This window comes from Ferrovibrio sp., assembly GCF_046297595.1.
GTDB lineage: Bacteria > Pseudomonadota > Alphaproteobacteria > Ferrovibrionales > Ferrovibrionaceae > Ferrovibrio.
The window spans coordinates 167,864-223,412 of sequence record NZ_JBKBHT010000004.1 but is presented as its reverse complement, the minus strand read 5'-3'; the positions used below and the strand labels follow the sequence as shown (position 1 = coordinate 223,412).

At 62.6% G+C, this 55,549-nt stretch carries 58 protein-coding genes and 2 pseudogenes (2 of these 60 cut by a window edge); 33 read left to right on the top strand and 27 right to left on the bottom strand.

Annotation, left to right across the window (positions count from 1 at the left end; translation table 11 throughout):
* Window positions 1-143, top strand: partial view of an SDR family oxidoreductase gene (locus ACK4FJ_RS13075; RefSeq protein ID WP_409767129.1) — the 3' portion only. 538 nt of this gene lie to the left of the window's left edge; only the last 143 of its 681 coding nucleotides appear in the window; its start codon lies beyond the left edge, outside the window; the stop codon is at window positions 141-143.
* Window positions 137-883: an SDR family oxidoreductase gene (locus ACK4FJ_RS13070; RefSeq protein WP_409767128.1), complete on the top strand. Its 747-nt coding sequence runs from the start codon at window positions 137-139 to the stop codon at window positions 881-883. The genes ACK4FJ_RS13075 and ACK4FJ_RS13070 overlap by 7 nt, the downstream gene beginning before the upstream one ends.
* Before the next feature lie 3 nt (window positions 884-886).
* On the opposite strand, the gene ACK4FJ_RS13065 is transcribed toward ACK4FJ_RS13070, so the two are convergent.
* The 6 genes from ACK4FJ_RS13065 to ACK4FJ_RS13040 all read right to left on the bottom strand — a co-directional run bounded on the left by ACK4FJ_RS13065 (window position 887) and on the right by ACK4FJ_RS13040 (window position 7,805).
* On the bottom strand, window positions 887-1,576 hold the full coding sequence (locus tag ACK4FJ_RS13065) for a class I SAM-dependent methyltransferase (protein ID WP_409767127.1): 690 nt from the start codon (window positions 1,574-1,576) through the stop codon (window positions 887-889).
* Window positions 1,577-1,659: 83 nt separating this feature from the next.
* Complete coding sequence (locus tag ACK4FJ_RS13060; RefSeq protein WP_409767126.1) at window positions 1,660-2,112, bottom strand: GNAT family N-acetyltransferase; 453 nt, start codon at window positions 2,110-2,112, stop codon at window positions 1,660-1,662.
* Entirely contained in the window at window positions 2,109-4,823 is a 2,715-nt protein-coding gene (gene metH / locus ACK4FJ_RS13055; RefSeq protein ID WP_409767125.1) for a methionine synthase, read from the bottom strand. Before metH ends, ACK4FJ_RS13060 begins: the two co-directional genes overlap by 4 nt.
* Window positions 4,820-5,902, bottom strand: coding sequence for a homocysteine S-methyltransferase family protein (locus ACK4FJ_RS13050; RefSeq protein WP_409767124.1), 1,083 nt, complete (start codon window positions 5,900-5,902; stop codon window positions 4,820-4,822). The genes metH and ACK4FJ_RS13050 overlap by 4 nt, the downstream gene beginning before the upstream one ends.
* A complete protein-coding gene (metF, locus tag ACK4FJ_RS13045) occupies window positions 5,902-6,816 on the bottom strand; it encodes a methylenetetrahydrofolate reductase [NAD(P)H] (protein ID WP_409767123.1) in 915 nt (304 codons plus the stop codon). The genes ACK4FJ_RS13050 and metF overlap by 1 nt, the downstream gene beginning before the upstream one ends.
* Window positions 6,813-7,805, bottom strand: coding sequence for an ArsR/SmtB family transcription factor (locus ACK4FJ_RS13040; RefSeq protein WP_409767121.1), 993 nt, complete (start codon window positions 7,803-7,805; stop codon window positions 6,813-6,815). The genes metF and ACK4FJ_RS13040 overlap by 4 nt, the downstream gene beginning before the upstream one ends.
* Before the next feature lie 199 nt (window positions 7,806-8,004).
* On the opposite strand from ACK4FJ_RS13040, the gene ACK4FJ_RS13035 reads away from it, so the two are divergent.
* Entirely contained in the window at window positions 8,005-8,643 is a 639-nt protein-coding gene (locus tag ACK4FJ_RS13035) for a phospholipid-binding protein MlaC (RefSeq protein WP_409767120.1), read from the top strand.
* 76 nt (window positions 8,644-8,719) lie between these two features.
* On the opposite strand, the gene phoB is transcribed toward ACK4FJ_RS13035, so the two are convergent.
* The 9 genes and pseudogenes from phoB to hutG form a co-directional block, all read right to left on the bottom strand.
* A complete protein-coding gene (phoB, locus tag ACK4FJ_RS13030) occupies window positions 8,720-9,436 on the bottom strand; it encodes a phosphate regulon transcriptional regulator PhoB (RefSeq protein ID WP_409767119.1) in 717 nt (238 codons plus the stop codon).
* Entirely contained in the window at window positions 9,433-10,152 is a 720-nt protein-coding gene (phoU, locus tag ACK4FJ_RS13025) for a phosphate signaling complex protein PhoU (RefSeq protein ID WP_409767118.1), read from the bottom strand. Before phoU ends, phoB begins: the two co-directional genes overlap by 4 nt.
* A 19-nt stretch (window positions 10,153-10,171) precedes the next feature.
* Window positions 10,172-10,969, bottom strand: coding sequence for a phosphate ABC transporter ATP-binding protein PstB (gene pstB, locus ACK4FJ_RS13020; protein ID WP_409767117.1), 798 nt, complete (start codon window positions 10,967-10,969; stop codon window positions 10,172-10,174).
* A gap of 45 nt (window positions 10,970-11,014) precedes the next feature.
* Window positions 11,015-12,346, bottom strand: coding sequence for a phosphate ABC transporter permease PstA (gene pstA, locus ACK4FJ_RS13015; RefSeq protein ID WP_409767116.1), 1,332 nt, complete (start codon window positions 12,344-12,346; stop codon window positions 11,015-11,017).
* Entirely contained in the window at window positions 12,339-13,721 is a 1,383-nt protein-coding gene (pstC, locus tag ACK4FJ_RS13010) for a phosphate ABC transporter permease subunit PstC (RefSeq protein WP_409767115.1), read from the bottom strand. The genes pstA and pstC overlap by 8 nt, the downstream gene beginning before the upstream one ends.
* A gap of 92 nt (window positions 13,722-13,813) precedes the next feature.
* Complete coding sequence (locus ACK4FJ_RS13005) at window positions 13,814-14,857, bottom strand: PstS family phosphate ABC transporter substrate-binding protein (protein ID WP_409767114.1); 1,044 nt, start codon at window positions 14,855-14,857, stop codon at window positions 13,814-13,816.
* A gap of 195 nt (window positions 14,858-15,052) precedes the next feature.
* A pseudogene (locus ACK4FJ_RS13000) lies at window positions 15,053-15,787 on the bottom strand (sensor histidine kinase); the annotation flags it as partial.
* Window positions 15,764-16,156, bottom strand: a pseudogene (locus ACK4FJ_RS12995) (PAS domain-containing protein); the annotation flags it as partial. The pseudogenes ACK4FJ_RS13000 and ACK4FJ_RS12995, both read right to left, overlap by 24 nt.
* A 338-nt stretch (window positions 16,157-16,494) precedes the next feature.
* Window positions 16,495-17,307 carry an N-formylglutamate deformylase gene (gene hutG / locus ACK4FJ_RS12990; RefSeq protein ID WP_409767113.1) on the bottom strand — a complete coding sequence of 271 codons (813 nt, stop codon included), beginning with the start codon at window positions 17,305-17,307 and terminating at the stop codon, window positions 16,495-16,497.
* Window positions 17,308-17,512: 205 nt separating this feature from the next.
* Here hutG and ACK4FJ_RS12985 point away from each other — a divergent pair, with 205 nt between their 5' ends.
* Window positions 17,513-18,166, top strand: coding sequence for a TerC family protein (locus tag ACK4FJ_RS12985; protein WP_409767112.1), 654 nt, complete (start codon window positions 17,513-17,515; stop codon window positions 18,164-18,166).
* 2 nt (window positions 18,167-18,168) lie between these two features.
* Here the strand turns inward: ACK4FJ_RS12985 and ACK4FJ_RS12980 are convergent, their stop codons facing one another.
* Window positions 18,169-19,083 carry an alpha/beta hydrolase gene (locus tag ACK4FJ_RS12980; RefSeq protein WP_409767111.1) on the bottom strand — a complete coding sequence of 305 codons (915 nt, stop codon included), beginning with the start codon at window positions 19,081-19,083 and terminating at the stop codon, window positions 18,169-18,171.
* 114 nt (window positions 19,084-19,197) lie between these two features.
* Between ACK4FJ_RS12980 and ACK4FJ_RS12975 the strand changes: the two genes are divergently transcribed.
* The 11 genes from ACK4FJ_RS12975 (at window position 19,198) to ACK4FJ_RS12925 (ending at window position 28,281) form a co-directional block, all read left to right on the top strand.
* A complete protein-coding gene (locus ACK4FJ_RS12975) occupies window positions 19,198-19,542 on the top strand; it encodes a transcriptional regulator (protein WP_409767110.1) in 345 nt (114 codons plus the stop codon).
* A gap of 119 nt (window positions 19,543-19,661) precedes the next feature.
* Window positions 19,662-20,150 (top strand): sulfur oxidation c-type cytochrome SoxX, encoded by a 489-nt coding sequence (gene soxX / locus ACK4FJ_RS12970; protein ID WP_409767109.1) that lies wholly within the window; start codon window positions 19,662-19,664, stop codon window positions 20,148-20,150.
* 31 nt (window positions 20,151-20,181) lie between these two features.
* On the top strand, window positions 20,182-20,658 hold the full coding sequence (soxY, locus tag ACK4FJ_RS12965) for a thiosulfate oxidation carrier protein SoxY (protein WP_409767108.1): 477 nt from the start codon (window positions 20,182-20,184) through the stop codon (window positions 20,656-20,658).
* Window positions 20,659-20,701: 43 nt separating this feature from the next.
* Complete coding sequence (gene soxZ / locus ACK4FJ_RS12960; protein WP_409767107.1) at window positions 20,702-21,031, top strand: thiosulfate oxidation carrier complex protein SoxZ; 330 nt, start codon at window positions 20,702-20,704, stop codon at window positions 21,029-21,031.
* Between the two features lie 10 nt (window positions 21,032-21,041).
* On the top strand, window positions 21,042-21,908 hold the full coding sequence (soxA, locus tag ACK4FJ_RS12955) for a sulfur oxidation c-type cytochrome SoxA (RefSeq protein WP_409767106.1): 867 nt from the start codon (window positions 21,042-21,044) through the stop codon (window positions 21,906-21,908).
* A 97-nt stretch (window positions 21,909-22,005) separates the two neighbouring features.
* Complete coding sequence (soxB, locus tag ACK4FJ_RS12950) at window positions 22,006-23,715, top strand: thiosulfohydrolase SoxB (RefSeq protein WP_409767105.1); 1,710 nt, start codon at window positions 22,006-22,008, stop codon at window positions 23,713-23,715.
* Window positions 23,716-23,740: 25 nt separating this feature from the next.
* Window positions 23,741-25,018: a sulfite dehydrogenase gene (gene soxC / locus ACK4FJ_RS12945; protein WP_409767104.1), complete on the top strand. Its 1,278-nt coding sequence runs from the start codon at window positions 23,741-23,743 to the stop codon at window positions 25,016-25,018.
* On the top strand, window positions 25,002-25,661 hold the full coding sequence (locus tag ACK4FJ_RS12940; RefSeq protein WP_409767103.1) for a c-type cytochrome: 660 nt from the start codon (window positions 25,002-25,004) through the stop codon (window positions 25,659-25,661). The genes soxC and ACK4FJ_RS12940 overlap by 17 nt, the downstream gene beginning before the upstream one ends.
* Before the next feature lie 2 nt (window positions 25,662-25,663).
* A complete protein-coding gene (locus ACK4FJ_RS12935) occupies window positions 25,664-26,122 on the top strand; it encodes a DsrE family protein (protein WP_409767101.1) in 459 nt (152 codons plus the stop codon).
* A 14-nt stretch (window positions 26,123-26,136) separates the two neighbouring features.
* Window positions 26,137-26,733, top strand: coding sequence for a SoxW family protein (locus tag ACK4FJ_RS12930; RefSeq protein ID WP_409767100.1), 597 nt, complete (start codon window positions 26,137-26,139; stop codon window positions 26,731-26,733).
* Window positions 26,734-26,742: 9 nt separating this feature from the next.
* Entirely contained in the window at window positions 26,743-28,281 is a 1,539-nt protein-coding gene (locus ACK4FJ_RS12925) for a fused MFS/spermidine synthase (protein WP_409767099.1), read from the top strand.
* Window positions 28,282-28,286: 5 nt separating this feature from the next.
* On the opposite strand, the gene ACK4FJ_RS12920 is transcribed toward ACK4FJ_RS12925, so the two are convergent.
* Together ACK4FJ_RS12920 and hrpB are read right to left on the bottom strand one after the other, a co-directional pair.
* Window positions 28,287-29,279, bottom strand: coding sequence for a PleD family two-component system response regulator (locus ACK4FJ_RS12920; RefSeq protein ID WP_409767098.1), 993 nt, complete (start codon window positions 29,277-29,279; stop codon window positions 28,287-28,289).
* A gap of 44 nt (window positions 29,280-29,323) precedes the next feature.
* Window positions 29,324-31,852 (bottom strand): ATP-dependent helicase HrpB, encoded by a 2,529-nt coding sequence (gene hrpB, locus ACK4FJ_RS12915; RefSeq protein WP_409767097.1) that lies wholly within the window; start codon window positions 31,850-31,852, stop codon window positions 29,324-29,326.
* A gap of 63 nt (window positions 31,853-31,915) precedes the next feature.
* Here hrpB and ACK4FJ_RS12910 point away from each other — a divergent pair, with 63 nt between their 5' ends.
* The 6 genes from ACK4FJ_RS12910 (at window position 31,916) to ACK4FJ_RS12885 (ending at window position 37,689) form a co-directional block, all read left to right on the top strand.
* Window positions 31,916-32,845 (top strand): DMT family transporter, encoded by a 930-nt coding sequence (locus tag ACK4FJ_RS12910; protein WP_409767095.1) that lies wholly within the window; start codon window positions 31,916-31,918, stop codon window positions 32,843-32,845.
* 145 nt (window positions 32,846-32,990) lie between these two features.
* On the top strand, window positions 32,991-33,746 hold the full coding sequence (locus tag ACK4FJ_RS12905; protein WP_409767094.1) for an ABC transporter ATP-binding protein: 756 nt from the start codon (window positions 32,991-32,993) through the stop codon (window positions 33,744-33,746).
* A complete protein-coding gene (locus tag ACK4FJ_RS12900; RefSeq protein WP_409767093.1) occupies window positions 33,739-34,461 on the top strand; it encodes an ABC transporter ATP-binding protein in 723 nt (240 codons plus the stop codon). Before ACK4FJ_RS12905 ends, ACK4FJ_RS12900 begins: the two co-directional genes overlap by 8 nt.
* Window positions 34,462-34,482: 21 nt before the next feature.
* On the top strand, window positions 34,483-35,694 hold the full coding sequence (locus tag ACK4FJ_RS12895; protein ID WP_409767092.1) for an ABC transporter substrate-binding protein: 1,212 nt from the start codon (window positions 34,483-34,485) through the stop codon (window positions 35,692-35,694).
* Window positions 35,695-35,840: 146 nt separating this feature from the next.
* Window positions 35,841-36,722, top strand: a complete 882-nt coding sequence (locus ACK4FJ_RS12890) for a branched-chain amino acid ABC transporter permease (RefSeq protein WP_409767091.1) — start codon at window positions 35,841-35,843, stop codon at window positions 36,720-36,722.
* A gap of 10 nt (window positions 36,723-36,732) precedes the next feature.
* Window positions 36,733-37,689, top strand: coding sequence for a branched-chain amino acid ABC transporter permease (locus ACK4FJ_RS12885; RefSeq protein WP_409767090.1), 957 nt, complete (start codon window positions 36,733-36,735; stop codon window positions 37,687-37,689).
* Between the two features lie 17 nt (window positions 37,690-37,706).
* On the opposite strand, the gene rfbB is transcribed toward ACK4FJ_RS12885, so the two are convergent.
* Window positions 37,707-38,765, bottom strand: a complete 1,059-nt coding sequence (gene rfbB / locus ACK4FJ_RS12880) for a dTDP-glucose 4,6-dehydratase (protein ID WP_409767089.1) — start codon at window positions 38,763-38,765, stop codon at window positions 37,707-37,709.
* Window positions 38,766-38,929: 164 nt separating this feature from the next.
* Here rfbB and uvrB point away from each other — a divergent pair, with 164 nt between their 5' ends.
* From uvrB to ACK4FJ_RS12840, 8 genes are all read left to right on the top strand, one after another.
* Complete coding sequence (gene uvrB, locus ACK4FJ_RS12875) at window positions 38,930-41,164, top strand: excinuclease ABC subunit UvrB (protein WP_409767088.1); 2,235 nt, start codon at window positions 38,930-38,932, stop codon at window positions 41,162-41,164.
* The gene (locus ACK4FJ_RS12870; protein ID WP_409767087.1) at window positions 41,164-41,952 is read left to right on the top strand and encodes an SDR family oxidoreductase; all 789 of its coding nucleotides are present in this window, start codon (window positions 41,164-41,166) and stop codon (window positions 41,950-41,952) included. The genes uvrB and ACK4FJ_RS12870 overlap by 1 nt, the downstream gene beginning before the upstream one ends.
* Window position 41,953: 1 nt before the next feature.
* Entirely contained in the window at window positions 41,954-42,382 is a 429-nt protein-coding gene (gene folB / locus ACK4FJ_RS12865) for a dihydroneopterin aldolase (RefSeq protein WP_409767086.1), read from the top strand.
* A 325-nt stretch (window positions 42,383-42,707) separates the two neighbouring features.
* Complete coding sequence (uvrC, locus tag ACK4FJ_RS12860) at window positions 42,708-44,603, top strand: excinuclease ABC subunit UvrC (protein ID WP_409767085.1); 1,896 nt, start codon at window positions 42,708-42,710, stop codon at window positions 44,601-44,603.
* A gap of 65 nt (window positions 44,604-44,668) precedes the next feature.
* Complete coding sequence (pgsA, locus tag ACK4FJ_RS12855; protein ID WP_409767084.1) at window positions 44,669-45,277, top strand: CDP-diacylglycerol--glycerol-3-phosphate 3-phosphatidyltransferase; 609 nt, start codon at window positions 44,669-44,671, stop codon at window positions 45,275-45,277.
* Complete coding sequence (gene moaD, locus ACK4FJ_RS12850; protein WP_409767083.1) at window positions 45,277-45,528, top strand: molybdopterin converting factor subunit 1; 252 nt, start codon at window positions 45,277-45,279, stop codon at window positions 45,526-45,528. The genes pgsA and moaD overlap by 1 nt, the downstream gene beginning before the upstream one ends.
* Window positions 45,529-45,531: 3 nt before the next feature.
* Entirely contained in the window at window positions 45,532-45,987 is a 456-nt protein-coding gene (locus ACK4FJ_RS12845; RefSeq protein ID WP_409767081.1) for a molybdenum cofactor biosynthesis protein MoaE, read from the top strand.
* Window positions 45,988-46,142: 155 nt separating this feature from the next.
* Window positions 46,143-46,712, top strand: coding sequence for a PAS domain-containing protein (locus ACK4FJ_RS12840; RefSeq protein ID WP_409767079.1), 570 nt, complete (start codon window positions 46,143-46,145; stop codon window positions 46,710-46,712).
* 38 nt (window positions 46,713-46,750) lie between these two features.
* Here ACK4FJ_RS12840 and ACK4FJ_RS12835 read toward each other — a convergent pair whose 3' ends face one another.
* Window positions 46,751-47,635, bottom strand: a complete 885-nt coding sequence (locus ACK4FJ_RS12835; protein WP_409767077.1) for a branched-chain amino acid aminotransferase — start codon at window positions 47,633-47,635, stop codon at window positions 46,751-46,753.
* A 189-nt stretch (window positions 47,636-47,824) separates the two neighbouring features.
* Between ACK4FJ_RS12835 and ACK4FJ_RS12830 the strand changes: the two genes are divergently transcribed.
* The 3 genes from ACK4FJ_RS12830 to ACK4FJ_RS12820 are packed head-to-tail and all read left to right on the top strand — an operon-like array spanning window position 47,825 to window position 50,345.
* The gene (locus tag ACK4FJ_RS12830) at window positions 47,825-48,319 is read left to right on the top strand and encodes a MarR family winged helix-turn-helix transcriptional regulator (RefSeq protein ID WP_409767075.1); all 495 of its coding nucleotides are present in this window, start codon (window positions 47,825-47,827) and stop codon (window positions 48,317-48,319) included.
* Window positions 48,320-48,326: 7 nt separating this feature from the next.
* Window positions 48,327-49,016 carry a response regulator gene (locus ACK4FJ_RS12825; RefSeq protein ID WP_409767073.1) on the top strand — a complete coding sequence of 230 codons (690 nt, stop codon included), beginning with the start codon at window positions 48,327-48,329 and terminating at the stop codon, window positions 49,014-49,016.
* Window positions 49,017-49,034: 18 nt separating this feature from the next.
* Complete coding sequence (locus tag ACK4FJ_RS12820; protein WP_409767071.1) at window positions 49,035-50,345, top strand: ATP-binding protein; 1,311 nt, start codon at window positions 49,035-49,037, stop codon at window positions 50,343-50,345.
* 6 nt (window positions 50,346-50,351) lie between these two features.
* Here the strand turns inward: ACK4FJ_RS12820 and ACK4FJ_RS12815 are convergent, their stop codons facing one another.
* The 7 genes from ACK4FJ_RS12815 to ACK4FJ_RS12785 all read right to left on the bottom strand — a co-directional run bounded on the left by ACK4FJ_RS12815 (window position 50,352) and on the right by ACK4FJ_RS12785 (window position 54,539).
* Window positions 50,352-50,786: a DUF2914 domain-containing protein gene (locus ACK4FJ_RS12815; RefSeq protein ID WP_409767069.1), complete on the bottom strand. Its 435-nt coding sequence runs from the start codon at window positions 50,784-50,786 to the stop codon at window positions 50,352-50,354.
* Between the two features lie 76 nt (window positions 50,787-50,862).
* Window positions 50,863-51,201: a tRNA-binding protein gene (locus ACK4FJ_RS12810; RefSeq protein WP_409767067.1), complete on the bottom strand. Its 339-nt coding sequence runs from the start codon at window positions 51,199-51,201 to the stop codon at window positions 50,863-50,865.
* Window positions 51,202-51,325: 124 nt separating this feature from the next.
* Complete coding sequence (locus ACK4FJ_RS12805; protein ID WP_409767065.1) at window positions 51,326-51,751, bottom strand: phasin family protein; 426 nt, start codon at window positions 51,749-51,751, stop codon at window positions 51,326-51,328.
* A 124-nt stretch (window positions 51,752-51,875) separates the two neighbouring features.
* Entirely contained in the window at window positions 51,876-52,544 is a 669-nt protein-coding gene (locus tag ACK4FJ_RS12800; RefSeq protein WP_409767063.1) for a TetR family transcriptional regulator, read from the bottom strand.
* A 60-nt stretch (window positions 52,545-52,604) separates the two neighbouring features.
* Window positions 52,605-53,360 carry a pyrroline-5-carboxylate reductase gene (gene proC, locus ACK4FJ_RS12795; RefSeq protein ID WP_409767061.1) on the bottom strand — a complete coding sequence of 252 codons (756 nt, stop codon included), beginning with the start codon at window positions 53,358-53,360 and terminating at the stop codon, window positions 52,605-52,607.
* A 157-nt stretch (window positions 53,361-53,517) separates the two neighbouring features.
* Window positions 53,518-54,021: a YbjN domain-containing protein gene (locus ACK4FJ_RS12790; protein ID WP_300302940.1), complete on the bottom strand. Its 504-nt coding sequence runs from the start codon at window positions 54,019-54,021 to the stop codon at window positions 53,518-53,520.
* Window positions 54,022-54,290: 269 nt separating this feature from the next.
* A complete protein-coding gene (locus tag ACK4FJ_RS12785) occupies window positions 54,291-54,539 on the bottom strand; it encodes an accessory factor UbiK family protein (RefSeq protein ID WP_409767059.1) in 249 nt (82 codons plus the stop codon).
* A gap of 180 nt (window positions 54,540-54,719) precedes the next feature.
* Between ACK4FJ_RS12785 and lysS the strand changes: the two genes are divergently transcribed.
* Window positions 54,720-55,549, top strand: the 5' portion of a protein-coding gene (gene lysS / locus ACK4FJ_RS12780; RefSeq protein ID WP_409767057.1) for a lysine--tRNA ligase. 679 nt of this gene lie beyond the right edge of the window; the window shows 830 of its 1,509 coding nt (coding positions 1-830); its start codon is at window positions 54,720-54,722; its stop codon lies off the right edge, out of view.

The window sequence follows — 55,549 nt, the reverse complement described above, 5'->3', positions numbered from 1 at the left end:
GGGTGAAAACCGACATGGGCGGCCAGGGTGCCGATATCACCGTGGAAACCAGTGTGACCGGCCTGAAGAAAGCCATCGATGGCGCCGAGTTGAAGGACACCGGCAAGTTCTTCAACTACGACGGCAGCGAACTGCCATGGTGAAGACGATCCTGATCACCGGCGGCAGTCGGGGAATAGGCCGGGCTACCGCGATCATGGCCGGGCAGCGCGGCTGGTCGGTGGGCGTGAACTATGTCGACAATGAACAGGCCGCGCAGGATACCGTGCAGGCCGTGCAAGCCGCCGGCGGCAAGGCCATCGCGATCAAGGGCGATGTGGCGGTGGAAACCGATGTGATCGCCATGTTCGATACGGTCGAACAGGCTTTCGGCAGGCTGGACGGCCTGGTGAACAATGCCGGCATCGTAGCGCCCACCGCCGATCTGACCGACATGTCGATCGACCGGCTGAGGCGTCTGTTCGATACCAACATCCTGGGGAGCGTGCTCTGCGCCCGCGAGGCGGCGCGGCGGATGTCATTACGGCGCGGCGGCAAGGGAGGCGCAATCGTCAACCTGTCATCGGTGGCGGCCAAACTCGGGTCGCCCAACCTGTTTGTCGATTACGCCGCCTCGAAGGGTGCCATCGACACGCTGACCATCGGCTTGTCGAAGGAACTTGGTCCTGAGGGTATTCGCGTCAACGCCGTGCGCCCGGGCATTATCGAGACCGATATCCATGCCAGCGCCGGGGAACCTGATCGTGCCGAACGTCTGGCTCCGACCGTGCCGCTGCGCCGCGCGGGCACGGCAGAGGAAGTCGCCGGGGCGATCATCTGGCTGCTGGACGATGCGAGCAGTTATGTGAGCGGCGCCCTGTTGGATGTGGCCGGTGGACGCTGATGCTCAATTGCCAGCTGAGGTAACAAGGATCGGCTTGGGATCATTGTTCTCGGCAAACACCAGCATGAAGTAATCAACCTTGGTGCCGAGAGCCACGCGGCGGTTCTCGAATTTCTCTACCCACCAGCGCACATTTTTCAAGGTAACATGCACATTCTCGCCATTCGGGAAGGCCTTGCCGGCCGGGTAGGTCGCGATACAGACATAGATGATCTTTCTGGCGAAGCCATACAACTCGTCGATGACCCAGTCCATATCCTGTTCCGGGATATGCTCCATCACGTCGGTGCAGATCACGGCATCGAATGTTTCGCCCAGCGGCAGTTTGGACAAGGGCTCGTAGCCAGGATCGTATAACCGGATTTCATCAACGCCCCAAAAGGTGCGCAGATCGACCTTGCGGGTGCCATCGGCTGAAGGGAACAACGGTTCGCTGTAGAATTTGGCCTTGCCGGCCCCGTAATCGAGCACCGTCCTGATGCCGAATTTGTCAATCAGCGATTTGATCGTGGTGATGTGGGGCAGCAGACTCATACCCGTGAAGGTTTCAGCAGCCGACAGCGCCTTGTTCTGTTCCAGCGTACCTTCAGCATGCATCTGCTTGTAAAAGCCGACCAGCTCGTCGTAACGCGGGCTGGGATTGGCGCGGCTGTACGTCATCATCCGGTCTCCAAAACCTGGCACGGCAGGCATTCCATGGCCGTAAATATATCATATTCAGCCATTGGCCACGTAAAGAAACCGTTACGCCCGCGGCCGGCAGGCAGGGCCTGCGCTTAATCCAACGCCAGCTTCATGCCGACATGGCTGGCCTTGAACCCCAGCCGCTCATACAGGCGATGCGCGCCCTGGCGGCTGTTGTCGGAGGTGAGTTGCACCAGCCTGCAGCCACGCTGCCTTGCCCGTTCGATGGCATGCCGGATCAATTTCGATCCCAATCCCTTGCCGCGCAGGCTTGACTCGATACGCACCGCCTCGATCTGGGCACGCTGTTTGCCCAGGCTGCCCAGACCAGGCAGGATCAGAAGCTGCAGACAACCGATAATGCGATCTGAATCATCCAACGCCAAGATCACCTCGGCGCCGATCCGCTGTAGCCCGTCAAAGGCGATGCCATACTCTTCGGGCAACGGGGAACTGTAGCGCTCGCGCATGCCGCCCAGATGATCATCGGCCAGCAGCCGCACGACCTCGGACAGATCGGCTCTGGTGGCCGTGCGGAACTTCACTCCGCCGCCTCGGCATCCGCGCGGGCAGGATCGTAGGCCAGGTTGGGCGCCAGCCAGCGCTCCATCGTGGCGAGATCCATGCCCTTGCGCCTGGCGTAATCGGCCACCTGGTCGCGTTCGATGCGGCCAATGCCGAAATAGCGCGCTTCCGGGTGGCTGAAATACCAGCCGCTGACCGCCGCTGATGGCCACATGGCAAAACTTTCGGTCAGCGTGATGCCAGCCTTATCGGTGGCATCCAGCAGCTTGAACAGCGTCGCCTTCTCGGTGTGATCCGGGCAGGCCGGATAGCCCGGTGCGGGACGGATACCACGGTATTTCTCAGCAATCAGGTCGTCGTTCGCGAGCGTCTCGTCGGCGGCGTAGCCCCAGAATTCCTTGCGCACGCGCTCATGCAGGCGTTCGGCGAAAGCCTCGGCCAGGCGGTCGGCCAGGGCCTGGGCCAGAATGCCGGAATAATCGTCATGCCTGGCCGTGAATTCCCGCTTGATCCAGTCGTCCAGGCCGATGCCGGCAGTGACGGCGAAGGCGCCGACATAATCAGCCAGGCCACTTTCCTTCGGCGCAACATAATCGGCCAGGCTGAAATTCGCTCGTCCGCCATCGCGCTTCATCTGCTGGCGCAGCATATGCAGCCGCGCCACTTCCTCGCCCTGGGCCTCATCGGCATATAGCGCGATATCATCGTCCTCGACCTGCGCGGCCGGCCAGAAGCCGATAACAGCGCGGGCCTTGATGGGCTTTTCCTTCACCATGCGGTCGAGCATCGCCCGGGCGTCGCGGAACAGGTTGCGGGCCGCCTCGCCCACCGTCGCATCCTGCAGAATGTCAGGATATTTGCCGCGCAACTCCCAGGAGGCGAAGAAGGGCGACCAGTCGATGCGGTCGATCAACTCGGCCAGCGGATAATCGTCGAACACCTTCAGGCCGAGGAAGCCGGGGCGCGGCGGCACATAGCCGGCCCAGTCCAGCTTCTGCTTGTTGCGGCGGGCATCTTCGATGCTCTGGCGCGGGCCGGTGTTGCGCTCACGCGCATGGATGTCGCGGATTTTCTGGTATTCGTTGGCGATCTCGCCGGCATAGACCGGCTTGTCGTTGGCGGAGACCAGCTTGCCGGCCACGCCCACGGCGCGCGAGGCATCGGTGACATAAACCACCGGGCCCTTATAGTTGGGCGCGATCTTCACCGCCGTATGCACCTTCGACGTGGTGGCGCCGCCGATCAGCAGTGGCAGTTCGAAACCCTCGCGCTGCATCTCGCTGGCCACATAACACATCTCATCCAGGCTGGGGGTGATCAGGCCGGACAGGCCGATGATGTCAACCTTGTGTTTCTTCGCCTCCTCCAAGATGCGGGCGCAGGGTACCATGACACCGAGGTCGATCACCTCGTAATTGTTGCACTGGAGCACGACGCCGACGATGTTCTTGCCGATATCGTGCACGTCGCCCTTCACGGTGGCCATCAGCACCTTGCCGTTGGTCTGCGCCGGACCGGAGGCCTTCTCGGCTTCGATGAAGGGCAGCAGGTAGGCCACCGCCTTTTTCATCACGCGGGCGGATTTCACCACCTGGGGCAGGAACATCTTGCCGGCGCCGAACAGGTCGCCAACCACATTCATGCCGTCCATCAGCGGACCTTCGATCACCTCGAGCGGTTTCGAGACGATGTGCCGGGCCTCTTCGGTATCCTCTTCGATGAAGTCGGCGATGCCATGCACCAGGGCATGTGTCAGGCGCTCCCGCACCTCTTTTTCGCGCCAGGACATGTCGATTTCCTGCGCGCGCGCGCCGCCCTTGAAGCGTTCGGCGATCTCAAGCATGCGCTCGGTGGCATCGGGCCGGCGGTTGAGCAGCACGTCTTCGACGCGTTCGCGCAGTTCCTCAGGGATATCCTCATAGACCGGCAGTTGGCCGGCATTGACGATGCCCATATCCATGCCGTTCTGCATGCCGTGGTACAGGAACACGGCATGCATGGCCTCGCGGACCTGTTCGTTGCCGCGGAACGAGAATGACACGTTGGAAACGCCACCCGAGATGTGGCAATGCGGCAGGTTTTCGCGAATACGCCGGGCGCCTTCGAAGAATTCGACGGCGTAGTTGTTGTGCTCCTCGATGCCCGTAGCAACCGCGAAGATATTGGGATCGAAGATGATGTCTTCCGGCGGGAAGCCGATCTTCTCGGTCAGCAGCTTGTAGGCGCGGGCGCAGATTTCGTATTTGCGGTCGGCCGTATCAGCCTGGCCCTGCTCGTCGAAGGCCATCACCACGGTGGCGGCGCCATAGCGGCGGATCTTGCGGGCCTGCTCCAGGAAGGCAGCCTCGCCTTCCTTCAGGCTGATCGAGTTGACGATGGCCTTGCCCTGCACGCATTTCAGGCCGGCCTCGATCACCTCCCATTTTGAGGAGTCGATCATGATCGGCACGCGGGCGATATCCGGCTCGGAGGCGATCAGGTTCAGGTATTTCACCATCGCCGCCTTGGAGTCGAGCATGCCCTCGTCCATGTTGACGTCGATGATCTGGGCGCCGTTTTCCACCTGCTGGCGCGCGACCGCCAGCGCAGCCTCGTAATCGCCGCTGACGATCAGCTTGCGGAATTTGGCTGAGCCGGTGACGTTGGTGCGTTCACCGACATTGATGAAGATGGGACCGTTGAACCCACGGTTCTCGGCTTCAGGTGAAAAGGAGTCGTCGATATCAGTCATGCGGCAGGCACGGCAAAGGGTTCGAGGCCGGACAGGCGAAGCTGCGGCGGGATCGTCGGAACGCGGCGCGGCTTGACGCCTTTCACGCTCTCGGCGATGGCGCGGATATGGTCGGGCGTGGTGCCGCAGCAGCCGCCGACGATGTTGACCAGGCCGGCTTCGGCCCATTCGCGCAGATGCGTGGCCGTGGCATGCGGCGGCTCGTCGTATTCGCCGAACTGGTTGGGCAGGCCGGCATTGGGATAGGCGCTGACGGGCACATCGGCGACGCGGCTGAGTTCGGCCACATAGGGCCGCATCTGCTGGGCACCGAAGGCGCAGTTGAGGCCAACCGAAAACGGCCTGGCATGACGCAGGCTGTTCCAGAAGGCTTCGGTGGTCTGACCCGACAGCGTACGGCCGGACAGGTCGGTGATGGTGCCCGAGATCATGAGCGGCCATTCCTCGCCCAGTTCGTCGAACAACTCGTAGACGCCGAACACGGCGGCCTTGGCGTTCAGCGTGTCGAAGATGGTCTCGATCAAAAGCAGGTCGGCGCCGCCCTCGACCAGGCCGCGCGCCTGTTCCTTGTAGGCGTCCTTCAGCTCGTCGAAGGTGATGTTGCGGAAATCGGGCCGGTTCACATCGGGCGACAGCGAGGCCGTGCGGTTGGTCGGGCCGATGGCGCCGGCGACGAAGCGCGGCTTGGACGGATCTTTCGCCGTGTATTCGTCAGCCGCCTGGCGGGCCAGTTTCGCGCCCTGCTCGTTGATATCGCGCACGGCGGATTCAAGATGATAATCCGCCTGGCTGATCCAGGTGCCGCTGAAGGTGTTGGTCTCGATCAGATCGGCGCCGGCATCGAGATATTCCTTGTGCACGGCCAGGATCACATCGGGGCGCGTGATGTTGAGGATATCGTGATTGCCTTTCAGGTCGCTGTTGGCGCCCTTGAAACGGTCGCCGCGGTAATCGGCCTCGGTCAGCTTGCGCCGCTGCAGCATGGTGCCCATGGCACCATCCAGCACCAGGATACGCTCGCTGGCGGCTTTCTTGAGCGCGGCGCGACGCGCTTTGCGTTGTTCGGGCGTATCGAGCATCAGGCTGCCACCTCCCCAGTTATCGTCGGCTTCGGGCGCACGCCGAGCACATGGCAGATCGCATAGGTGAGATCGGCACGGTTCAGCGTGTAGAAATGGAATTCATCGATGCCCGCAGCCAGCAGGCGGCGGCATTGCTCGGCCGCCATATGGGCAGCCACCATACGACGCGTCTCCGGATCCTCGTCCAGTCCGTCGAACATGTCGGCCATCCAGGCCGGCACGCTGGCGCCGCAGGCGGCGGAGAATTTCACCACCTGCCGGAAATTGGTGACCGGCAGGATGCCCGGCACGATCGGCACGGTGATGCCAGCCGAACGGGCACGGTCTAGGAAGCGGAAATACACGTCGGTGTCGAAGAAATATTGGGTGATGCAGCGCGTGGCGCCGGCATCGACCTTGCGCTTGAGATGCTCCAGTTCGACGCGGGGCGAGGTCGAGTCTGGATGGCCTTCGGGATAGCAGCCGACGCTGATCTCGAAATCGCCGATCTTCTTCAAACCGGCGATCAGGTCGGTGGAATTGGCATAACCCTGCGGATGCGGCGCAAAACCGCCGGTTCCTTCCTGCGGATCGCCGCGCAATGCCACGATATGACGGATGCCGGCCTGCCAGTAATGCCGCGCCACTTCATCGACTTCATCTTTCGATGCGCCGACGCAGGTGAGATGAGCGGCAGGCTTGAGCCCGGTTTCGTTGAGTATACGGACAACCGTGTTATGCGTGCGTTCGCGCGTCGAACCACCCGCACCGTAAGTGACAGAGACAAAACGCGGATTGAGCGGCGCCAGCCGCGTGACGCTGCGCCACAGGCTTTCCTCCATCTCCGTCGTCTTGGGCGGAAAGAACTCAAAGGAAACCTTCAGCGGGCCAGGCCTGCGGGCGGCATAAGCGTTGAAATCCGGGCTGGTCATTCGGCGGCACTCTTCTGCGCTGCGGGGGATAGCTGGGCGGCGCGTTTGGTGGCGCGCCAGACATGAACGGTGAGCGGCTGGCCAGGCAGGGCCGTGACCGGATCGAGATCGAGGCCGGCGGCCATGCACCAGCCGCGCAGTTCCGCATCCGAGAACCCGAGCCGGCGATGGGCGTGACGGGCACGCAGATCTTCCAGGTCATGCGGGGCGAAGTCGACAATCACCAGTCGGCCGCCGGGCTTCAGCACGCGGACAGCTTCCTGGATCGCCTTCTGCGGCTCGTCGGCGAAATGCAGCACCTGGTGGATCACCGCCGCATCCACGCTGGCCGTATCCAGCGGCAGGGCGTACATGTCGGCCTGACGAACCTGGCAATGGCGGATATTGGCGCGTTCCAGATTGGTGCGCGCGATGCTGAGCATGTCACGGCTCAGGTCGACACCCAGACCACGTTTGATATGCGGAGCCAGCACTTCCAGCAGGCGGCCGGTGCCGGTGCCGATATCGAGCAGGTCGTTGATCGGTGCATCACCCAGCAGGCGCAGCACGGTGGCCTCGACCTGGGCCTCGTCGACATGCAGGGAGCGGATCGCCGACCATTGCGCGGCATTGTCGCGGAAATACTGTTCGGCGGCTTCGGTACGGGCGCGCTTCACGGCAGCCAGGCGTTCAGCGTCGCGGGCCAGCGTGGGATCCTGCGCCGGCAGCAACGAACTCAGCGCACGCACCAGCGGCGCGCCGGCCAATCGCTCACCCACGCGATAGAAGGCCCAGGTGCCTTCCGGCACGCGTTCGAGCAGGCCGGCCTCGCAGAGCAGCTTGAGGTGTCGCGACACCCGGGGCTGGCTCTGGCCCAGGATTTGGGTCAGTTCGGATACGGTGAGTTCGCCCTGGGCGCAAAGCGCCAGCAGCCGCAGCCGGGTAGGCTCGGCAGCCGCCCGCAGGGCGGCCATGAGGGTATCGAGGGTCTGGGTTGGATCGGTTTGCATGACTGGAGAAAACATAAACATATCTTTATCTATTTGTATAGGAGCAAATAAAATGTGATGAAAAAAGAACATGGCCTTCCGGCCTGCAACCAGTTATGTATTCTGCCGTTATAAGCTGTACCCGAACCGAAAAGCCATTTGTTTCCATGGCTTAAATACAATCTCCCCTCGTAAATCGATTCTTCAGGCAGACCCGTTCATGCAGCTTTCCCTGATCGTCTCATCCCGCCGGCATATCCTTGCCGCCATTGCCAGCCTTGGCCTGGTGCTGGGCCTGACGGCCCTGCCCGCGCCCGCAGCGCCAGCCGCCGTTCCGGCCGACCAGTTCATCCGCCAGGTTGGCACCGAAACCCTGCAGGCCCTGAGCAACCGCTCGCTGACCACGGAAAAGCGCGAGGCGCTGGTCCGCGACCTGCTGACCACCCACCTCGACCTCGAGGCGGTGGGCCGCTTCTGCCTTGGCCGTTACAGCCGTGGCCTGAGCGATGCCCAGAAACAAGAATACGCCAAGCTGTTTGAGGATTACCTGGTCAAGGTCTATGCCCAGCTGCTGTCGCAGTATAACGGCGAGACCCTGGATGTGCGGGAGAATGCCCGCGCGGTGGGCAATGAAACGATCGTGGATTCCCAGATCAACCGCCCGAACGGCCCGCCGATCCGCGTGGAATGGAAGACGCACGAGAAGGACGGCAAGCCCCTACTCACCGATGTGGTGGTGGAAGGCGTATCGATGGCCTTCACCCAGCGCCAGCAGTTCGAATCGGTGATCCAGAATAACGGCGGCAAGATTGACGCGCTGTTCGCCGCGATGCGGAAGCAGATTTCCGGTCGCCGCTGATTTTGTCATCCAAAAAAGCCCGGCATCGGCCGGGCTTTTTTATTGTCTGTCGTACGGGCAATCAGGCTATTGGCAATCAGGCCATAGCGGCCGCTGAAGTCAGTTCCAGCGCATAACCGGCCGACCGCACCGTGCGGATCACATCGGACTCGCCGCTGGCATTCAGCGCCTTGCGCAGGCGACGGATATGGACATCCACCGTGCGCTGCTCGACATAGATGTCGCGGCCCCAGACCGCGTCCAGCAACTGGTCGCGCGACAGCACGCGGCCGGGATGTTCGAGGAAGTACCGCAGCAGACGGAATTCGGTGGGGCCAAGATGGATGTCGCGGCCGTTGCGGGTGACCTTGTGCGTGGCGATGTCCATCACCAGACCGCCATAGGTCAGAACCTCTTCGGCCAGGGCCGGCCGTATGCGCCGCAGCACGGCACGGATACGAGCCAGCAGCTCGCTGGGCGAAAACGGCTTGGCGATGTAGTCATCGGCACCGGCATCCAGGCCACGCACGCGGTCGGCCTCCTCGCCGCGTGCCGTCAGCATGATGATCGGCACGTTGCGGGCATTGGGATCGCGCCGCAACTGGCGGCAGACCTCAAGGCCCGACAGGCGCGGCAGCATCCAGTCGAGCAGGATCAGGTCGGGCATATGCTCAGCCACCTTCAGCAGGGCCTGCTCGCCATCCATCGCCTCGTCGACGATGTAATTTTCCTTTTCCAGGTTGTAGCGCAGCAGCGCCAGCAGAGCCGCTTCATCCTCGATGACGAGGACGCGCGGCTTGATCGTCACGTTCATCGCGTGCCTCCCGGCGCGTTGACCACGGCATAGGCGGTGTCGTCGCCCTTGGGACGATCCTCCTTCATCACCTCGCCCTTGACCGCGTAATGGATCAGTTCGGCGATGTTGGTGGCATGGTCGCCGATACGCTCGATATTCTTAGCGATGAACAGGAGATGCGTGCACGGCGTGATGGAGCGCGGATCTTCCATCATGTAGGTCAGCAATTCGCGGAACAGGCTGGTGTACAGCTCGTCCACTTCTTCATCGCGTGCCCAGACCGCATCGGCCTTGCCGGCATCGTCGGTGATATAGGCATCCAGCGTATCCTTGATCAGGGCCTGTACCAGTGCGGCCATGCGCGGGATGGCATGCACCGGCCGCACCAGCGGCGCCTGGTTCAGCGCCACGGCCCGCTTGGCCACATTCTTGGCATAGTCGCCGATACGCTCGATTTCTGACGAAATCCGCAGGGCCGCGACGATAACGCGCAGGTCGGCCGCCATCGGCTGGCGACGGGCCAGCAATTCAATGGCGAAGTCATCCACCTGGCTGCGCAGGGCGTCGATCTTGACGTCGCTGTTCACCACCTTGCCGGCCAGTTCGCTGTCGCGCTTGACGATGGCCTCGACGGCAGAGGCAAGTTGGGACTCCGCCAGCCCGCCCATCTGCACGATGAGCGTGGAGAGTTTCTTCAGTTCTTCGTCGTATTTCTGGACGATATGTTGCGGCATGATTATGTCCTCGCTCTGCTCAGCCGAAGCGCCCGGTGATGTAACCCTGGGTTCGCTCGTCCTTGGGCTTGGTGAAGATCACCTTGGTATCGTCGGTCTCGACCAACTCGCCGAGATGGAAGAATGCCGTCTGCTGCGACACGCGGGCCGCCTGCTGCATCGAGTGAGTGACGATCACGATCGTATACTGCTCCCGCAGTTCGTCCATCAGTTCCTCGATATGCGCCGTGGCGATCGGATCCAGCGCCGAACAGGGCTCGTCCATCAGGATCACCTCGGGCGACACGGCAATGGCCCGGGCGATGCACAGGCGCTGCTGCTGGCCACCGGACAGACCGGTGCCGGACTCGTTCAGCCGGTCTCCCACTTCCTTCCACAGGCCCGCCTGCTTCAGCGAGGTCTCGACGATATGATCGAGCTGGTCCTGGTTCTCGGCCAGACCATGGATGCGCGGTCCGTAAGCGACATTCTCATAAATCGATTTCGGGAATGGATTCGGCTTCTGAAACACCATGCCGACCCGGGCGCGCAACTGCACGACATCCACTTTCGTATCGTAAACATCCAGCGCATCCAGCTTGATGTCGCCCACCACACGGCAATCCCGGATGGTGTCGTTCATGCGGTTCAGGCAACGCAGGAAAGTGGACTTGCCGCAACCGGACGGGCCGATCAGAGCAGTGACCGAACGGGCGGGAATATCGAGATCGACATTCTTCAGCGCCTGCTTCTCGCCATAGAATACGCCGACTTTGCGCGCCGACATCTTGATGTCGATTTCCGACTGGCGGGGATCGATACGACTAGCGTTCTGCATAACAGATCCTTGTTGATCCTGGGGAGGCAAGATTTTCGATTGATTCTACCAGCGCCGCTCAAACTTCTTGCGGAGCAGGATGGCGATCAGGTTCATCGCCAGCAAAAAGAGCAGCAGGACTATGATGGCGGCCGACGTCTTCTCGACGAAGCCGCGCTCGGCGCTATCCGCCCACATGAAGATCTGCACCGGCATAACCGTGGCCGCATCCACCGGCGTGGCCGGAATGTCGACGATGAAGGCCACCATGCCGATCATCAGCAGCGGCGCGGTCTCGCCCAGCGCCTGCGCCATGGCAATAATCGTTCCGGTCAGGATACCTGGCATGCCAAGCGGCAGGACATGATGCAGCACCACCTGTAGCGGCGAGGCCCCCAGCGCCAGCGCGCCATGACGAATGGATGGCGGCACGGCGCGTAACGCCGCACGGGCGGCAATGATTATGGTCGGCAGGCTCATCAGCGCCAGCACCAGGCCGCCGACCATCGGTGCGGAGCGCGGCATGCCGAAGAAACCGATGAAGACGGCCAGGCCAAGCAGGCCGAAGACGATGGATGGCACCGCGGCGAGATTGTTGATGTTGACCTCGATCATCTCGGTCCAACGGTTCTTGGGGGCGAATTCCTCAAGATAGATCGCCGCCATAATGCCAAGCGGGAATGCCACCAGCAGCGTCACCAGCAGGGTATAGAAGGAGCCGACGACGCCGCCCCAGATGCCGACCAGCTCCGCCTCGCGGCTGTCGGCGCCGGTGAAGAAGCGGGTATTGAACTGCAATTCGAGGTCGCCGCTGGCCTTCAGGGCGTTGATCCAGCCGACCTGGTTGTCCTTGACCCGACGTTCATCCTCAGGCGCATCAGTATCGACCTGCTTTTTCACGAACATGTCGATGTCGGAGGAGGTCGGCAACCACATGGCCACCTTCTGACCTATGAGGGCCGGGTTTTCCACCACCATGCGGCCGACCTGCGGCTCGGCGCCAGAACTGACCAAAGCCTGCAGCCGGCGGCGCTCGCCACGGCTCTGCACCTCAGGAAAGCGCTGCTGCAGCGCCTGCAGGATGATCGTGCCGTAATTGCCCTGCATGATCTGGCGGGGATCGGTGGTGCCGACCGGTGCGATCTGCTCGGCTTTCAGATCGAGTTCCAGCCGGACATGGGTCTGGCGGAAAGCGGTGAAGCCACTGCTCAGGATGGTGAACAGCAGTATCGCCGGGGAAAGCAGCGAAAACACAATCGCAGCGATGCCCCACAGCCTGAAGCGCCGTTCGGCGGCATAACGCCCCTTCAGGCGCCGCGACGCAGCTTCGCTCATATGGATGCCCGCCGTCTGGGCCGGCGCGGCGGGGGCAATATTGTCGATGAGGATATCAGTCATATTGCTCCCGATATTTCTTGACGATGCGCAGGGCAACGATGTTGAGCGCCAGGGTGACGACGAACAGCACCAGACCAAGCGCAAAGGCCGCCAGGGTTTTCGGGCTGTCGAATTCCTGGTCGCCGACCAGAAGCGAGGCGATATGGACGGTCACGGTGGTTACCGCCGCGAAGGGATTCGCCGTCAGGTTTGCCGCCAGACCGGCGGCCATCACCACGATCATCGTTTCGCCCAGCGCGCGGCTGAAAGCGAGAATGACCGAGGCGGCGATGCCCGGCAGCGCGGCCGGCAGGATCACCCGCTTGATGGTTTCCGAGTGGGTTGCACCCAGACCATAGGAGCCGTCGCGCAGGCTTTGCGGCACGGCATTGATCACGTCGTCCGACAGCGAGGAGACGAACGGGATGATCATGATGCCCATCACCAGGCCGGCAGCCAGGGCAGACTGCGAGGCAACTTCAAGACCAATGCTTTCACCGGCCGCACGGATAAAGGGCGCCACGGTCAGCGCGGCGAAGAAGCCGTAGACCACAGTGGGAATGCCGGCCAGGACTTCCAGCGCCGGCTTGGCCCAGGCCCGCACCTTCGGGCCTGCATATTCCGCCATGTAGACGGCGGCCATCAGGCCGACCGGCACCGCCACGATCATGGCGATGGCCGCGATCAGCAGGGTGCCCGCGAAGAGCGGCACGGCGCCGAAAGCGCCGGACGAGCCGACCTGCTCGGCCCGGATGGCCATCTGCGGCGACCAGGTCAGCCCGAACAGGAATTCCAGCGGATTGACCGCGGCGAAGAAACGCAGCGCCTCGAAGACCAGCGACAACACGATGCCGATGGTGGTCATCACGGCAATGGTGGAACTGACGATCAGCAGGACGTTGGCGGTGCTTTCCACCCGGTTGCGGGCACGGAAATCCGGCGCGATGCGGCTGCGTCCGAACAGGATGCCCGCAATACCGAGACAGAGAACGATGACCCAGAGCGCGGCATTGCCGGTCTGGTGCAGGGAGATGTAGTGATCCACCACGGGGCGGATCGCCGGGTCGGCCTTGTCCAGCGGGATATTGCCGTAGGCGAAATTGCGAATATCGGTGATGACGAGGCCGAGGCGGTCGGCGGGCAGGCTGCGGATCGCCTCGGGCAGTTCGGCCACCACCAGACTGCGCACCACCGAGTCTTCCAAAGCGACCCAGGCCCCGAACAGCAGCAATGTGGGCAGACCGCACCACAGCACCACATACCAGCCGTAGAACATCGGCAGGGAATGTAGCCCGCGGACCTGGCCGCCGGTGAGAGCGAGAGAGCGCGACTTGCCGAGGAAATAGCCGGCGATAGTCAGGCCGAGCAAGACGACTAACAGCAGCGACAGCGACATCGGTCTTCCCCGGCGGTTATGCGCGCTTAATCAAAAAACACATAGTCAAAAGAGGTGCCGACGGCCGGGCTGGCCGGCCGCCGGCGATTGGCTTACATGGCCAGGTTGGTGAGGCTCAGCACCTGCGAGCGGACCTTTTCCATTTCCGCCTTCGGCATGGCAACCAGGCCCTTCTTCTCAAGGTAGCCGCCCTGCGCCATGGCACGGTCGCTGGTGTATTCGGCCAGGAACTCCTTGATGCCCGGAACGACGCCGATATGGGCCTTCTTGGCATAGACGAAGAGCGGACGCGACACCGGATACTTGCCGCTCGAGATGGTGTCGAAATCCGGCTCGACGCCGTCGACCTTGGCACCCATCAGCTTGTCGGCGTTCTCTTCCAGGAAGGAATAGCCGAACACGCCCATCACGCCGGTCTGACCCGAGGCCAGACGCTGCACGATCAGGTTGTCGTTCTCGCCGGCCTCGATGAAGGCGCCATCCTCGCGGATCTTGGCGCAGGCGGCGCCCATGGCCTTCTTGTCGGTGATCGCCTTGATCTCCGGGAAGGCCTTGCAGCCGTGATCCATAACCAGTTCGACGAAGCTGTCACGGGTGCCCGAGGTCGGGGGCGGGCCCATCACTTCGATCTTCCAGTCCGGCAGGCTGGCGTTGATCTGCTTCCAGGTCTTGTAGGGATTCGGTACCAGCTTGCCGCCCTGCGGCACCTGGGCGGCCAGGGCCAGCCAGATTTCCTCACGCTTCAAGTTCACCGGGGTGGAACCCTTCTTCAGCGCGATGGCGATGCCGTCGAAGCCAACCTTCATCTCGACGATTTCCTTCACGCCGTTGGCGGCGCAGGTGTCGAACTCGGCCTTGGTCATGGCGCGCGAGGCGTTGGTCAGGTCGGGATGCTGGGTGCCGACGCCGCCGCAGAACAGCTTCATGCCGCCGCCCGTGCCGGTGCTTTCCACGATCGGCGCCTTGAAGCTGCCCGTCTGGGAGAAACGTTCGGCAACGGTGGTGGTGAACGGATAGACCGTCGAGGAGCCGACGATACGGATCTGGTCGCGGGCCTGCTGGGCAGCGGCCGGTTCGGCGAGCGCCAGCGACGCCATCGCCGCCAGACCCGCAAGGAGAAGAGCTTTCTTGGTCACGGTTTCCCTCTCGTGTTTGCCAAGGGCGCCAACAGCGCCCGGGATCAACCGGCAGGGACGAAGGGGGTCATCAATCGGGACGCCCCGCCCACCTCGTCCGGTCGGCGGAAGACCTATGCCGACCGGGTGACATGGTTATTGCATTTGTGTTGCAATCATATGACAGCGCTAGACCGCGCTAGCGCTTGTCGGGTTCTAAATACGAACAAATGGCAGCCTTATAGCGAACTTGCTGCCTTTGCCCTGCTCGGATTCAATGACAAGCCGCCCCCGGTGGCGATTGATGATGTGCTTCACGATCGCCAGGCCCAGACCGGTGCCGCCCAGGTCGCGGCTGCGGGCCGAGTCGACCCGATAGAATCGTTCGGTCAGCCGCGGCAGGTGCTCGCGCGGAATGCCCTCGCCATGGTCGCGCACCCCCACTTCCAGCCACTCGCCGTCCATCGGCAGCAGGGTGACCTCGACGGCAGTTTCCGGCCGGCCGTATTTGATCGCGTTGTCGATCAGGTTCTGGAAAACCTGCATCAGTTCGTCGCGCGCACCGCGCACCGGCGGCAGGCTTTCATCCAGATCGAGCCGGATCGGCATGTTCTTGGCCTTGGCCTGCGGCTCCAGCGCGGCGGCGACATCGCGCAGCAGCGGCGCCAGCGCGATGCTCTCCGACGGGCGGTCATGTTCGCGCATCTCGATCTGCGACAGCGACAGCAGGTCCTGGATCAGCCGCGACATGCGCGCGGCCTGGTCGCGCATGATGCCGAGGAAGCGGATGCGCGCCGCCTCGTCGTCACGGGCCGGGCCCAGCAGTGTTTCGATGAAACCGACCAGCGAGGCGAGCGGCGTGCGCAGTTCATGGCTGGCATTGGCCACGAAATCAGCGCGCATCTTCTCGGCCTTGCGCAGCGCAGTCAGGTCATGCAGCGCCAGCACCGCGGCCGAGCCCTCGCGGCTGGCGGGCAGGGCCACCACGCGCAGGCTGAAACTGCGGCCATCGGGCACCGGCAGGGTCAGGTCGGCCGAGGCCATGCCCGTCTCGCCGCGCAGGACGGTATCGGCGGCATCCAGCACGGCCGGATGCCGCATGGCCACCGCCAGATCGTTGCCGATGATATCGTTGCCGAAGAATTTGCGGGCGGCGAAATTGGCACGGGCGATGTTACGGCCACCATCCAGCAACAGCACCGGATCGGGCAGCGCATTAAGAATGGCATCCGAGGTGGTGCTGTGCAGCGCCACCTGCCCCTGCTCGTCCAGCAGGGTCTGGCGCAGCCGCTCCACCGTAGCACCGAGTTCGCCGATCATGGTGAGCGCGTCCCATTCGCCGCTCTTGCGCGGTTCGCCACCAAGGATCTCGTCGGTGCGACGCAACACACGCCAGGCGGCACGCGTATGCCAGCCAGCGAACAATGCCGAGACAGCCAGCAGAGCGGCGGCCATCAGCCAGGCCGAGGCGTCGGTCAGCGCACCGCCCACCCAGGCAAGGAACACGATGGCCGCCTGGGGCAGGCCCAGCATAAGGAAAAGCGCCAGCCAGCGGGTGGCAGGGAAGCGGCCCCCGTTGCCTTTGGAGGCAGATGGAGGAGTATTTCGGCCTGCATTCGGTGGCTCGCTCATGATCCGCCTTTCACCGCCATGGCCGTTCAGCGATGGTCAGCCGGCCGCCACTGCGACAGGTTCTCCACCAACCGCCGCAGCACGGCGACCAGCGGCGCGGCGCGGGCAGGATCCCAATGGTCAAGCCGCGCCTCGTCCATGTAGCAATCGCGCGCGATCTCCAGCTGCAGGGCATGCAGACCTTCGGCCGGACGACCGTAATGGCGGGTGATGAACCCGCCCTTGAACCTGCCGTTATGCACATGGCTGAAGCCCTCGGCCGCGCTGAGTATAGCATAGGCCCGGGCAGCAAGGTCGGGATCGCAGCTGGCGCCGTCATTGGTGCCGAGATTGAGATCGGGCAGCCGGCCGGCGAAGAAGCGCGGCACCTCGGCGGCGATGCTGTGGCCATCCAAGAGGATGGCATAACCATGGCGGGCACGGATGGACTGCAATTCGGCTTCGAGTCGCTGGTGATAGGGATGCCAGTAGGCAACGGCACGAGCCGCCACTTCCGCCGCGTCGGGCTCGGCGCCCTCGCGGTAGAGCGGCGCGCCGTCAAAGCCACGGGTCGGGCAGAGTTCGGTATTGTCGGCGCCGGGATACAGTGCGCGGCCCTGTGGGTCGCGGTTGAGATCGACCACATAGCGCGAATGGGTCGCCACCATCAGGCCGGCACCCAGTTCGGCGGCAAAGCCATAGAGCTTCTCGACATGCCAGTCGGTATCGGCCAGACCCAAGGCAGAGTCGGTCAGGCGGCCGGACAGGCCGGGGCTCAGGCCCAGACCGGCATGAGGCACATCGATCAGCAGCGACGTGCGGCCGGGAACAAGAGTGAACAGCGCGACGTTATCGGTCATGTCTGCAGTCTGGCGAATGCGGGTCGACATAGGTAACAAAGCACACCGCCCGCGCCAAGCCGCGCTGCCTGCCGACATCTATATTTCACGGGCAAGCACCGGAAACAGGGGCGGCATTTGAGCGTTTAGGCGCTTTACCCTAAAGTGCGGCAGCTTTCCGCCTCCCAGGCCTACAAATCGAGTCGCACAAAACCAAGGCAGTCCGATGGACATTACCCTGCTCGGCTACACGATCACCGCATCCCATATCAGCGCATTCCTGCAGGTGATCATGATCGACGTCATCCTGTCGGGTGACAATGCCATCGTTATCGGCCTGGCCGTTGCCGGCCTGCCGCCGCAGCAACGCAACAAGATCATCGTCTATGGCATCCTGGCCGCTACGGTGCTGCGCATACTGTTTGCCGGCATCGCGGTACAATTGCTGCAGATCATCGGCCTGACGCTCGCTGGCGGCATCCTGCTATTGTGGGTGGCCTGGAAGATGTGGCGCGAATTGCGTGCGCAGGCCAAAGGCGAAGGCGGCCATGATGGCGATACCGGCAAACCGGCGCCCAAGTCCCAGCGCGAGGCGGTTACACAGATCATCATTGCCGACCTCTCAATGTCGTTGGACAATGTTCTGGCCGTGGCCGGCGCCGCCCGCGAGCATCCCTATATCCTCGGCTTCGGCCTTGTGTTGTCGATCGCGTTGATGGCGGTGGCGTCGAAATTTATCGCCCGCCTGCTCGACCGCTATCACTGGATCGCCTATATCGGCCTGCTCATCATCGGTTATGTCGCCTTGCGCATGATCTGGGACGGTGGATACCAGGTGATCGATGCGACCGGGCTGGAGGCCATGATAAACGGCAATTAGCCTTACTCGGCCCAGAACTTGGCAATCGCATCGGCGAGATCCTCGCCGTAGAGATCCTGGAAAAAATGATCCGCACCATCCACCGTGATGGTGCGGATTTTTTCTGCCCCCGAAACCGCCCGCAGTTTCTGCGGCAGATCCTTCACCACCTCGTCGCCGCCGGCAATCGCCAGCAATACCGGGCGGCGGATACGCGGCAGCAAGCTGGGTGCATCGTTGCGGCCGTCGCCGTTGTGGTAATCAAGGAAAGTTGCCGTCGCGACGCTGGTTTTCTGACAGTACATGAAATCGGTACCGGTCAGCAGCTCATCGCCCTTCCCTGCCGCCTGCAACGCTTCCGCCTTTGCGATCACGGCGTTGAAGTCGCCGCCAAAGCGCGCCTTGTACTCCGCCGGCGCCGCGGCGCGGTCGAAGGTGGTGGGCGCCACCAGCACGATCTTCTGCAAGGCCGGCGGCAGGGCCTCGCCTTTCTGCGCCGCGTAATACGCCACCTGCGCGCCGCCCCGCGAATGGCCCAGCAGGCCGATCCTGCCTGCGCCCGCCTTGCCGGCCCAGTCGATCCAGGCTGCGATTTCGGCAATGGCCTGCGTATTGCTGTGACGATGGGGTACTGCGCAATCATACATGCCCTTGCGATCCGAGACGCCGAGCGACAACGTCACAGCGACGGTGGATAACCCGCGTTCGGCCAGCGTTTCCTGCAGGGACTGCATGATCTCCATGCGATTATGCGCCAGCGTACCGTGCACCAGGACCATGATGCCGTCCCGCGGCGCCTTGCCGGCAGCCAGCTTCAGTTCGCCATCGAGACCACGCCCTTCATGGACCAGACGCACCGGCTCGGCCTGTACTGCGGTGAAACCAACGAGCGGCAGAATCACGGCCAGACTGAATGCAAGACTGTGACGAAGCGACATCTGTTTCTCTCCCCTTTGGCCGGCCCGGCTATTGATCGCATGCGGAGCCTGAAATAACGTCAGAGTATGATATTTATCCGCGTTACACAATTCATTTGTGTTATTATGATTGCCTTGGCCGCCGCCGCCTCGCCGCGTGCCCAGACCATGGAACTGATCATGTTCGAGCGCGCGGATTGCGCCTGGTGCCGGGCCTGGCACCGGGACATCGGCCCCGGTTACGACAAATCCGCGGAAGGCCACCTTGCCCCTCTACGCCGGGTCGACCTGGATGGACCCTGGCCGGCCGATCTGCCGAGGCTTGGAATCCGCTACACACCAACCTTCGTGCTGATGCTGTGTGGGCACGAGTCGGGCCGACTCATTGGGTATCCCGGCGCTGATTTCTTCTATCCCAAGGTAGAGGCCCTTTTGGTGGAATCGCAGAAAGAGGGAAAATCGCCGGGAAACTGCGGTTAAATTTACCGCCACGGAATACCACTTGCCATGTGTGAAAAGAGTTTGCTATGGACACAACAACACGCAGCTCAGAAGCTGACCTGACCGGCCAAAGACCGGCAGAGACATTGGGAGGAACAATGCGCCACACGCGCCTTGCCGATATTCGCCTTTCTGCCGGCATCATCGCCGGGTCAGCAATCATGCTGCTGGCCGCGCCCGCTCCGGCCCAGGACATCCGCGACGCCAACCTGACCCCCTATACGGTCAAGGATTACGCCATTGAAAAATCCCTGACCGGCAAGCCGGGCGATCCTGCCAAGGGTCGGCAATTGGCCATCACCAGTGGCCAGGGCAATTGCGTGATCTGCCACAAACTGCCCATTCCCGAAGTTGCCTTCCGCATCGGCAATGTCGGTCCCGACCTGACTGAGGTGGGCGGCCGGCTGACGGCTGCCGAAATCCGCATGCGCATCGTGAATCCCAAACTGCTGAATGAAGAGACGATCATGCCGGCCTATTACCGCGTGACCGGGCTCAACCGCGTGGACAAGAAAGCCCAGGGCAAACCGATGCTGACCGCCGAGCAGGTGGAAGACCTGGTCGCCTATCTCTCCGCCCTCAAGTAACGCCCCCGGATCTGGAACAGGAGTATCCGATATGACTGCATCCTCTGAAGCCCTGCCCCGTCGCGGCCTGAGCCGTCGCCAGGCCGTCACCGCATTGGGCGCGGGCACCGTGGCGATCACGCTCGTGCCCCTGAGCGCCGAAGCGACGCCGGAAAGCGCCAAGAAATTGCTGGGCGAGCTGGTCAAGGCCGCGCCGAAAGCCGGCAAGGTGCAGATCAAGACCCAGGAAATCGCCGAGAACGGCAACACCGTTCCGGTCACCATCGCGGTGGACAGCCCGATGACCGACAAGGACTACGTGAAGGAAATCCACGTGGTTTCCGACAAGAACCCCCAGCCGGGTGTCGCCAGCTTCATGCTGACCCCGGCCAACGGCAAGGCGGAAGTGCAGTTCCGCATGCGCATGGCAGAAACGCAGAATGTGATCGCCGTCGCCCTGATGAGCGACGGCAGCGCCTGGACCGCGGCCCGCGAGGTCAAGGTCACCATCGGCGGCTGCGGCGGCTGAAGCAGCGGCATCCAGGCACACAGACACAGGAAAGGATCGAACCATGGCCGCAGACATCAAGCCGCGCATCCGCGTCCCGCAGACGGCGAAAAAGGATGAAGTGATCGAGATCAAGACCCTGATCTCGCATCCGATGGAATCGGGACAGCGCAAGGACTCGCAGGGCAAGATCATCCCGCGCAAGATCATCAACAAGATGACCGTCGCCTATAACGGCAAGCAGATTTTCGAGGCCAAGCTGGAGCCCGCAATTTCGGCGAACCCGTATCTGTCGTTCTTCGTGAAATGCACTACGAGCGGCAACCTGGATTTCGCCTGGACCGACGATGACGGCAGCGTCTACAAGGCGACGCAAGCCATCACCGTGTCCTGAGGTGGCGCAGATGCCCCGCCTGCGCCGCTCCCTGCTCACCGCTGCCGCCTCGCTGCTCCTGGTCGGTGGCCTGTCTGCCTGCGACGGCGACAAGTCGAAATCAGCTGCCACCGCCGATAGTGGCGATCCGCTGGCCCAATATCGCGCCAATCCGAAATACAAGGATTTCATGGTTGGCGAAAAAATGTCGGGTTATGTCTTCGCCTCGCCGGAAACCCAGGCGATGCAGGATGACGAGTTCGAGAACCCGGGCATGCTGGCCGTGCAGGATGGCGAAGCAGAATGGAGCAAGGTGGAAGGCGCCGCCGGCAAGTCCTGCGCCTCCTGCCACCAGGATGCGGCGAAAAGCATGAAGGGCGTCGCCGTAGCCTATCCGAAATTCGAACCCAAGCGCGGCAAGCTGGCCAACATCGAACACCGTATCAATCTCTGCCGCACCGAGAACATGAAGGCGCCGGAACTGAAGTGGGAGTCCAAGCCCCTGCTCGGCCTGACCGCCTATGTCGAATACCAGTCGCGTGGCATGCCAATCAACGTGAAGGTGGACGGTCCTGCCGCCCCCTTCTTCGAGGAAGGCAAGAAGTTCTACTATACACGCCGGGGCCAGATGGATATCGCCTGCGCCCAGTGCCACGAGAACAATGCCGGCATGAATATCGGCGTGGAGAACCTGAGCCAGGGCCAGTCGAACGGCTATCCGACCTATCGCCTGAAATGGCAGTCTTTCGGTTCGCTGCATCGCCGCTTCGAAGGCTGCAACCAGGAAGTCAGGGCCGAGCCTTATCCGCGCGGTTCCGACGAGTACACGAATCTTGAACTCTACGTCGCCTGGCGCGGCAACGGGCTGAAGTCCGAAGCGCCGAGCGTTCGCCGCTGAACCACGGCCACTCCGTTTTTTGGAGTGGCCGTTTGCGTATTTTGTACATAAAAAAACTGCTGAAAATGCAGGGATTTAAACAGGAAACGAGCGCCCCATGCTGAGTCGTCGCGATATTCTCCAGGCCTCCGCTGCCGCTGCCGTCCTGCTTGGCGGCGGAGTTCGGATGGGTGCCGCCGCAGCTACGCAGAAGATTACCCAGGCCGAACTGCTGCGGTTCCAGCCGCTGGGCCAGGTCACGCTACTGCATTTTACCGACATCCACGCCCAGATCGTGCCGCTGCATTTCCGCGAACCCAGCGTCAATATCGGCGTCGGTGAGGCGCTTGGCCTGCCGCCGCACCTGGTGGGCCAGCACCTGCTGAAGCAATACGGCATCAAGGCCGGTACGCCGGAAGCCCATGCGCTCGCCTATCCCGATTTCGTGCAGCTGGCGAAAGACTACGGCAAGCTGGGCGGCATGGCGCATCTGGCCACGCTGGTGAAGGCGATCCGCGCCGAACGACCGAACAATACGCTGCTGCTGGATGGCGGCGACACCTGGCAGGGCAGCTATACCTCGCTGGCGACCAAGGGCGCCGACATGGTGAAAGTGATGGAGGCCCTGGGCGTCGATGCCATGACGGCGCACTGGGAATTCACCTACGGTGCCGAACGGGTGAAGGAACTGGCCGAGGGAATGAAAATCCCGTTCCTGTGCGGGAATGTGAAGGACAACAGTTTCGGCGACGCCGTATTCGACGCGATCAAGATGTTCGAGCGCGGCGGCATCAAGATTGCCGTGATCGGCCAGGCCTTCCCCTACACGCCGATCGCCAATCCGCGTTACATGATCCCGGAATGGTCGTTCGGTATCGAAGAAGAGAAAGTGCAGGAGCATGTGGAGACCGCGCGCGCCCAGGGCGCCGATCTCGTCGTGCTGCTGAGCCATAACGGCTTCGACGTCGACCGCAAGCTGGCCGCCCGCGTGAAGGGGATCGACGTCATCCTCACCGGCCATACCCATGATGCCATTCCGGCACCGGTGAAGGTGGGCAACACGCTGCTGATCGCGCCGGGCAGCCACGGCAAGTTTCTGGCCCGCCTTGACCTGCAGGTGAAGGATAAACGCATCACGGATTACCGTTTCCGTCTGATCCCGGTGTTCTCGGATGTCATCACGCCCGATCCGACGATGGCGAAACTGGTGGACGATATCCGCGCGCCGCACAAGGCGGTGCTCGACAAGGTGCATGGCCGCGCCGACTCGCTGCTGTATCGTCGCGGCAACTTCAACGGCACCTTCGACGACCTGATCTGCCAGGCGATGCTGGCCGAGCGCGATGCGGAAATCGCGCTCTCACCCGGTTTCCGCTGGGGCGCGACGCTGCTGCCCGGTCAGGACATCACCGGCGACATCCTCTATTCGCAGACCGCGATCACCTACCCCAACGTCTATCGCAACCAGATGACCGGCGAATTCATCAAGACCGTGCTGGAGGATGTGGCCGACAACCTGTTCAACCCCGATCCCTATTACCAGCAGGGCGGCGACATGGTGCGCGTCGGCGGCATGGCCTACACCATCGACGTGGCCAAGCCGATCGGCCAGCGTATCTCGAACATGACCCTGCTGCGCACCGGCCAGCCGATCGATCCCGCCAAATCCTACACCGTGGCTGGCTGGGCTTCGATCAACGAGGGTACCGAAGGTCCGCCGATCTATGATCTAGTCGGCAAATATCTCGCCACGCAAAAGACGGTGAAGATCGAAGAAAACCGCAGCGTGAAAGTCGTCGGCGCCGACCAGCGTGGCATCGCTGGCTGAACCGACCCCGGAGGAGGAAACGATAATGACCGAGACGAAAGACAAGCCTTCGAGACGCAGCTTCCTGAAGAAATCCGCGGCCGCCGGCGGTTTGACCCTGCTGGCTGGGGCTGGCGTGGGCGAGGCGATGGCCGCCGGCGACGACAACCTGCCGCCGAACGTGCCGGAATGGATGAAGACCCTGGGTTCGGGCGTTACCGCCAATCCCTATGGTTCACCCTCGCCGTTTGAAAAGAATGTGATCCGCCGCAATGTCGGCTGGCTGACGGCGACGGAAGAATCCTCGATCAACTTCACGCCAATCCATGAACTGGATGGCATCATCACGCCCAGCGGCCTGTGCTTCGAGCGCCACCATGGCGGTGTGCCGGAAATCGATCCGGAGCAGCATCGCCTGATGATCCATGGCCTGGTCGACCGGCCGCTGATCTTCACCATGGACGAGCTGATGCGGTTCCCGTCCGTCAGCCGCATCCACTTCCTGGAATGCCCGGCCAATGGCGGCATGGAGTGGAAGGGTGCGCAGATGGCCGGCGTTCAGTTCAGCCACGGCATGGTGCATTGCTGCGAATGGACGGGGGTGAAGCTCTCCACCCTGCTGGCCGAGGTGGGTGTGCAGAAGGCGGCTAAATGGCTGCTGGCCGAAGGCGCCGACGCCTCGGCCATGACCCGCAGCATCCCGCTCGACAAGGCGATGGACGACATCATCGTGGCCTATTCGCAGAACGGCGAGCGCATCCGGCCGGAAAACGGCTATCCGCTGCGGCTGCTGGTGCCGGGTTGGGAAGGCAACGTCAATATCAAATGGCTGCGTCGCATCAAGGTAGGCGACCAGCCCTGGCATCATCGCGAGGAAACCTCGAAATACACCGACCTGATGCCGGACGGCAAAGCGCGGCAGTTCACCTTCGTGCAGGAAGCCAATTCGGTGATCACCTCACCCTGCCCGGAAAAGCCGATGAAGTTCGGTAAGGGCTTCTACGAAATCCGCGGCATCGCCTGGTCGGGTTACGGCAAGATCAAGAAGGTGGATATCAGCATCGATGGCGGCATCAACTGGAGGACCGCCGAGCTGCAGTCGCCGGTTTTCTCCAAGAGCCTGACGCGCTTCCGGCTGCCGCTGCAATGGGATGGGCGACCGATGCTGCTGCAAAGCCGCGCCACCGATGAAAGCGGCTATGTACAGCCGACCATCGAGGCCCTGCGCAAGGTGCGTGGCCTGAACTCGATCTATCACAAGAATTCGATCCATACCTGGCGCGTGCTGCCGACCGGCGAGGTGCAGAATGTCCAAGTCGCTTAAGCTGGTCTCCTTCGCCCTGATCTGCGGGCTCGCCTTCCCCGTCCTGGCCCAGGACAAGGCGCCGGCCAAACCCTTCGGCTTCGGCAAACCTGCCACGAAGGAACAGATTGCCGGCTGGGATATCGACGTGCGCGGACCCGACGGCGCCAACCTGCCGCCCGGCAAGGGCGGCGTGGCTGCCGGCGAGGAGCTGTATATGGCGCAATGCGCCGCATGCCACGGTGAATTCGGCGAGGGAGCCGGGCGCTATCCTGAGCTGATCGGCGGCAAGGGCACGCTGACATCGGAAGACCCGCGCAAGACCATCGACAGCTATTGGCCGCATGGCCCCGGACTGTTCGATTATATCCGCCGCGCCATGCCGTTTGGCGCACCGCAGAGCTTGTCGCCGGATGAAGTCTATTCCATCGTGGCCTGGCTGCTGAACCAGGCCGACCTGTGGCCCGCCGATAAGGAACTCGATGCGGCCGGCCTGCGCCAGGTGAAACTGCCCAACCGTGACGGCTTCATCGCCGGCGGCGATCCGAGACCAGACGTGAAGCCAGATACATGCATGACCAACTGCCGCAAGGACCCGCCGAAGATCACCAGCGACCTGGCCGCGCGTCTGGGCGTGACGCCGACGCAGAAAACAGGCGACTGAGCATGCGCCGAGCGGTGCGGCGGCGCAGCCTGCTGCTGGCGGCGCTGGCCCTGCTGCCGGGTGCAGCTTTGGCGCAGGCACAGAAGTTCGCCGATCCACAGCCCAGCATCGACAATCCACGCAAGATCGTCATCAGCCTGGCGGAGGACGATCCGAAACGGATCAATGCCGTGATCAGCAACATCGTCAATATCCAGAAATATTACGATGCCAGCCAGGTGAAGCTGGCCGTGGTCGCCTATGGACCCGGCCTGGTTGCCGTGCTGAAAGGCCAGAGCCCGGCGGCACCGCGCATTGCCGCCCTGCAGGACCTGGAGGTCGAATTCCTCGCCTGCGGAGCTACATTGGATACCATGAAAAAGACCGAAGCCGACCTGCTGCCCGATGTGACGGTGGTGCCCAATGGCCTGCCCGAAATCGTTGAGCGCAGCCTGCGCGGCTGGATCCATCTGCGCCCGTGACCCGGAGGCCCGCCATGCTGTCGCGCCGCACCCTGCTCCGCTCAACCATAGCTGCCGGCATCCTTATGCCCGCTCTGGCGCGCGCGGCCAGACTGAACGACGACGGCCTGCATGTGCAGGATTGGTGGCTGGAGAGCTTCCTCGACCTGAAGCAGGATATCGAGGACGCCGCCGCCAAGGGCAAACGCGTTGTGCTGAGCTTTGAGCAGCGCGGTTGCATCTATTGCGCCGAGATGCACGAAAAGCACCTGGCCAGTCCGGTGATCAGCGGTTACATCCGCAAACATTTCGAGATGATCCAGGTCAACCTGTTCGGTGGCCGCGAGATCACCGATCTGGACGGCAAGGCCTTGCCCGAGAAGGACATGGCCCGTAAATGGGCGGTGACCACCGCGCCCACGCTGTTTTTCCTGCCGCCCGCGCCGGGCAGCACCTCGGTGAAGGATGCGGCTTCAGCCCGCATGCGCGGCCTGCTGCCGCCGCCGGCCTTTCTGGCCATGTTCCGCTTCGTGGCCGAGAAGGCCTATGAGAAGGGCGAATTTCCGGCTTACGCACGCCAGCATGAAGCCGAGCTGGCCAAGGCCATCGCCGCGGGCACGCCGATCAACTAGACTGACAGCGTGACCCTGACGCGACAGGCCGCCTACGGCCTTACCTTATTCCTGACTTCCGCCGCCGCCCTGGTCGTCGAGATCGTGGCCGGGCGCATGCTCGCGCCTTATGTCGGCATGTCCCTGTATACCTGGACCGCCGTGATCGCCGTGGTGCTGGCCGGCCTGTCGGTCGGCCACTGGATCGGCGGCCGGCTGGCGGCGCCGCAGGTGGCGCACCAGACCGCCCTGCGCGGCATTGCGCTGGCCCTGCTGCTCTCGGGCCTGACCGCCGGCGGCGCGGCGCCGCTGCTGAAAGGCCTAGCCGCGCTGCTGGGCGGGAATACTTCGCCATTGCTGCTCATCACCCTGCTCGCCGGCGGTGTCTTCCTGTTGCCCAGCCTGTTCGTCGGCATCGTTTCGCCGGTGTTGACCAAACTGGCCATCGACGATGCCCCAGACCGCCAGGGCCCAATCATCGGCCGCATGTTCGCCCTTGGCGCGGCGGGCAGCATCCTGGGTACACTCAGCGCGGGTTATCTGTTCATTTCCTGGATCGGGTCGACCGGCACATTGCTGGCCGTGGCGGCGCTGTATCTGGTCTTTGCCATCCTGTTCTGGGTTGGCACGAAGACCAAGATCGCCCTGCCCCTTGCCGCGCTGGTTCTCGCCGGCGGTTTCGGCTTGGCACAGATGCCCGGCTTCGCCGCGCCATGCGAACGGGAAAGCGATTACTACTGCATCCGCATAGTCGATTTCGCCCCCCAGAGCGGCCGCGCCTCTGCCGCCATGGTGCTGGACCATCTGGCTCACAGCATCAACGACCGTGACGATCCCGGCCTGCTCTACAGCCCCTATCTGCATTTCGTGGCGTTGCGTACCGAACGACTGCTGCAGGGCCGCGCGCCGAAGGCCTATTTCATTGGTGGCGGCGCCTTCACTTTGCCACGCGCCTGGGCCGCACGCTTTCCTGAGGCGAAACTGACGGTGGCCGAGATCGATCCGGCCGTCACAGCCATGGCCGCCAAAGCGATGTGGCTCGATCCGGCTGCGCCAGCATTGGATATCCGCCACGCCGACGCGCGCCGCACGCTGGACATTCTTCCAGAGCAGCAGCGTTTCGACCTGATCCTGGGCGACGCTTTCCACGATTACGCGATTCCGCCCCATCTGGTGACGCGTGAATTCCACCAGTTGCTGCTGCGCCGCCTGGCGCCCGGCGGTGCCTACGCGATCAACGTGATCGACCAGAGCGAGAGCCCGCGGTTCACCTTCGCGCTGGTAAAAACCATGCAGCGCGATTTTCCCGCTGTGGAGGTCTGGCTGGACGACGAAAGCCGCCGACGCGGCGGGCGCGTGACTTTCGTGGTGCTGGGTCTGCTGGAACCGAGCGAAGCCGCAACGCTGCGTGCATCCGAGCCATTCCGCCGCACCTGGCTGCGCTGGCCGCAAGACGATCTCGATGCCCGCATCGCAGCGGCCGATGTACCGGTCCTGACCGACGATTTCGCGCCGGTCGACCGGCTGATGGCAGGGTTCGTGCTGCGCCCGGACGAAATGCTGCGCTGAGCGGCCTAGGCCGGAATCTGGCCGGCACTCTGCGCCGCCTTGCGAGCGCGGAAGCGATCGATCGCTTCGGCCACCTCGCCGGCCAAAGCCGATGCATCGCGGTCGGGGTTGAAAAAGGCCAGCACGGCCTCGCCCAGCGTTTTCAGCAGGTCCAACTGCTTCTGCCAATCCGGACCATAGACAAAGCTGACGCCCTGCTCGGCGATCTGTCGGGCCGCCTGCAGCAGACGGTCGCAAATCTGGCCCACATGGGCAAATTCTGTATTGGCCACGCGGCGCTGGATGTCTTCGGTTGAACTGATCAGATCGCTCAGCATGGCCAGCGTACCGTCATCCGGCGACAGGCCGGATTGATAGACCGGAACGATCTGCTCGGCGACGAAGGCAATGCGGAAAGCCGAGGCGCGCAGGCGCTGGCGGTTGATCTCCTCGTTCGCCACCATGATCTCGTGCCGCAGGCTGTGCGGATCAATCGTCTCGCCGGTCAGTTTTGCCCGCATCGGATTGGGCACATGGATGTGCTGAACCGAACCGCCACCGCGCGCATCGCTGCGGCGGCGATCGGGCCCGATATAGTCCGACGTCACCACAAAGGGCTTGCGGTTCAGACCGACGGCTTCCACGCGGTCCAACAGGGCCCGCGTGGAAAGCGGCTTGACCAGCAGGTCATCAGCGCCGGCATCGATGATCCGGCGCACCAGAGACTGAGGCGGCTCCCATACGGTGAGGATCACCGGCAGGTAGGGGTTCACGCCCAATTGACCGTGACGCAGTTCGCTGGTCAGGGTAATCGCATCCCCGCCTGGCATCTCGGCTGCCATGAAAACCAGATCCGGCTGCGCCACGTGCAGAAGATCGGAGAAACCTTCCAGGCTTTCGAATTCACGAAGATGCGTATAGCCGGCACTCATCAGGGCCTGACGGTACAGCCGGCGCGTACCCAGAGCGGGATCGCCATATAAAATCCGCACTTCAGCGCGCCGCTCAGCAGGTATCATGTGGCGATCCTACGAAGCCTTCGCGCCTGCAACAAGAGTCAGGCTTAGGATTTGGGTCGCGGTTTGGCCCGGGTGGTCGGCTGGGCCGCAAGCGGATTTTCTGGCCAATCGTGCTTGGGATACTGGCCACGCATTTCTGCCCGCACAGCGCGATAACTCGTCTGCCAGAAACCCGCCAGATCGCTGGTGACCTGCAGCGGTCGACGCGCTGGCGACAACAGGTGTAGCACCAGCCTCATATGCCCGCCGGCAATCGCCGGAGTATCGGCATAACCGAACATTTCTTGCAGCCGCACGGCCAGCACCGGCACATCGCCATGGGTGTAGTCCAGCGGGATGTTCGAACCCGATGGCACATGCCAGTGCGTGGGGGCTTCCGCATCCAGAATCTTCTGCTGCGCATAATCCAGTTGATGCGTCAGCGCCGCATGCAGGTCGATGCCTTCAAGCTGCGAGAATTTTGTCACGCCATCGAGATGAGGACCCAGCCATTGCCCAAGACGATCCAGCAATGCGGCATCGCTCATATCCGGCCACTCCGCCGCAGCAGGCAGGTGGCGGCGCAACATGGCAACGCGGGCCTGCCATTGCCGCAGCGCCGGCGTCCATGGCAGCACATCGAGGCCGGATTTGCGAATGGCCTGCAGCAATGCCTCGCGGATAGCATCCTGCGGTGGTTCCTTCAGCGGCTGTTCGCGCAGGACCAGCGCACCAAGTCGTTTCTGACGGCGCGCCGCGACGGCCTGGCTGCGTTCGTCCCATTCCACGGTATCGATGCTTTCGATCAGATCGCCGAACAATTCTTCCAGATCGGTTTCGGCAATCGGCGCCGCCAGGAAAACCCGCGCATCCGCCTGGGCGCCATCCACTTCCGCCACCGCCAAATAAGATTCAGTACTCAAGGGATCGATCGGATCGAGTTTTGCGCCGCGCCCGCCGCTGAGCAGAAAACTGCCGGCCGCGCCGCGTTTTTTCGCGATACGGTCGGGGTAGGCCAGCGCCACCAACCGGCCGGCATCCTCCACCAGTCCTGCATGCGGCGGCACGCCGATCTGCCGCCGCCAGTCGGACGCCAGCAGCCGGATCTGCCGAACAGCATTCATATCCACCCGCAGCCCGTGAGGCGCGGTGTTGCGCTCGCTCTTGCCGGCTACGATTTCCAGGCGCCAGCGCAGATCGGTATCGCGCGGTGCGCCTTTCGGAACCCGCGCGATGTCGCGTTCGCCCAGCAGGGCCGCCAGTGCACAGGCCAGACCGCCCAGTTCCAGATCCCTGCCGCGGATCACCATATGCGCCAGACGCGGATGCAGCGGCAATTCGGCCATCGCCCTGCCGTGCGGAGTGATCAGGCCGGTCTTGTCGATGGCACCCAGTTCGCGCAGCAGCTCCTGCGCATAAGCCATCGCCGCATCCGGTGGTGGATCGAGCCAGGGCAAGGTTTTCGCATCGCGCACGCCCCAGGCCGCCAGGTCGAGCGCCAGCGGGGTAAGGTCGGTGACCGCGATTTCAGGTGCCGTGAATTTCGCCAACCCGCCATGGGCGGCTTCGGCCCAAAGACGATAGCAGACGCCCGGCCCCAGGCGGCCGGCGCGGCCGCGCCGCTGATCGGCGGAGGCCTGGCTGACGCGCAGCGTTTCAAGTTTTGCCATGCCGGTGGCAGGCGAGAAACGCGGCTGGCGCATGTAACCGCTGTCGATCACCACCCGCACGCCTTGAATGGTGAGTGAGCTTTCGGCAATCGAGGTAGAGAGCACCACCTTGCGTCGGCCGGACGGACTGGGCCGCAGGGCGGCATCCTGTTCCTCGCCGGCCAGATCGCCATAGAGCGGCATCACCGTGGTCTGAGTCGGCAGCCGAGACTCGGCCAGAAGGGCTTCCACCCGTCGGATTTCGGCGATGCCGGGCAGGAAGACCAGAATGTCGCCCTCGGTTTCATCCAGCGCAGTACACACGGCATCGGCCACGGCAGGCTCGATCCGCCCCTGCGGCGCCATGGGCAGCCAGCGAGTCTGGACCGGATAGCTCTGGCCTTCCCCCGTCACCACCGGACAATCGCCCATCAACCGGGCAAAGGGCGCGGCGTCCAGCGTGGCCGACATGGCAATCAACTTCAGGTCGGGCCGTAAAGCGCCCTGGGATTCCAGGCACAGGGCCAGCGCCACATCGGATTCCAGTCCACGTTCGTGACATTCGTCGAACAGGACTGCGGCGATGCCCTTGAGTTCCGGATCGCGTTGCAGCCGCCGCAGGAAAACGCCATCGGTATTCAGTTCAAGACGCGTCCCAGGCCCCACCTTACTGTCGAGCCGGACGCGGTAACCGACCGTCTCGCCTACGCCTTCGCCCAGCAGGCTGGCCATGCGCCGCGCCGCCAGCCTGGCCGCCAGCCGGCGCGGTTCGAGCACGATGATGCGGCCGTCCTTTGCCCAGGGTTCGTCCAGCAGGGCAAGCGGCAACAGCGTCGTCTTGCCCGATCCCGGCGGCGCCTGCACCACAAGGTTCGCTGATTGGTTCAGGGCCTCGGTGACAGCTGGCAGTACGGCCTGGATCGGCAGCGCATGGGTGAGTTGCAATTTTTGCAATGTTCGCGAGTCCGGCAACCTGAAATGTTAACGCTTTAGAGCCACTCCAGAGCAATGTCAGAAATCCCACTTCCCGCCGCCGCCTCCAGTTCCTCGACGCTCCTGAAAGCGATGGCGATGATGGTGGGGTCCACCCTCTGCTTCGTCGTCATGCATGCCTTGGTCGCCAAGGTGTCGCAAGGGCTGCCCCCGGTGGAAGTGGCCTTTTTCCGCAACCTTTTCGGCTTTCTGGTGCTGTTCCCGGCCATCGCGCGCAGCCGCTTCACGGCCTTCCGCACCACCAAGCTGCATCTGCATGCCGTGCGCGGCGTGCTGAACAGCACCTCGATGATGATGTTCTTCACGGCGCTGGCCATCACGCCGCTGGCCGAGGCCACCGCGCTGTCCTATACGGCGCCGCTGTTCATGACCATCGGCGCCGTTTTCATTCTGGGGGAGACGCTGCATGCCCGGCGCATCACGGCCCTGGTGATCGGGTTCATCGGCGCGCTGATCGTGCTGCGACCGGGTTTCGTACCAATCGGGCTTGGTCCGCTGCTGGTGCTAGCCTCGACGGTGCTGTGGGCCGGCTCGATGATCGACATCAAGATTCTGGCCCGCACCGATTCAAGCCTCACCATCGCGACCTACATGACGGTGTTCCTGATGCCGATCACCCTGGTGGCGGCGCTGTTCGTCTGGCAGTGGCCGACCTGGGAACAGCTCGGATGGCTGCTGCTGCTGGGCGCCTGCGGTTCGGCCGGGCACATGCTGTTCACCGAATCCTTCCGTCATGCCGACACCACCGTGCTGATGCCTCTCGATTTCACCAAGCTGATCTGGGCCTCGGCAATCGGCTTCCTGATCTTTGGCCAGGTTCCCGATATGTGGACCTGGCTGGGTGGCACCGTCATCTTTGCGAGTGCCACTTATATATCCTATCGCGAGCATCAATTGGCCCGTCGCAAGGCGCGGGACGCGGCGGAAGGCGGATCGCCGGGCTAAATGCCGCGAAGATGGGCATTAACTTCGTTAACCGCCGCTCAAAATGTTGTCAGCGCAGGGCTATTTACAAGTCCGGCCGAATCCCGTTTGATTTGCACCGCGTTCGGAATACCGACGCCAGGGAGCAAACAACACACGTCCGGATATGGCCGAAGAATATATTCTCGCGACTGAAGGCCTGACGAAGGAGTTTGCCGGCTTCATCGCCGTCAAAGACGTCAATCTCAAAATCCGCAGGCATAGCATTCATGCGCTGATCGGCCCCAATGGCGCCGGCAAGACGACATGTTTCAACCTGCTGACCAAGTTCCTGACCCCCAGCCGGGGCAGGATCACCTATAACGGTCGCGACATCACCAGCCACAAGCCGGCCGATATCGCCCGCAGCGGCATGGTGCGTTCGTTCCAGATCTCGGCGGTATTCCCGCACCTCAGCCTGCTGGAGAATGTGCGGGTCGCGCTGCAACGGCCGCTGGGCACCTCGTTCCATTTCTGGAAGGCGGAAGACAGCCTGAATGCGCTGAATGCCCGCGCCGAAGAACTGCTGGAAGCCGTCGGCCTGATCGAATACCGCAAACATACCGCCGTCGAACTGCCCTATGGCCGCAAACGCGCGCTCGAAATCGCCACCACCCTGGCGCTGGAGCCCGAAATGATGCTGCTGGACGAGCCGATGGCCGGTATGGGGCATGAAGATATCGAGAAGATTTCCGACCTGATCAAGCGCGTGGCGGCCAACCGCACCGTGCTGATGGTGGAGCATAACCTGAGCGTGGTTGCCAAACTGTCCGACACGATCACGGTGCTGCGCCGCGGAGAAGTGCTGGCGGAAGGAAATTACGAGACCGTGTCGCGCAACCCGGAAGTGATCGAAGCGTATATGGGGACCGGCCATGCATAACGGCGGCAATACGAGCGGCACGGAACTGGCGGTCCGCGACCTGAATGCCTGGTATGGCGAAAGCCATATCCTGCATGGCATGCAGTTCGAAGTGCAGAAGGGCGAAGTCGTCACTTTGCTGGGCCGCAACGGCGCCGGCAAGACCACGACGATGAAGGCCCTGATGGGCATGATCGCCAACCGCAAGGGTTCGGTGCTGTTCGAGGGTGAGGAACTGATCCACCTGCCCTCCAACAAGATCGCCAAGCGTGGCCTGGCCTTCTGCCCGGAAGAGCGCGGGATTTTCTCAAGTCTGAACGTCTATGAGAACCTGACCCTGCCGCCGGCCGTGCGGCCGGGCGGCATGAGCCTGGACGAGATCTATCAGATATTCCCCAATCTGAAGGAACGCCTGAAAAGCCAGGGCACCAAGCTGTCGGGTGGCGAGCAGCAGATGCTTGCCATCGGCCGCATCCTGCGCACGGGCGCGAATTTCCTGCTGCTGGACGAACCGACCGAAGGCCTCGCACCCGTGATCGTGCAGCAGATCGGCGCCATGATCCGGCTGCTGAAATCCAAAGGCTATACCGTGTTGCTGGTGGAGCAGAATTTCCGCTTCGCCAGTACCGTTGCCGACCGCCACTACGTGGTCGAGCACGGCAAGGTGATCGACATGATTGCGAACGATCAGATCGCCGCCAATACCCAGAAACTCGAGTCCTATCTCGGGGTATAAGTTCAACCAGGAGGAAGCACCATGCGATTCAAGCATTTGTTTGTGACGACGGCCGCCGTGCTGGCAGCCGGGGCGGCCAATGCCCAGATGTCCGACGGCGTGATCAAGATCGGCGTGATGAACGACCAGTCGGGTCTGTATGCCGACGTGTCGGGCCCGGGCGGCACCTGGGCGGCCAAGAAGGCGGTCGAGGATTACGGCGCCGCCGCCAAGGGCCTGAAGGTGGAAGTGGTTTTCGCCGACCACCAGAACAAGCCCGATATCGGCTCCAACATCGCCCGTCAGTGGTACGATGTCGACAAGGTTGACGTGATCGTCGACGTGCCGACCTCGTCGGTAGCGCTGGCGATCAATCAGATCACCAAGGAAAAGAACAAGGTGTTCCTCGGTTCCGGTCCCGCGACCGCCGATCTGACCGGCCCGGCCTGCTCGCCCAACACCGTGCACTGGACCTACGACACCTGGGCGCTGGCCAACGGCACCGGCAAGGCGATCGTGCAGACCGGCGGCAAGAGCTGGTTCTTCCTGACCGCCGATTATGCCTTCGGTCATGCGCTGGAGCGCGACACCAAGGCGGTGGTCGAATCGAACGGCGGCAAGGTGCTCGGCGCTGTCCGCACGCCTTTCCCGGGTACCGATTTCTCGTCCTTCCTGCTGCAGGCGCAGGCTTCGAAGGCGCAGATCATCGGCCTGGCCAATGCCGGCGGCGATACCATCAACTCGATCAAGCAGGCATCTGAGTTCGGCATCGTCGAAGGCGGCCAGAAGTTGGCCGGCATGCTGATGTTCATCACCGACGTGCATGCGCTGGGCCTCAAGACCGCCCAGGGCCTGAACTTCACCACTGCCTGGTACTGGGATGCCAACGACAACAACCGCGCCTTCGCCAAGGACTTTGCCGCGGCCAATGGCGGGAAGTATCCGACCATGGTTCAGGCCGGCATCTACTCGGCGGTGACCCATTACCTGAAGGCTGTCGAAGCGCTGAAGAGCGATGCCGACGGCGTCAAGGTGGTGGAAAAGATGAAGTCGATGCCGAGCGAGGATAAGCTGTTCGGCAAGGGCACCATCCGCCAGGATGGCCGCCACATGCACGACATGTACCTCGTCGAGGTGAAGAAGCCGGGCGAGTCCAAGAAGCCCTGGGATTACCTGACCGTGAAGAAGACCATTCCGGCCAACGAAGCCTTCCGCCCGCTGGCCGACGGCAAGTGCCCGCTGGTCAAGAGCTGAGCGTAAACCGCAACCCGGAGCCGCCCCAGGGCGGCTCCGGCGAGCGGCCCGCAGCCTTGCAGTTTGCGGCCGATGGGGCCGTAAACTCAAAGACTGCCGGATACGGCGAATTTAAAGAGATTGCGTAAAGAGGGGGCATTCCAGCGATGTTCGAGCTGCTTGGCATAGCGCCGCAGGCCTTGTTCGGCCAGCTGCTGCTTGGTCTGATCAACGGCGCGTTCTACGCCATGCTCAGTCTGGGCCTGGCCGTGATTTTCGGCCTGCTCAACGTCATCAATTTCACCCATGGCGCCCAGTACATGATGGGCGCCTTCTGCGCCTGGATGCTGCTGAACTGGGCCGGCATTCCGTATTGGGGTGCCTTGATCATCGCCCCCATCATCATCGGCGCCTTCGGCATCGTGCTGGAGAAGGTGTTCCTGAAACGGCTGTATCATCTGGACCATCTCTACGGCCTGCTGCTCACCTTCGGCCTTGCCCTCATCATCGAGGGCATCTTCCGCAAGCAGTTCGGCTCGTCCGGCCTGCCATACACTAATCCGATCCCCGGCGGCACGCGGCTCGATTTCATGTTCCTGCCCTGGTATCGCGGCTGGGTCGTGGTCGCCTCGCTGGTGATCTGCCTCGGCACCTGGTTCCTGATCGAGCGCACTAAGCTGGGCTCCTACCTGCGCGCCGCGGTCGAACGGCCCGACCTGGTGCAGGCCTTTGGCATCAATGTACCGCGCATGATCACGCTCACCTATGGTTTCGGCGTTGGCCTTGCCGCGCTGGCCGGCGTGCTGGCCGCGCCGATTTACAGCGTGAACCCCCTGATGGGTTCCAATCTCATCATCATCGTCTTCGCCGTGGTGGTGATCGGCGGCATGGGTTCGATTCTGGGCGCCATCATCACCGGCTTTGGTCTGGGCATCATCGAGGGCCTTACAAAAGTGTTCTATCCAGAAGCCTCCAACACCGTCATCTTCATCATCATGGCCATTGTGCTGATGCTGAAGCCGGCCGGCCTGTTCGGCACGCCGAAGTGAGGGCTGGATCATGAGCATGATGACCCCCGGCGTCACCAAGAACCGCGACCTGTTGGTTTTTGCCGTACTGATCGTTATCGCCGCCATTGCCCCGGCGGTGGTTTATCCCGTCTTCCTGATGAAGGTGCTGTGCTTCGCGCTGTTTGCGCTCGCCTTCAACCTGCTCATCGGCTATGTCGGCCTGCTGTCCTTCGGCCACGCCATGTTCTTCGGCGGCGCTGCCTATATCAGCGGTTATGTCGTGAAGGCCTGGGGCTGGTCGCCCGAACTGGGCATCCTGGCCGGCACCGCCTCCGCCGCCCTGCTGGGACTGGTAACCGGCAGCTTGGCGATCCGCCGTCAGGGCATCTACTTTGCCATGGTGACGCTGGCGCTCTCGCAGATGGTGTTTTTCTTCTGCGTCCAAGCCCCCTTCACCGGCGGCGAGGATGGCATCCAGGCGATCCCGCGCCGGCCGCTGTTCGGCGTGTTCGATATCAAGGACGATCTCAGCTTCTTCTATCTGGTACTCGTCGTCTTCGCTTTCGGTTTCCTGGTGATCTGGCGCGCCATTCATTCACCCTTCGGCCAGGTCCTGAAGGCAATCCGCGAGAACGAGCCGCGTGCCATATCGCTGGGCTACCGGGTGGACCAGTACAAGCTGCTGGCCTTCGTGCTGTCGGCTTCGCTGGCCGGCATGGCGGGCGCCACCAAGGCTTTGGTGTTCCAACTCGCCTCACTCACCGACGTCACCTGGCAGATGTCGGGCGAAGTGGTGCTGATGACCCTGGTGGGCGGCATGGGCACGGTATTCGGCCCCATCGTCGGCGCCGGCGTGATCATCACCATGCAGAACTACCTCGCCGGCTTCGGCGAATGGGTGCTGGTGATCCAGGGCGCCATCTTCGTGGTGGTGGTGATGGCCTTCCGCAAAGGCATCGTCGGCGAAATCCAGGCCTGGTGGCAGCGGCGTAACCGCCAGGCCTGAGGAGTGGCAGGGCCGGCTCAGCCGGCCTTGCTGCCCAGCCCTATCCGCCCTCGGTCATAAGCCTGGGTTGCCCGCCGGCACCAGGTCGAATTGTCAAGGTACCACTGCACGGTCGCCTTCAGGCCAGCTGCCAGATCGTATTGCGGACGCCAGCCCAGTTCCCGCTCGGCTTTTGACGGGTCGATAGCATAGCGGGCATCGTGGCCCGGTCGATCGGTAACGAAGGTGATCAGTTCGGCATACTTGCTGCCGCCCTGGCGTGGCACCAGATCGTCGAGGATGGCGCAGAGGCGGTGTACCAGATCGATGTTGCGCTGCTCCCCGCGTGCGCCGACCAGATAGGTCTCGCCGGCCTGGCCCTTCTCGACAGCCAGTTGCAAGGCAGCAGCATGGTCTTCGACATGAATCCAGTCGCGCACTTGCTCACCCCGGCCATAGATCGGCAGGGCCTTGCCTTCCAGGGCATTCAGGACGGTGAGCGGGATCAGTTTTTCCGGAAACTGATACGGCCCGTAATTGTTGCCGCAATTGGTGACCAGTACCGGCAGGTCATAGGTGCGACCGAAGGCGCGGGCCAGATGGTCGGCGGACGCCTTGCTGGCCGCGTAGGGTGAATTGGGCTTGTAGGGGCTGTTTTCGTCGAACAGGCCGCTGGCGCCCAGTTCGCCATACACCTCGTCGGTCGAGACCTGCAGATGGCGGAACTGGCCCCGCGCCGTGGCATCGAGACCGCGCCAGTGATCCAGTGCCGCCTCGAGCAGGACGAGGCTGCCAGTCACGTTCGTTTCGATGAATGGCGCCGGGCTGTCGATGGAACGGTCGACATGGCTCTCGGCCGCCAGATGGTAGACCGCCACCGGCCGGGTCTCGGCATAAATCCGCTTGATCGACGCCCGGTCGCAGATATCCACCTGCTCGAAACGGTGCAAATCCGGATTCGGCAGAGCGGCGATATTGTCCGGGTTGCCGGCATAGGTCAGCTTGTCGATGGTAACGACGCGGCGCTTCTGCGCATTCAGCCGGCGGACCAGGGCGGAGCCGATGAAACCGGCGCCGCCGGTAACGATGACTGTCATGGATTGGGTCTCCCTAGGCCCTGTATAGCGGGGCCCTGTATAACCGACCCCCGGATGCCCCGGAAGGTCCGGGCTGCCGGTGCTGCCAGAAGATGGCAGCAGGGTGGCAACCAGACCCGCCCTGCCGCTTGGCGCTGGCTCCGTCCCACCCCATATTGGCAGCCATGAGCCAGTCCCCCGCCCCCAAGAGCATGGAACGCGAAATCGAGGATCCGGACCGCTTTGCGGACGCCAATTTCCCCGATTTTGTGCCCCATCGCCCGCCCCGTCCGGAAAAAAGCGAGGGCGGCATCGCCTATGACCTGCAAGCCCCTTACGAGCCTCGCGGCGACCAGCCCCAGGCCATCGCTGAACTGACCGGCGGTGTACAGGCTGGCGAGCGCGATCAGGTGCTGCTGGGCGTTACCGGCTCGGGCAAGACTTTCACCATGGCGCAGATCATTGCGCGCTCGGGTCGACCGGCCCTGATACTGGCCCCGAACAAGACCCTGGCCGCCCAGCTTTACGGCGAGATGAAAGCCTTCTTCCCCAACAACGCGGTGGAATATTTCGTCTCGTATTACGATTACTACCAGCCCGAAGCCTATGTGCCGCGCAGCGACACCTATATCGAAAAGGATTCAGCGGTTAACGAACAGATCGATCGCATGCGCCATTCGGCCACGCGAGCCCTGCTGGAGCGAGACGACGTCATCATCGTTGCGTCGGTATCCTGCATCTACGGTATCGGCTCGGTCGAGACATATTCGGAAATGACCCTGCCGCTGCAGGCCGGACAGGTGATCGAACGCGATGCCCTGCTGCGCCGCCTGGTCGACCTGCAATACAAGCGCAATGACGTGGCCTTTGCCCGCGGCGCCTTCCGCGTGCGCGGCGACGGCGTGGAAATCTTCCCCTCGCATATGGAGGACCGGGCCTGGCGCCTCTCGCTGTTCGGCGACGAGCTGGAGAGCATCGTCGAATTCGATCCGCTGACCGGCCAGAAGACCGGCGACATGACAGCCGTGAAACTGTATGCCAACAGCCACTATGTGACGCCAAAACCGACGCTCAATCAGGCGATCAACCAGATCAAGGTGGACCTGCAGCTTCGCCTCGACCAGCTCACCAAGATGGGCCGCCTGGTGGAAGCCCAGCGGCTGGAACAGCGGACCAGCTTCGATATCGAGATGATGATCGCCACCGGCGCCTGCGCCGGCATCGAGAATTACTCGCGCTATCTGACCGGCCGGGGCCCGGGTGCGCCGCCGCCCACGCTATTCGAATACCTGCCCGACAACGCCCTGCTGTTCGTCGACGAAAGCCATGTGACGGTGCCGCAGATCGGCGGCATGTTCCGCGGCGACTTCCGGCGCAAGGCCACGCTGGCAGAATACGGGTTCCGCCTGCCCTCCTGCATCGACAACCGCCCGCTGCGCTTCCGCGAATGGGATCGCCTGCGGCCGCAGAGCGTCTTCGTTTCGGCCACACCGGGCAAATGGGAACTGGAGCGCACCGGCGGCGTCTTCGTCGAACAGATCATCCGGCCCACCGGCTTGATCGACCCGGTCACCGAAATTCGGCCCGTGGAACACCAGGTCGACGACCTGCTGGCCGAGTGCCGCGAGGTGATACGCAAGGGCTATCGCGTGCTGGTCACCACCCTGACCAAGCGCATGGCGGAAGACCTGACCGAATATATGACCGATGTCGGCCTCAAGGTGCGCTATCTGCATTCCGATATCGACACGCTTGAGCGTATCGAGATCATCCGCGACCTGCGTCTGGGTGTGTTCGACATCCTGATCGGCATCAACCTGCTGCGCGAAGGCCTCGACATCCCCGAATGCGCCCTTGTCGCCATCCTGGATGCCGACAAGGAGGGCTTCCTGCGTTCGGAAACCTCGCTGGTGCAGACCATCGGCCGCGCTGCCCGCAACGTGGACGGCCGCGTCATCCTCTATGCCGACAAGATGACCAACAGCCTGCAACGTGCCATCGCCGAAACGGACCGTCGCCGTGCGCGGCAGCAGGCCTATAACCAGGAGCACGGCATCACGCCAGAAAGCGTGAAGAAGCAGATCGGCGACATTCTGCAATCGGTCTACGAACAGGATCACTACACGGTGGATGCAGGTGCCGCGAGCGAGGGCCATCTGGTCGGCCATAACCTGAAGGCCTATCTCGCCGATCTGGAGAAGCGCATGCATGATGCGGCCGGAAACCTGGAATTCGAGGAAGCCGCCCGCCTGCGCGACGAGATCAAACGGCTGGAAATGAACGAACTGGAACTACCCGGTTCGATCGCGCGCAAGCCACTGGGTTTGTCGGAAGATGCTGCCGCCGCGCCACGGCCGGCCGGTCGCTCGACGGCGGGCCGGGCCGGCTCGCGCCGAGCCTATCGTGGACGGAAACGCTGATGCCGGTTCCGTCGTCCGCCCCCACCGCGCTGGTCACCGGCGCCAGCCATCGTATCGGCCGCGCCATCGCGCTGTACCTGGCCGGGCGAGGCTATGCCGTTGCCCTGCATTGCAACCGTTCGCGGGATGCTGCCGAGGCCCTGCGGTCCGAGATAGCTGCACCCGGCGGCAAGGCCGCCATTGTCCAGGGCGATCTGGCGCGCCATGGCGATGTGATGCGGCTGGTGGATGAAGCAGCCGCCGCCCTCGGCCCGCTTTGCGTGCTGGTCAACAATGCCTCGCTGTTCGACTACGACCATGTCGAAACAGCCACGGAGCAAAGCTGGGACCGCCATCTCGACACGAACCTGAAGGCACCGTTCTTCCTGTCGCAGACCTTCGCCCGTCAATTGCCTCATGGTGTGCAAGGTAACGTCGTCAACCTGGTCGACATGCGGGTCTGGCGCCTGACACCGCATTTCGCCTCCTACACCGTGGCCAAGGCCGGCCTGTGGACCCTGACCCAGACGCTCGCCATGGCGCTGGCTCCCAATATCCGGGTGAATGCGATCGGCCCCGGGCCGGTCCTGCCCAGCCCACGCCAGACCGAAGAGCAATTCCGCCGGCAATGGGACAGCACCCCGCTGCAGCGCGGCGCCGAACCGGGCGAGATTGCCGCAGCCGTGGGATTCCTGCTTGACGCCCCGGCCATGACCGGCCAGATGATCGCCCTGGATGGCGGCCAGCACCTGCCCTGGCAGCAGAGCGGCCGGCCCTTCACAGCAGGCACCGGCGAGCCGGAGGAGTGACATGACGATCCATGCCCGCGCCCGTGCCGCCTGGGCGGAAATACCGGTTCCCGCCTTCACCGAGGCCAGCCAGCCGGCCCGCCGCGTTTTCGTGCGCGATCTGCTGCTGGACGCCCTGATCGGGATTTATCCCGAGGAGCGGGTCAAATCCCAGAAAATCCTGATCAATCTGGAACTCTGGGTAGCCGAGACACCGGGCGAGTCGCCGCGTTCGTATGACGAGGTGGTGTGCTACGAGCAGCTGGTGAAACGTACCAAGATGCTGCTTGCCGAGGGGCATATCGATCTGGTCGAAACCTTGGCCGAACGTCTGGCGGCACTCTGCCTGGCCGATGAGCGGGTACTGCGGACCCGGGTTCGCGTTGAGAAACCCGAAGCCATCGCGGAAGCTGCCGGAGTCGGGGTGGAAATCGAGCGCAGCCGCCGTTGAGGTTGCAATCGGCGAGCCCAGGCGTGTCAGTCTTGACTTTTGCAACCGTCTTCTGTTGCAGGCCGAATTGTGCACAGGGATATTCAGCGACTCGGAACTGGTCTTAACTGCGCGCTTTTTGGCAATAACCCTGTGAATAATTCATATTAGTTATTTATATCAGTTACTTATATGGAGTCTGCAACTTCGCGCCTAGGGCGAGATTTCGGTATTGTTATCCAATGCGACAATCTGCCCTGAGTTTCCCCACAAAGTTATCCACAGCCTTGGGACGCTTTTCTCAACGCCGTGTAATCATTGGGTTTTTATGAGTATGGTCAGGTGAATGACTGAACGCGATCCGCAGGCTGATTCTCTTGCGACGGGTGCGACGCCGGCGGATATCGGCGCTGCCGTGATTGCCCGCCATTTGCCTACTCTGCCTCTGGGCCCTGGCATCTACCGTATGATCGATGCCAGGGGCGAGGTGCTGTATGTCGGCAAGGCGCGTTCCCTACGCAAGCGGGTCACCTCGTATACCAAAACCGAGGCGCTGAGCGTCCGCATCCAGCGCATGGTGCGCCAAGTGGCGACGGTGGAGATCACCACCACACATACTGAGGCCGAAGCGCTGCTACTCGAAGCCAACCTGATCAAGAAGCTGCAGCCGCCCTTCAACGTGCTGCTGAAGGACGACAAATCCTTCCCCTATATCCTGGTGGCGCGCGACCATCCCTTCCCGCGCATCACCAAACATCGCGGCGCCCGCGACGTGCCGGGCGATTATTTCGGCCCCTTTGCCTCCACCGGTGCTGTGCATGTCACCCTGAATGCAATGTCGCGGGCTTTTCCGCTGCGCAGTTGCACCGACAGCGAATTCGCCAGCCGAACCCGGCCCTGCCTGCAATACCAGATCAAGCGCTGCAAGGCTCCCTGCGTCGGCCGCATCGACGAAGCCGATTATGCCGCCATCGTCGATGAGGCCCGGGATTTCCTGAGCAATCGCAACCGGCATGTGCTGGAAGACTGGGGCCGGCGCATGCAGGCCGCCTCCGATGCCCTTGATTATGAGGCCGCCGCGGAACTGCGCGATCGCATACGGGCGCTCGCCCACATCACGCAGAAACAGGATATCAACCTGTCCGAGATCGACGATGCGGACGTGATCGCCATCCATGCGGAAGGCGGCCTGGTCTGTGTGCAGATATTCTTTTTCCGCGCCGGCCAGAATTTCGGCAACCGCGCCTATTTCCCTGCTCATGCCCGTGACGTGGAGATTGATGAAGTGCTGGATGCCTTCATTGGCCAGTTTTATGCCACACGTGAACCGCCGCGCCTGATCCTGGTCAATCATGCCGCCGAGAATGCGCCGCTGATAGAGGAGGCCTTAAGCAAGCATGCCGGTCATCACGTCGAATTGCATTGCCCTCAGCGCGGCGTAAAACGCCATCTGGTCGAACTGGCCGCCGACAATGCCCGCGATGCCCTGCGTCGCCGCATGGCGGAAACCAGCACCCAACAGCAGTTGCTTGCCGGTGTGGCGGAACTGTTCGGCCTAGAAGCGCCGCCGCAGCGCATCGAAGTCTATGACAACAGCCACATCATGGGGCGCCATGCCGTGGGCGGCATGATCGTGGCGGGACCGGAAGGCCTGCGCAAGAACGCCTATCGCAAGTTTAACATCAAGGGCGAAGACATCGAGCCCGGCGACGACTACGCTATGATGAAGCATGTGCTGACCCGTCGGTTCCAGCGCCTTCTGAAAGAGGATGCCGAAGACGAGAATGCCGCCGACTGGCCCGACCTGCTGCTGATCGATGGCGGCAAAGGCCAACTCAGCGCCACGCTCAAAGTGCTGGAGGAACTCGGCGTCGATGACGTACCGGTGGTGGGCATCGCCAAGGGGCCGGACCGCAATGCCGGTCGCGAGCAGTTTTTCCTGCCGAACCGCGAACCCTTCATGCTGGAACCACGCCATCCGGTGCTGTTCTTCCTGCAAAGGCTGCGCGATGAAGCGCATCGCTTCGCCATCGGCACGCATCGCGCCAAGCGGGCCAAGGACCAGATCAAATCCCCGCTTGACGAGATTCCGGGCATCGGCGCCGCCCGCAAGAAAGCGCTCTTGCTGCATTTCGGCTCTGCCAAGGCCGTCTCGCGGGCCGGATTGCCCGATCTGGAGGGGGTGCCGGGCGTAAGCAAAACTGTTGCCAAACGCATCTATGACCATTTCCACGGCGGCTGAAACCCGCTCCCATTCCGGGCCCAACTCTGGCCCTGCGCTCCAGCCCATGCGATAATTCAACTGCCATGCTGAACGGCCTTCCCAATATCCTGACCGTCTCGCGCATCCTGGCGATTCCGGCGATCTGCGCGGCATTCTTCCTGCCCGGCGCCTGGAGCGCGTGGGTTCCGCTGGCCCTATTCGCAGCGGCCGGCATCACCGACTGGTTCGATGGCTATCTGGCGCGGAAATGGGGCCAGATGTCGGACCTGGGTCGTTTCCTCGATCCAGTAGCCGACAAACTGCTGGTAGCCGCCGTCATCCTGATGCTGATCGCTTTCGAGCGGATCGACCGCATCACCTGCCTGGCTGCCGTCGTGATCATGTGCCGCGAGATCACCGTAACGGGCTTGCGTGAATTTCTAGCCGAGCTGCGGGTCAAGGTCCCGGTCTCCCGTCTGGCGAAATGGAAAACCACCGTGCAGTTGATCGCGCTGGCGATCCTTATTGTGGGCGATCATGGACCTGCTGAAATCCCGGTCCGATTACTCGGAGAAATCGGTCTGTGGCTGGCGGCGATCCTGACCATCTACACCGGATGGGATTACCTGCAGACCGGCCTGCGTCACATGGCCGCCGAGCCGGCCAAGACAGGCTCCCAGGCGACTGCCGTGCAGAGCAAAGGGGCGGAGTGATGCGTGTGCTGTATTTTGCCCTGCTTCGCGAACGCGTCGGTGTGGCAGAGGAAACCGTCAGCCCACCCTCGGAAATCCGTACCGTTGGCGATCTGGTCGACTGGCTGCGCCGGCAAAGCCCGCAGCACGATCACGCCCTGGCCGATCCGGCGATGGTCCGCGTAGCGGTCAACCAGGATTATGCCCGACCCGACCATGCCGTGGCGCCGAACGACGAAATCGCCTTTTTCCCACCGGTGACCGGAGGCTAGGCCATGACGGTTCGGGTCCAGCGTGAGGATTTTGACACGGCGGCCGAACTGGAACGATTGTCAGCCGGCAATCCCAGGATTGGCGCGGTGGTAACCTTTACCGGATTGGTCCGGGATTTCAGCGGATCGGGCGACCCCGGGCAGAGCATGACCCTGGAACATTATCCGGGCATGACCGAACGACAGCTAGGGGAAATCCTGGCGGAGGCGGAAAGCCGCTGGCCGCTGGAGGCCGCCCTGGTGATCCACAGATACGGCGAGTTGGCGCCGGGTGATCGTATCGTGCTTGTCGTGACGGCCTCGGCTCATCGTCAGGCCGCCTTTGAAGCCAATGCCTTTCTGATCGACTGGCTGAAAACCAAGGCGCCATTCTGGAAGCTGGAACAGACTGGCGGCAAACGCCGATGGGTTGAAGCGAAAACCAGTGACGATACGGCCGCAGCCCGCTGGCAGCGCTGAGCCGACCTTTACACTACTGGAACTGTAAGAATATCAGTTTACTACCGCCCTTCCGTGTGGCATGTCGTATTTGTCATAGGTCAGCCCTGTCATGGTGCCGGCCGCATAAAGTGTGATGTGCGTAAAGCAAATCTTTCCACGATTCATTGCGGCCCATGATCATCCCCCGCGCCCCGGATTCTTCATCAACCAGCGATATTGCACCGGTTGCGCCTGACCGTATCCGCAGCAAATCCCTGAGGAATCTGCTTAATTACTGGGACTCAAAGGCCCACCAGCTGGAGCGTCTGCCATCGCGCGCCGATCTGCAGCCGGACGAAATGGTGCCCTTCCTGCCCTTCGTCGCCCTGATCAATGTGCAGGCGGGTCCGCCGCGTTTTCAGTTTCGTCTGGTCGGTACCGGGATCGTTGGCGCCATGGGCCGCGAAACCACCAACCGGAATGTCGATGAGGCCTTGTTCGGGGCCAACGCCCCCAATGTTGAGACCTTTTTCAGCATGCCTCTCGACAACCGCGGGCCCGCCTATGCCACCGGCCAATACACCATCGCCCCCAGCGGGCGAACACTGGCTTTCGAGACGTTATTGCTGCCGCTGTCGAGCGACGGTACGGCGATCGACATGTTACTCGGCGGCCTAGTGGGTGAGCGCGTTCAACGGGACGAACAAATCTGCGGCTTCCAATACGATTTCTTTTCGCCGCTCGTGCAAACGGCCGCGCCTTAAGCGCGGCCGTCCGGCATTCATCCGAATTTCTGTCTGGATTAAGCGGCCGCCTTGCGGCGCGTGGCTGCATCGAAGTCGGCCAGCAGCGCCTGACAGATATTACCCGGCTTGAAGCTGTAGGGGCCGATTTCCGAAACCGGGGTGACTTCGGCAGCGGTGCCGGTGAGGAAGCATTCCTGAAAACCGCTCATTTCCTCCGGCATGATCGCCCGCTCTATCACCTCGATCCCGCGCGCCTTCGCCATCGCCATCACGGCCCGCCGGGTGATGCCATCAAGGAAACAATCCGGCGTCGGCGTATGCAGCTTGCCGTCTTTGGCAAAAAAGATGTTGGCTCCGGTAGCCTCGGCGACCTGGCCGCGCCAATCCAACATCAGGGCATCCTGATAGCCTTCGCGCTCCGCCTTGTGTTTCGACAGCGTGCAGATCATGTAAAGCCCCGCAGCCTTTGCCTTGGTCGGCGCGGTATTCGGCGCTGGGCGACGCCAGTCGCTGATCTGCAGCCGCAACCCCTTCATCTTTGCTTCCGGCGAAAAATAGCTCGGCCATTCCCAGACAGCGATGGCGAGGTGAATCTTGTTCTGCTGCGCCGACACGCCCATCATTTCCGAGCCGCGCCAGGCCACCGGCCGCACATAGCAGTTCGGCATCTTGTTCGCAGCCACGGTCTCGCGTGTGGCGCGATCGATTTCCTCGACCGAATACGGGATGGTAAAGTCCATCAGCTTGCCGGAGTCATAAAGCCGCTGGCTGTGTTCGGTCAGGTGGAAGACTTCCCCGTCATAGGCCCGCTCGCCCTCGAAAACGCAGGACGCATAATGCAGCGCATGGGTCAGGACATGCAGTTTGGCATCCCGGAACGGGATCAGTTTGCCATCGAGCCAGATCAGGCCATCGCGGTCATCATATGGGATCAGGGACATCGGCTGCTCCTTGGGCGAAAACGGAACTAGGTATTATTATTACTATTTGGATAGCGCATAAGTAACAATATGATCGATATATGTCAATACTACTGCCATATTTTTCGTACATTGCTGTGTTGCCGATTTTACTGTTGCTGGCAAAGGTCAGCTTGAAGCCGGCTATCCCTTTGCGCCATATAGAACATCATGACTGACCTGAAATCGCTGGCGAACCCCCTGTTCCTGCGTGAGGATGAACTCCGCCAGGGCATCGAGCTGTTGTTCTACGCCTATCGCGATTTTACCCGCGGGCCGGATGAAATCCTCGACCGCTACGGTTTTGGCCGCGCCCATCACCGGGCCCTCCATTTCATCAGCGGCAATCCGGGGATCACGGTGGCCGAACTGCTGGCCATCCTGCGGATCACCAAACAGAGCCTGTCGCGCGTGCTTTCGGCACTGATCGAAGGCGGTTTTGTCCGCCAGCAGCAGGGCATACGGGACCGCCGCCAGCGTCAGCTGTTTCTCACTGAACAGGGCAAGAATCTGGAAAAGCAAATCAGCATGGTGCAGCAGGCCAAGGTGGCGCAGGCCTATCGCGAGGCCGGTGCCGAAGCCGTCGCCGGCTACCGCAAGGTTCTGGCCGGCCTGATCGACGAGCAGGACCGGCCGGCCATTCTGCGCGCCATACAGCGGCGCTGAACCTGCCATGGATCTGGCCGAACCGCATATCCTGATCGTCGATGACGACGAACGCATCCGCAATTTGCTGACCCGCTATCTTGCCGGCCAAAACTTCCGCGTTACCGGCGCCGAAGACGCCGCCGATGCGACCGCCAAGCTGGCATCTGTCAGTTTCGACCTGCTGATCGTAGACGTCATGATGCCGGGGCAGAATGGCTTTGACTTCGTGGCCGAATTGCGGCGCAAGAAGAACCATGTGCCTGTGATTCTGCTGACCGCGCGCGGTGAGGCCGAGGATCGCATCACGGGCCTGGAAACCGGCGCGGACGACTATCTGCCCAAGCCATTCGAGCCGCGTGAATTGACACTACGGATAAACTCTATCCTCAAACGTGCAGCTCGGCCCGCGCCAACACCGCCCAGTGCGGCAATACGCTTCGGCGAATTTTCCTTTGACGCGGTCCGTGGCGAGTTGAAACGGGACGAGGACATCATCCCGCTGACCACTGGCGAGGCTCAGTTACTGCGTGTCCTGGCGCGCAACCCGGGCACCACCGTGCCGCGTGCGGCGCTGGCCGATCCGACCAGCGGCGGCGAAAGCCGCGCTGTCGACGTGCAGATCACCCGCCTGCGCCGCAAGATCGAAACCGATCCGCGCAACCCGCGCTACCTGCAGACAGTCTGGGGCGAGGGTTATGTGCTCTGGGCGGAATAAAGCGCTTTAGGTTGCGGCATGTGGCTCAAACGCTTTTTGCCGCGCAGTCTCTTCGGTCGCTGGCTTCTGCTGCTGGTGGGTCCGATTGCCGTTCTGCAGGCTTTGCTGGCCTATATCTTTTATGAACGCCACTGGGACACCGTAACCCGCCGGCTGGGCCTTGGCCTTGCCGGCGAAATCGCTCTGCTGGTCGAAATGCGCGAAGCTGGCACCGATCCCGCCACACTGACCGATCTCGTGCTCGGCATGGGCCGCACGCTGGAACTCCAGATCAATTTCCGGCCTGGCACGAGTTTCCCGCCCGATATCCCGCCCCTGCGCCGTTTCTCGATTCTAGACCGGATGCTGGTTCAGGCATTGGGAGAGCGCTTGAAACAGCCCTACCAAATCGATGCACAGCGCGATGATCGCACGGTGATCGTCTATGTACAGCTTGCTGATGGGCTGCTGATGGTCACCGCGCAGGAAAGCCGCGTTTTTTCGGCCAGCACCTATGCTTTCATGATCTGGATGACGGCAGCCTCCGCGCTGCTGTTGGGTATCGCGGTGCTGTTCCTGCGGAATCAGATCAAGCCGATCCGCCGACTGGCAGAGGCAGCCGATGCTTTCGGCAAGGGCCGCGAGATCAAGGATTTCCGCCCCAGCGGTGCGGATGAGGTTCGAGCCGCCGCCCGCGCCTTCCTGGCCATGCGCGACCGCATCCGCCGCCATATCCGCGAACGTACAGATATGCTGGCCGGTGTGAGCCACGACCTTCGCACACCGCTGACACGCATGAAGCTGCAGCTATCGCTGATGCCGGCGAACGAGGAAATCGATGAACTGAAACGTGACATCGATGAAATGGACAGGATGGTGAGTGCCTATCTGGCGTTTGCACGCGGCCAGAGCGAACAGCCCGCCGAACCGACTGATCTTGCTCATCTGGTCAATGAATTGGCTGATGACGTACGCCGGCGCGGTCGCGAATTGCAGATCGATATGCCCGAGCACCTGACCCTGCCGCTGCGCCGGCTGGGCCTGAAGCGCGCCTTGGCAAATCTGATAGAGAATGCTCTACGCTTTGGTCGGACGGTACGCTTGAGCGTTATCCGCATGGAAAAGAGCGTCGAAATCCATGTCGATGATGATGGCCCCGGCCTGCCGGAAAAAGAGCGTCACCGGGTGTTCCGGCCATTTTACCGCCTGGATCAGGCACGCCACGGCAGCGGCAATGTCGGCCTGGGCCTGACTATCGCGCGTGACGCCGTGCTGGCCCATGGCGGCGAGATCGCCCTGGATAAATCGCCGCTGGGCGGCCTGCGTGTGGTGATCCGCCTGCCCGGTTAGGCGAGCCTATTCTTCGATGGCTTTTTTCGGTTCAGCGACGGTGAAGCGCCGTTCCCCCTGCAGCCGCCCCTTGCTGTCTTTCAGCAGCACGGCCCATTCACCAGGAAAAATGCGGGACTGCGACCAGATGCGCCAGTTGCGGCTGACATCCACACGGGCCTTCGATCGCCCGACTTCCTCGTCGTTGCGCATCCAGTGAAACCAGAACATTTCCCCGCCCGCAACGACCTGGGTGCAGTCGAGCCGCGCAAAGGCATAGGCCCGCTCCGTACCCGGCGGATAATCGCCTTCCAGGATGCCTTGCGGCTCTAGGTTGATCACGTTGCGGGTCATGGCGAACTGGCGCACGACGCAGTCATGCTCCTGCGCGCCGGCGGTAGGAGCAAAGCTGATGAGGAGCGCGAGCAGCGCGGTGGCCAGGAAAAAAGTGTTTTTTGTCATTGGGCTGGTCCGTGACGGGATTGTCGGCCGAGGGCACGGCCGGGGTCAATACGCTGCAAGTCAGACATTGGGAGTATCAATACATCCGGCCGCCATTCGGCACCGGCTGGTCCGGGCCGATCAGCACCACCTGACCGTCCGGGTCAGGCAGGCCCAGCACCAGGATTTCCGACATGAAGGAGCCGATCTGGCGGGGCGGAAAATTCACCACGGCGAGAACCTGCCGGCCCGGCAGGGCTTCGGGCGTGTAGTGCCTGGTAATCTGGGCAGAAGATTTCCGCACCCCCAGCGGGTCGCCGAAATCGACCCACAGCTTGATCGCCGGCTTGCGCGCTTCCGGAAAAGGCTCGGCACGGATGATTGTGCCAACGCGGATGTCGACCCGATGAAAATCGTCGATGGTAATCTCGCCCACCTGCGCGCCTCCCTTTTATGCCGAGAATGCCAAAAACAGAAAACGGGCGGGATTTTTACCCGCCCGTTGTGTATCTGGCAAATTGCAGGCTCGGAGACGTCCGGAGACGGCGTCCCGGGATGGCTTATTTCTTCGGCTTGCCGAACGCCTTGCGGAATTCCTCCAGGTTCTCGTTCATCCGCTGGTTGATGAGATCGAAGGCCTCGCTGTTGGTCTTCGACATCATCTCGGCCAGTTCGCGCAGGTTGGCCATAGCCTTTTCCATGGCCTGCTTGGCCGCATTCGGATCCGGCATGTTGGGGGAAACACCACCCTTCATCAGGCTGGCCACTTCGGCAGCGGCTTCCTGGAAAATCTCGGCCTGGCGCTTCGCCACCGCCTGATAGCCTTCCAGCGCCCGCTTGTTGGCAGCAGTGATCGCCTCAAGGTTCTTCTGCTGGGTCGCCGCCAGGGAAGTGGGATCGATGCCCGGCAGTTTCAGGTCGGAGAACAGCTTAGCCGGATCGAAGGCGGCGAAGGCGGCGAAAGGATTCTCGGCACTCTTGCTCATGACTTGCTCCCGTGATGCGTGTCTGGAAATCGAAGCCAGCATACCGGTGGCTGCCGGCGGCGTCAAGAATTTATTGTGCACTGCACAATAAATTCTTATCTTGTAGAAACAATACTATAGCGCTCTATGTCGTCGCTTTATCTCGCATATGCGAAATCGGACTCCGGGCAGTCAGGAACCGCATTGCCTGGCCCAGCCGCTTGTCCAGATGGGCCATGGTGGCAGAAAGATCAGCGCTCTCGTCCTTCAGCCAGACCCGAAGGGTATCCAGGTAGACAGCGCCCAGCGTCTTGCGGCGCAGAATCCCGGCCAGACCGGATTGGTCGAGCCCGGCGGAGGCCAGGGTCCAGTCCAGACCCTGCCGCAAGCCGCCATACAGGAAGCAGGCGAGCGCCGCTGGGTCGGCCGGCAATTCCCGCATCAGGACGCGGATCGCGGCCTTATGCGGCGTCAGGGCATCGAGCCGCGCCATCACCGCCTCGAACAGCCGATCCTTCGCCAAGGCGGCATCGTACGACTCGTGGGGGACAGCATCCCCCAGCCCCGCCAGCATCGCGGCATCAATGCGGTGGGCATATTCGGTCAGCATGTCGGTTTTCGAGGTATATTTCTGATAAAGCGTCCCAAGGCTCATGCCGCTCGCCTCGGCGATGCGGGTCAACGTGACCTGACGCCAGCCCTGCTCGGCAACGAGGTCCAGCATCGCATCAACCGGGTCGCGGCCAGCATCTGCCGCGCTGCCGGCCTTGCCTGCGGAACGTTTTCGGGTGGACTGCTTCGTCGCCTTGGCCATGGCCGTCTCCCGTTCGGATGGGTCTAATCTGGTGTCGGCGCTGCCGACCGGCAAGGTGCCTCAGCCGGCCAATTCCCGCGATCGTTTCGCCGCCGCGGCCACGGCGCGCTCCATCAGCGGAGCCAAGCCGTCCGGCGCCATCAGAACGTCCAGGGCCGCCTGCGTGGTTCCGTTCGGACTGGTCACATTATTGCGCAATTGCGTCGGGCTGTCCGGGCTCTGCCGCATCAGCAGGCCGGAGCCGACGACCGTGGCCTGCGCCAGGCGGGCCGCCAGGGACTTATCAAGCCCCGCCTTTTCACCGGCAGCAGCCATGCATTCGGTCAGCCAGAAGACATAGGCAGGACCCGAACCGGACACGGCGGTGACGGCGTCGATCAGTCCTTCATCCTCCACCCAGGCCACCTCGCCCACGGCGGCAAGCAGGTCGCCACAGAAGTTCCTCTGATCCGCAGAGACTCCGACACCGGGGCAGCAGACCGTGATGCCGGCCCCAACCGCGGCCGGCGTATTGGGCATGGCGCGAACGACAGCTGCCTGGCCGCCCAGCAGGCGGTTCAATGTGGCAGTCGTCTTGCCAGCAGCGATCGACAGGATGCAGGCGCCTTGGTTGGCATAGCCGACATAGGCCGGCGCCACTGCATCCATCACCTGCGGCTTGACTGCCAGCATCACCAAGGTTGGGGAAAAATTGGCGGGAATGGTTTCCGCTGCGCCGACCTGACGAATGCCAGCGGGTAGATCCGGGACGGGATTTGGTTCGACAATCACGATATCGGTGGCGGCGATGCCCTGGCGCAGCCAGCCGGCCAGCAAAGCGCTGCCCATCTTGCCACAACCAACCAAAAGAATGCCTCGGTTCATCCCGCTCTCCTCGCCAGCACCAGAAACGATGCGGGAAAAGTAGCCGGATGCCGGGGCCGGGTTAAGGGCTGGCCCTGAAAATCAGACGCTGGAATTCAATCCGTGCGGATCAGGCTTCGCCGACGCATTCGAACATGGCGGCGGCAACAGCGTCTTCCGGCGTGCGCCCGCCCCAGACCAGGAACTGGAAGGCCGGATAGAAGCGCTCGCATTCCGACAGGCCGATTTCCATCAGATCCTCGATCTGCTCGGTGGTGGCGCCATGGCCGCCACGCAGCAGCAGGGCCTGGCGGAACACCACCATGCCTTCTTCGACCCAGTAATCGAAATGCCCGATCAGGGCCTTCTCGTTCACATAGGCCAGCAGGGAATGCAGGTCGCGCCGCCGATTGGCCGGCACCTTCATGTCGAAGGCGCAGGTGAAACTGAGCGCGCCGAGTTCGTCGCGCCAGGAGAACCACATCTGCTGTTCGCAATAGCGGCCAGACACACCAACGGTGAGTTCATCGGAACCCTGGCGGTCGAACGGCCATTCATGTTCGCCAACAATCTGTTCGACCAAGTCGAGCGGGTTGAGGCGGCTGGTGGTTTCGGCTTCGATCAGTGTCCGCATGCGCTAGCGCTCCCCCTCTGCGGCGTGCCGGTTCTCGGCAGGTACTCCGAAACGGCTGACAAGGTTGGGAATTTGACCCCAGGCGGGGACAACACCGGCCTTCGCCGAGCAAGCCCCCATCCCCTCGGCTGACCATATATGTAGGTGTCGCGAAACAGTAGGCACCATAGATTTAGAGTATGCGGTGGAATCCCACTGTGCAAGGGCGTATTTACGAAAAATTCATGAAATTCGCCTGATCCGGGCGAGAGTTAGGACTGATCGCCGAATCAGCCATTCTGCTTGGATTCGAGCGCGGCCAGCCGTTCGGCGAGGCGGATATTCTCCTCCCGAGCCGCTTCGGCCATGGCCTTCACGGCCTCGAATTCCTCGCGGGTGACCAGGTCGACGTCGGCCAGCGCCTTTTCCAACCTCTGGCGGAAGGCCTGCTCCACCTCACCCTTCACGCCATGCAATGCCCCGAGCGCACCGGTGGCGATGCGGCTGAGATCGTCGAGCAGGCGGTTATCGGTCTGCATGGCGCGACTCCGTGGCGAATGTCTCCTTCCGATATGGCGGGCCAGGGCATGAGCCGCAAGCGCCGGGAGCCCTTTTCCACAGCTATTCCGCACCCAGATAGCCGGTGCCGAAGTGTTGGAAAGCCGGGGGGCGGGTGCTAGGTTCCGCCCCCAACGCACAGATTTACTGGCAGAATTACCGTGACCGAGCAGACCCCCGTCGACGTTTCCGGCGAACGCGCCAATCGTGAAGCCAAGCTGGCCCAACTGCGCCAGCAGGGGCTGGATCCTTATGCCGCGCCGAAATTCCCCAAATCCCACAAGAACGGGGCGGTGCATGAGGCCTATGCCCATCTGCAGCCCGACGAGCGCACCGACGACAGCGTGGCGGTGGCCGGCCGCGTGATGGCGATGCGCAACAGCGGCATGTTCATCGACCTGGTCGACGATACCGTGAAGCTGCAGGTCTATACCGCCAAGGAAGACGTGCAGGGCAAGCTCGCCACCGTGATGAAGGCGCTGGATCTCGGCGACATCATCGGCGTGCGCGGCACCGTGCGCCGCACCAAGCGCGGCGAAATCACGGTGGACAGCACCGAGGTGGTCGTGCTGGCCAAGGCGCTGGAGCCGCCGCCGGAAAAGTGGCACGGGCTGAAAAATGTCGAGCAGCGCTACCGCCACCGCGAATACGATCTGATCGGCAACGAAGAAAGCCGCACCACCCTGCGCGCGCGCTTCCGCGTGATCCAGTCGGTGCGCAACTTCCTCAGCGGCGAGGGCTTTCTGGAAGTCGAGACGCCGATGCTGCACACGATCCCGGGCGGCGCCATCGCGCGGCCTTTCGTGACGCATCACAATGCACTCGATATCCCGCTCTACATGCGCATCGCACCCGAGTTGCACCTCAAGCGGCTGGTGATCGGGGGCTTAAGCGAGAAAGTGTTCGAGATCAACCGCTGCTTCCGCAACGAAGGCATCTCGCCGCGCCACAATCCTGAATTCACCACCATGGAACTCTATCAGGCCTACGC

Coding starts and splice junctions, on each gene's coding strand:
- ACK4FJ_RS13070 (WP_409767128.1), top strand. CDS start 137: ATGGTGAAGACGATCCTGATCACCGGCGGCAGTCGGGGAATAGGCCGG.
- ACK4FJ_RS13065 (WP_409767127.1), bottom strand. CDS start 1,576: ATGCCTGCCGTGCCAGGTTTTGGAGACCGGATGATGACGTACAGCCGC.
- metH (WP_409767125.1), bottom strand. CDS start 4,823: ATGACTGATATCGACGACTCCTTTTCACCTGAAGCCGAGAACCGTGGG.
- ACK4FJ_RS13050 (WP_409767124.1), bottom strand. CDS start 5,902: ATGCTCGATACGCCCGAACAACGCAAAGCGCGTCGCGCCGCGCTCAAG.
- metF (WP_409767123.1), bottom strand. CDS start 6,816: ATGACCAGCCCGGATTTCAACGCTTATGCCGCCCGCAGGCCTGGCCCG.
- ACK4FJ_RS13040 (WP_409767121.1), bottom strand. CDS start 7,805: ATGCAAACCGATCCAACCCAGACCCTCGATACCCTCATGGCCGCCCTG.
- ACK4FJ_RS13035 (WP_409767120.1), top strand. CDS start 8,005: ATGCAGCTTTCCCTGATCGTCTCATCCCGCCGGCATATCCTTGCCGCC.
- phoB (WP_409767119.1), bottom strand. CDS start 9,436: ATGAACGTGACGATCAAGCCGCGCGTCCTCGTCATCGAGGATGAAGCG.
- phoU (WP_409767118.1), bottom strand. CDS start 10,152: ATGCCGCAACATATCGTCCAGAAATACGACGAAGAACTGAAGAAACTC.
- pstB (WP_409767117.1), bottom strand. CDS start 10,969: ATGCAGAACGCTAGTCGTATCGATCCCCGCCAGTCGGAAATCGACATC.
- pstA (WP_409767116.1), bottom strand. CDS start 12,346: ATGACTGATATCCTCATCGACAATATTGCCCCCGCCGCGCCGGCCCAG.
- pstC (WP_409767115.1), bottom strand. CDS start 13,721: ATGTCGCTGTCGCTGCTGTTAGTCGTCTTGCTCGGCCTGACTATCGCC.
- hutG (WP_409767113.1), bottom strand. CDS start 17,307: ATGACCGATAACGTCGCGCTGTTCACTCTTGTTCCCGGCCGCACGTCG.
- ACK4FJ_RS12985 (WP_409767112.1), top strand. CDS start 17,513: ATGGACATTACCCTGCTCGGCTACACGATCACCGCATCCCATATCAGC.
- ACK4FJ_RS12980 (WP_409767111.1), bottom strand. CDS start 19,083: ATGTCGCTTCGTCACAGTCTTGCATTCAGTCTGGCCGTGATTCTGCCG.
- soxX (WP_409767109.1), top strand. CDS start 19,662: ATGCGCCACACGCGCCTTGCCGATATTCGCCTTTCTGCCGGCATCATC.
- soxY (WP_409767108.1), top strand. CDS start 20,182: ATGACTGCATCCTCTGAAGCCCTGCCCCGTCGCGGCCTGAGCCGTCGC.
- soxZ (WP_409767107.1), top strand. CDS start 20,702: ATGGCCGCAGACATCAAGCCGCGCATCCGCGTCCCGCAGACGGCGAAA.
- soxA (WP_409767106.1), top strand. CDS start 21,042: ATGCCCCGCCTGCGCCGCTCCCTGCTCACCGCTGCCGCCTCGCTGCTC.
- soxB (WP_409767105.1), top strand. CDS start 22,006: ATGCTGAGTCGTCGCGATATTCTCCAGGCCTCCGCTGCCGCTGCCGTC.
- soxC (WP_409767104.1), top strand. CDS start 23,741: ATGACCGAGACGAAAGACAAGCCTTCGAGACGCAGCTTCCTGAAGAAA.
- ACK4FJ_RS12940 (WP_409767103.1), top strand. CDS start 25,002: ATGTCCAAGTCGCTTAAGCTGGTCTCCTTCGCCCTGATCTGCGGGCTC.
- ACK4FJ_RS12935 (WP_409767101.1), top strand. CDS start 25,664: ATGCGCCGAGCGGTGCGGCGGCGCAGCCTGCTGCTGGCGGCGCTGGCC.
- ACK4FJ_RS12930 (WP_409767100.1), top strand. CDS start 26,137: ATGCTGTCGCGCCGCACCCTGCTCCGCTCAACCATAGCTGCCGGCATC.
- ACK4FJ_RS12920 (WP_409767098.1), bottom strand. CDS start 29,279: ATGATACCTGCTGAGCGGCGCGCTGAAGTGCGGATTTTATATGGCGAT.
- ACK4FJ_RS12910 (WP_409767095.1), top strand. CDS start 31,916: ATGTCAGAAATCCCACTTCCCGCCGCCGCCTCCAGTTCCTCGACGCTC.
- ACK4FJ_RS12905 (WP_409767094.1), top strand. CDS start 32,991: ATGGCCGAAGAATATATTCTCGCGACTGAAGGCCTGACGAAGGAGTTT.
- ACK4FJ_RS12900 (WP_409767093.1), top strand. CDS start 33,739: ATGCATAACGGCGGCAATACGAGCGGCACGGAACTGGCGGTCCGCGAC.
- ACK4FJ_RS12895 (WP_409767092.1), top strand. CDS start 34,483: ATGCGATTCAAGCATTTGTTTGTGACGACGGCCGCCGTGCTGGCAGCC.
- ACK4FJ_RS12890 (WP_409767091.1), top strand. CDS start 35,841: ATGTTCGAGCTGCTTGGCATAGCGCCGCAGGCCTTGTTCGGCCAGCTG.
- ACK4FJ_RS12885 (WP_409767090.1), top strand. CDS start 36,733: ATGAGCATGATGACCCCCGGCGTCACCAAGAACCGCGACCTGTTGGTT.
- rfbB (WP_409767089.1), bottom strand. CDS start 38,765: ATGACAGTCATCGTTACCGGCGGCGCCGGTTTCATCGGCTCCGCCCTG.
- uvrB (WP_409767088.1), top strand. CDS start 38,930: ATGAGCCAGTCCCCCGCCCCCAAGAGCATGGAACGCGAAATCGAGGAT.
- ACK4FJ_RS12870 (WP_409767087.1), top strand. CDS start 41,164: ATGCCGGTTCCGTCGTCCGCCCCCACCGCGCTGGTCACCGGCGCCAGC.
- folB (WP_409767086.1), top strand. CDS start 41,954: ATGACGATCCATGCCCGCGCCCGTGCCGCCTGGGCGGAAATACCGGTT.
- uvrC (WP_409767085.1), top strand. CDS start 42,708: ATGACTGAACGCGATCCGCAGGCTGATTCTCTTGCGACGGGTGCGACG.
- pgsA (WP_409767084.1), top strand. CDS start 44,669: ATGCTGAACGGCCTTCCCAATATCCTGACCGTCTCGCGCATCCTGGCG.
- moaD (WP_409767083.1), top strand. CDS start 45,277: ATGCGTGTGCTGTATTTTGCCCTGCTTCGCGAACGCGTCGGTGTGGCA.
- ACK4FJ_RS12845 (WP_409767081.1), top strand. CDS start 45,532: ATGACGGTTCGGGTCCAGCGTGAGGATTTTGACACGGCGGCCGAACTG.
- ACK4FJ_RS12840 (WP_409767079.1), top strand. CDS start 46,143: ATGATCATCCCCCGCGCCCCGGATTCTTCATCAACCAGCGATATTGCA.
- ACK4FJ_RS12835 (WP_409767077.1), bottom strand. CDS start 47,635: ATGTCCCTGATCCCATATGATGACCGCGATGGCCTGATCTGGCTCGAT.
- ACK4FJ_RS12830 (WP_409767075.1), top strand. CDS start 47,825: ATGACTGACCTGAAATCGCTGGCGAACCCCCTGTTCCTGCGTGAGGAT.
- ACK4FJ_RS12825 (WP_409767073.1), top strand. CDS start 48,327: ATGGATCTGGCCGAACCGCATATCCTGATCGTCGATGACGACGAACGC.
- ACK4FJ_RS12820 (WP_409767071.1), top strand. CDS start 49,035: ATGTGGCTCAAACGCTTTTTGCCGCGCAGTCTCTTCGGTCGCTGGCTT.
- ACK4FJ_RS12815 (WP_409767069.1), bottom strand. CDS start 50,786: ATGACAAAAAACACTTTTTTCCTGGCCACCGCGCTGCTCGCGCTCCTC.
- ACK4FJ_RS12805 (WP_409767065.1), bottom strand. CDS start 51,751: ATGAGCAAGAGTGCCGAGAATCCTTTCGCCGCCTTCGCCGCCTTCGAT.
- ACK4FJ_RS12800 (WP_409767063.1), bottom strand. CDS start 52,544: ATGGCCAAGGCGACGAAGCAGTCCACCCGAAAACGTTCCGCAGGCAAG.
- ACK4FJ_RS12790 (WP_300302940.1), bottom strand. CDS start 54,021: ATGCGGACACTGATCGAAGCCGAAACCACCAGCCGCCTCAACCCGCTC.
- ACK4FJ_RS12785 (WP_409767059.1), bottom strand. CDS start 54,539: ATGCAGACCGATAACCGCCTGCTCGACGATCTCAGCCGCATCGCCACC.